This is a genomic window from Mesorhizobium sp. M0698 (assembly GCF_040320455.1).
Taxonomy (GTDB): Bacteria; Pseudomonadota; Alphaproteobacteria; order Rhizobiales; family Rhizobiaceae; genus Mesorhizobium.
Genome location: NZ_JAMYPQ010000001.1, coordinates 1 through 52,692 on the forward strand (window position 1 = coordinate 1; position 52,692 = coordinate 52,692).

The following is a 52,692-nucleotide window of genomic DNA, read 5'->3' on the forward strand; positions in this document are numbered from 1 at the left end:
AGCAACGCTTTCAACTCGCCTCTGCTCAGTCTAACGTCTCGATTGGTCATGGCACTTCCCCTTCCACGGGAATCGGTGATCGCAACGTCACCACCGTGCCATGGCCGCTCGCCCCTCAGAGCAGGCGCCGTTCTCTCTCCAAAACTTTTTGCAGAACCTTCAGCACACTATCTCGCCAACCGAGCGGGGACACCCTAATTGGTGGTGACTTGCGTCACCGCCACGCCGGTTATCCTGCCGTTCCCGGCTGTGTAGGTGAGCGTCTGCGTGACCGTGGCGTCCTTCTGGTCGGGAGACGAAGCAGGATAAGAGGCGGCGAAGCCGAAATGGCCGTAACGATCGGGCTTGGCGGCGCCAAATTTCGCGGCCACGTCGCTCAGCGGCGCTCCGACGCCGGGCGTATCGAGTTCAATAGCTGTCAGGCTGGCAGGCGCGCCGGCGCATCCTTCCGGCACCTTGCCTTCCGGGTTCGGCTGCAGGGCGACGGACAGGACACCGTGGTCGGAGCCGCCCATCTCGCCGGATACGAACCAGAAGATCGACGGCGATCCGCCGGCGTCGGGGCCGGCATAGCAAAGCCAGTGGCGTGAATCTCCGGCGTCACCTTCATCGTGCATCGCTCCGCCGAAGGCTTTTTCGACATCGGCAAGCGTGGTTTCCTCAAGCTTTATCTCCAGCGGCCCAGCTTTGACCTGCTTGAATAGCGGGCTGGCCAGCGGCGAGTTGATATCGCCCAGGGATGGAATCGCCCGGTCCGGGTTGAGCGGCTTGGCCAGCGTCGTTGCATTGGTCACCAGTCCGGCAACGATGAGTGCGAAATATCCGGCGTTCTGTCCCATGCCGATCTCCTGTCGTTCGAAATGAAGGTGCGGAAGGATTTGCGGGCGGGTGCTACCCTGTCTGGCTGATGCCCAAACCGGTGCACGACCAACTGGACCGAAGATAAATTCACAAGTCCGCAGCCTTCAACGTCATTCCGGCGACTTGGCAACCAAAGTGTAATCGAGGCTCACAATTCCTTCTCGGCCAGCTCCCGAAATGCGTCGGGAACCGACCGCTGTAGCCCGAGCGCGACCGAGGCGTAGCCGACCGCCTCCCAGCCGAAGCGGTCGCGGATCTTGTCGACGGCGCGATCCGCGGTCCAGCGCGCCGCGCCCTTGCTGGTGCCGGGGCGGCGGCGGTAGTCGTCGAGCCCGAGCGGCAGTTCCAGTTGCAGGCCGGCATGCTGCTCCAGATGCGATACGGCGATCGCCAGCAGCGAGATTGTCTTTTCGTGCGGATGGTCGATGAGCACCTTGCGCACCAGCGCCTCGGCGATCTCGGCCAGCATGGCGGTTGCCGAAATCGGCTGATCGAGCGTGATCGAGCGGGTCACCGAGCGCAAATCGGCAAAGCGGACGCGAACCGTCACCGTGCGGCCGGGCCGGGATTTCGCCCGCAGCCTTGTGGCGACCCTGTCGGCCAGATGCAGCAAAGCGGGCACGAAGACCTGCTCCTCGGCGGGTTTCCGGCCGAGCGCCGATTGCGCGCCGGCCGAGCGCGCCCGGCGCTGCGTCTCGAGCTTGCGCGGATCGCGGTTCCACGCCAGCGCGTTGAGTTTCTCTCCCGCCGCCGGCCCGAGCAGGCGCTCAAGCGCCCCACCATTGGTCTTCGCCAGCTCGCCGATGGTGTTGACGCCGATGCCGGCCAGCCGCTGCCTGGTGACCGGGCCGACGCCCCACATCAACTCGACCGGCAGGTGGTGCAGGAACTCCAGCTCGTGGCGCGGATCGACCACCACCAGCCCGTCCGGTTTTGCGACCTGTGAGGCGATCTTGGCCAGATGCTTGGTGCGGGCTACGCCGACCGAGATCGGCAGGCCGAGCTCGGCCCGCACGCGGCGGCGGATCTTGCCGGCGATCTCGGCCGGCGAGCCGAACAAATGGGTGCAGCCGGCGACGTCGGCAAAGGCCTCGTCGATCGAAATCCGCTCGACCACCGGCGTGAAATCGCCGAGCACCTTGATTGCCGCATCGCCCAGCCGCTGATAGTCCTTGAAATGGCCGCCGACGAAGATGAGTTGCGGGCAGAGTTCCCGCGCCCGCCGTCCCGGCATACCGCCGCGCACGCCGAACGCCTTGGCTTCATAGGATGCGGCAAGCACTACCCCGCCGCCGACGGCAATCGGCTTGCCGCGCAAGGCCGGGTCGAGCAATTGTTCGACCGAGGCATAGAAGGCATCCAGATCCGCGTGGAGGATGTTGGCTTCCATCCGGCCCGTTCGCCCGCGGCGGTTCGAACGCCGCATTGTCTCGAGTTGTGATGAGAACATAAAGAGAACATTGTGGGTGAATTGTCAAGCAGCGCGGACGACAGGTGAAGGGGCAATCGCTTCAGGTTGGCGCCGCCCCTCATCGCCCTGCCGGGCACTTCTCCCCGTATAGTGACGGGGAGAAGGACGCTTTCGTCGATGGCTTCGCCAATCACTAACGTTGCAGGAAAGTGCCGAGTTTGCGGACAGCCCCTTCTCCCCGTCGCTATACGGGGAGAAGGTGCCGGCAGGCGGATGAGGGGCAGCGCCGACTTCGGCAATCAGCCGAGCGCTACAGCGCCATCTTGTAGCCGAGATGACTGGCGGTGAAGCCGAGGCGCTCGTAAAAAGCGTGCGCCTCCCGTCGACCTTTGTCCGTGGTGAGCTGGACGAAGCTGCAATTGCGCGAACGGCATGTTTCAATCGCCCATTCGATCATCAGCTTGCCGAGGCCGCGCGAGCGCCATTGCCGGGCGACGCGAACGCCTTCGATCTGGCCGCGCCAGGCGCCTTTTCTCGAAATGCCTGGAAGGAAGCTGAGCTGCAGCGTTCCGACCACTTGCCCGGCGTTGACGGCGACGGCCAGCAACTGGTTGGGATCGGTATCGATTGCGCTGAAGGCATCGAGATAGGACGGCGCAAGCGGCGTGGACGGGTCTTCCCGGTCTGCGCCGAGCACATCGTCGGCAAGCATTGCAACGATCGCCGGCAGGTCGGGCGCCTGCGCGCGACGGAATTCGATCTCGCTCATCGCGTGGAGACATACGGCGCGGATTTGGGGACGACAAGCGTGAAGGGATGCAACTTTGCCGGTCTACTGGAAAGCAGCCGTTGAAAGACCTATGACAGGCGAGATCGGGAGGCTACGATATGGATGTTCCAGCCAGCATGAAGGCTGAATTGGCAGCCTGGAACAATGGGTCCGGCATCGATCTACAAAGCTGGGTCGGGTGCGAGGGCCGATTTGCGCTTGCTGTGGGATACAGCACCATTTTCTGGCCGAAATTCGTGACGTTCGAACGCTACGTTTTGATGGAAGGGTTTAGCGAGGAAGGCCTGCGAAGCTTTGAACGAGACCCCAACGCCACACGACAGTCCGTGGAAGCGGTTATGAACCACCTGCACATTGCCGACATTCACGCCTTGGGCGCCGCCGACATCTCTCGCGACAAACTCGTGTTTCTCGGCTCGGTTCTCAAGGAGATTTATGAGGCAAAACTGCAATGGCAGTTTGCGAACCGAAGGTTTGTCGTCGAGTTTTTCGCTTCAGACTCCAGAGACCTGGAGGATTATCAGCTGTCTTTCTGGCAAGCAGACTAGGGCAATGGGCGAGGCGAGCAACTTAGCGAGGGTCAACCCTTCAATGCGGATCGAAATCGAGGGTGTCTCCCTGGAGACGTTGAGGGCGCTGTCGCGCGCGGACCAGGATGCGTTGCTGGCCTTCGGCCGGCCGATCTCCTTCGCCATGGGCAGCGCCACCGTCCTGGCCGAATTCAATCGCAATGGCGGCACGCTTCTGGTCAATTTTGCCCATATCGACGGCGGTGGCGAAGGCGTCCTGCTCGTCTTGTGGAGGCTTGTCCGGGCCTATGCCATCGATCGGCAATTCAAGCTGATCCGTTGGAATGTCCATGCCGCCACCTGCGCCACACCGAATCCCCGGCTGCAGCGTTTCCTGCGCTCCCATCACTTCGCAGAGATCGACGATGCCAGCTACGGCCGCATTTTCGCTCGCAGCCAGCAGCTTTGATCGGCTGGCTGGCCGCTCCGCTCGGGCTTACGCCGCCTCGAGCGCCCAGAGGCGGTGGCCGTAGCGGCGGAAGAAGCGGGCGAAGAGGCGTTGCTGCCTGGCGCGGGTGAGGTCGGCGGCGCGCCTTTCCTGTCGCCAGCGCGGCATGTTGCGGAACATCGACAGGAAGCGGGCGGCATCCTCGAGTGCCTCCTCGGCTGACTGCGCCGGGCGGATCGCCGCCAGGACAGAGCGCGGCTCGGCTTCATCTGGTCGATCGCCGCCTTGCGCTGGCGATGACCCTGGCGTGCCTTGCGGATGCCGTCCTGGCGGATGGCCGCGAAAGCGGCAAGCATGGCCGGGCTGTCGCCGCTATAGCCGCAAGCATGGGCGAACTGGGCTGGGTCCATCGTCATTCCCTTGCTGCCGGCCGGCTGCGGTTCCGTTGCTCGCGCCGATTCCAGTCCGCACCACGTATAAGCATAACTCAAATAATCGAACAAGTGAAACTTTCACATTGATGTAAGCGGAACCGACTCGACTCCGCTCCAAAAACCGATAATGTTGCGAACAAAGCAGGAACAACGATGGGGATGATCATGGCATTGGCAGGCAAGGAAGCGACGATCGCCGATGTTGTCTCGATTGCCGTCGAATGCATCGACTGCGGCCGTAACAGGTGGTGGAAGCCGGCCGAGCTCAAGCTGCATGGGGTGATGCCGGAGACGCCGCTGGCCGCACTTTCGGGGCGCCTGATCTGCAAGGCCTGCCGGGCCGACGGCCTGCCGGGCGCCGCCGTCTCGATCCAGGCCGCCTTCATCGACGACCGGCAACGGACCCGCGCCGAGGCGCGCCTGCTCAACGGTCGAGAGCTGCAGCCGAGGCGGGCTTGAGGGGGCGGGACGGTGTTCTTCCTTCTCCCCTTGTGGGAGAAGGTGGCCGAGCGAAGCTCGGTCGGATGAGGGGTGTTGGACGGATCGCTACCTTGATGGCGTAAGTGCTTAAAAATCGCTTCTACATTTCCTCCGCCGCGTTCCTTCCAGCACCCCTCATCCGGCTCGGCGCTGTGCGCCGATCCACCTTCTCCCACAAGGGGAGAAGGCAACAAGCCCTCAATACCCCAGCAATTCCTTGAGCGGGATGACGCGGAAGACGTTCTTGATGGCGTAGCGGTTGAAGGACAGCGTCTTGGGCGGGTTGTACTGCTCGACGATCAGCTCGGCGGCGGTGCGCTTGACCAGCTTCTTGATGAAGGCCTTGCCGTTTTGCTCGTTCTCCTCGGGCAGGGTCTCGATCACCACATGGTCGCCGGGCAACGCTTCGCGGCCGCCGCAATAGATCATCTCGCCGGGCTCGTAGCGCGGCACCATCGAATCGCTCAGCACGTGCAGCGCAAACACGTTGCGCAGATGCCGGATCCCCGGCGGCCGCTGGACATAGCCGGCCGGCTGGCCGTTGAAGGTGAAGTCGCCATCGTCGCCGCCGACGGCGGTGCCGAGAAGCTGGATGTCCATCGGCCCGGCGGGCAGGGGGCCGGGATCGGTGACGATCTCGGCATCGGCGACCGGTCCGGCATCTTCGAGGAAAACGACCTCGCCCTTGCCGAGTGCCACCGGGTCGACGCGCAGGAACGCGGCGGTCTTCAAAAGGTTCTCGGTCTTGGGCAGGTTGCGCCCGGTTTCCCAATTGCCGACGGCAGCGACGTCGGTGTCGTTGTGCTCGGCAATGTGGCGCATCACCAGGCCGCGCTGCTTGCGCGCCCGGCGGATCGCCGCTCCGACCTTGATCGACAGTGCAGTTTTCGCCATGGCTCCATCTGAGGCATAAGAATCGGTTTCGTCTATGCAAGAATCGCTTGCATAATTGATTGAGTTATGCTCTTATATGGTCATGCACAAGTCGCTTCACCAGCTTTCGGTCCTCGAATCCGCCCTTCAGCGCGCCGGCAGCGCTCGCCTGGAGGCGGTACCACAACCGGTCGCCAAGGCCATGCATGTGCCAACCCTGTCCCCTTCGTCGCGGCTGTCCTCCTCCCCGGCCGGGACGATGCCCGAGGCTCGCGCCTCGGATCCGGCAGCGCAAGCGGCCGGAACGGCCGGAGCCGTTCCCCTCACGGCTCCGGCCACGAATTACCTGCCGGCCGGCAATGCGGATGCCGCGGTTTCCTGCACCCGCACCGAAGACGGCACGGTCATCGCCTTCGACGAGCGGACGGGCAAGGCAGTGTCCGGCGCAACAAGGCAGGCGGCCGAGATGAAGCTCGATCGCAGCAGACCACGCGAAGGCTGACCGGCTTTCGAGCCTGAGGCCGGCGAAGCCGGCGCCGCACACAACCGTTTTTGCAGGGAATGAAACATCATGGCCGCCCGCTATTCCGCCTCGGAACTGGAACAAATCGAGAACTGGCTGATGAGCGGACTGTCGGCCGCGAAGATCGCCACCCGGTTGACCGCGCTGCGCGGCGGCCCGGCCTCGCGTGCAGCTATCATCGGCATCGTCCACCGCACCGCCCGTTTGCGCACCATCGGCCTTGCCAGATCCAAGGGCTGGTGTGGCCGACGCTCTGGCGGCCGGCTCGGAAATTCGGCGCCTGAGCCATCAAGCACTGCTGATCAAGCGGAGTCGGCTCCGAAGGCCGAGCCACGCTGCCGCCCGGCAAGGCTGTCGGCCAGGCTGGCGCCGCCGGCATGGCAGCCGGGTCCGGCTCGGATCACCGGGACCGATGGCGCGCCGCTCGAAATGCCGGCGCCGCGCCCGATCGCCGCCGGCGGTCGCCAGCCGCATTTCGCCGCCATGCGCTTCATCGATTGCCTGTTCGAGCGCTGCCGCGCGCCGCTCGACACGACGCTGCAGGAGGATGCGGAAAACGACGCCCCCGGCAGCCGGCCAGGTTTGGACATGCTGTGCTGCGGAATGCGCACGAACCCATCGAAAAGCTACTGCGCCTATCACGCTGCGCGCTTCCTGCGCACGCTGCCGGCCGAAGCGATTTGAGCCCGCTGCAATGAGGCTGGAAGTTCGCCAGAGCCCGACGACCAAAACCTAGGAGGACCGAGCCGATGAGCACCAAAACCGCCCAAAAGGCCACAGCCAGGCCACCGCGATTGCCGAAAGGCGAGGCCGAGCAGGTGCGCATCCGCAAGGAGATCGGCCATGATTTCGCACTGAAGGACGACCGGTTCGGCCGCAAGCGGCTGGCGAAGGGGACGCAGGAGGGAGCGCGCCTCTATGAGGTCTCCAATGACGGCCACACAGCGACCGGCGGCATCGTGCGGGTGCGCAACGTCGACCCGCTGAGCGGCCTCACCTCGCTGTCGCGCCAGCAGCGCGAGGCGGGCATGCGCTACCGCCAGGATTTCCGCAACTCGTCCGAGGCAACCGCCAAGCCGATGGCTTGGGCCGAGCGCGTCGACGGCGGCCGTACCGGCAGCGGCGTCGCCGAACACATCCTGTCCGCCGGCCGCGACCATGCCGAGGCAACCAGGGCGCTTGTCCATTGGGAGATCGCCGGCATCGTGCAAAAGGTCTGCTGTGCCGACGCAACGGTCAAGAGCCTGGCCGAACAGGCCGGCGAGCCGCGCGACGTGGTGGTGAAACTACTCAAGATCGGGCTCGACATATTGGCCGTGCATTACCGCATGATGCTGATGCGCAAGCCGAGGTGAGAAGCCCCGCCGATCCGGCCGGCAATACCGGCCGGATCGATCCGTCAACGACGGCAGACACGGATTCTTTCGATAATCCGGTGGTGATGACGCCAGTGCTTGATGACTTCGGTGTGGCAGCGCCGGTGGTGGTACCGGTAGCGCGGCCTGTAGTCCTCGTCGTAGACATCATAGCGGTAACGGGGGACGTACTCATCGTCGTAATCGGAATATCGATGGTGGCGATAATAATAGTCGTCGTCATAGCCGTTGCCGATGCCGATCGTGACGCTGCCGCCGGCATTCGCCGGGCCGATCACGGAAGCCGCCGAGGCGATGGCGATCACCGAGGCAAGCAGGAGCTTCTTCATAGCTACCTCCTTCTTTAACGTCCCTCTAATAGAAAAACCCCCGAGGGGCAGCCTCGTTCCATAGATTGGCAAGATGTAAGGAACGGACGGGCCCGAAGTTTAGCGCCTGCTGGCGCGAAAACGCCGCTGGCTGCGCCGGGGTCGGATCGTCGACGCAGCGTGGCCGCTCCTCTCATCAAACAGCGGCAATCGCGCGTCAGTCCCGTCTTTTGCCGACGTCTGCCTACAGAACATGGCCCAATTCCAGCAAAACGAACGCGGTCGCACCCAGCACAGCGAGGGCGTAGGCCGCATAAAGAACAAGCAGCATTACCTCAAAGTCCCGGACGAAGCTTGTGGCAATCCTGGTCTCCTTAGGCTCCGCTTTCTCGATGCGGTCGGTTTCCAGTTGCTCCGTTGCCACAACGAGGCAGACAATCCTGTCGTTGTCGGCCGCCTGTAATATCCGTTCCGTCAAATCGACTGCAATCACTGGATCATCGGCCAACTGATCTCGCGATAGCCGGCTTTCAGTGACGGTCTGGATTTCACGCTTTCTCACGCACGCATAATTGCGTCGACTAAATTAGGTTCCACTAAAATAGATAGATTGCCTCGACCCGATCACGACGTGGTGAGGCGTGAGCCCAGCTGGGCGGTGAACTCCGCCTGAGGCCGCCATTTGCCGACCGTCGAGGCGAATCTCGATCGGCGCATCCTCCGATCAAAGGGCGCGGGCTTCTTTATAGGCTGCTACGGTGCGCCATTGCTGGTAGGTCGCAATGCCAAAGCCGCCAAACTCTCATATCGCGAACGCAGCGCCGACGTCTTCAGTGCCGACCGGTTATGACGAAGATCGCATGCTTACTTATATCCGGCTGCTCGACGCGTCGGCTGAAGGGACCGATTGGCGTGAGGTCGCCCGCATCGTTCTGCACATTGATCCGGAGCAGGAGCCGGAGAGGGCTTTCCGGGCGTGGGCGACACATCTGGCGCGTGCACGATGGATGACCAGGAAGCGGAACGAGTTGCGCCAATTGCATGATGAGTGGTGGGGGTGAGCACTATCTAAGCGGAACTGCCGTCTCGGTCTGGCCGTTGAGGGAGGAGGCCAACATGGAAAAGCGCCCAATGACTTCTTGGCGAGCTTTCGAGCTGTGCTGCCTTCTTGCAGTTCCGCTGTCGCTTATCCTTACGGTTTTCCTGGCGGGTCTTATCCTTAGCTGACCCCCGCATGGTTGCTTGCCGAGGGCTGGGTCGTGATCCGACAAGATCCGGAACCGTTACTTTACGGCCGCCGCCATCACATCCGAAAACAGCGCCCGCTCCACTGCCGGTTCCAGCGTTTCGGCGAAGGGCGTCGCCAAGTGGTGGCGGTCGCGGAAGGCTAGTTTGCCGTCGATGAAGACATGGCAGGTGGTCTGGTCGCAAAAGCGGTCGGTCATGTCGATGTAAGCAGCGTTCGGTGTCGAGCGCACGATATCGCGCTCGATGGTGGCGATGTCGTCGTTTGCCGCCATGATCCTCGGCGTGTCGCATGTCGCGGGCGTCTGGCCCCGCCACAGCGCCCGCGCCACGCATTTGTCGGCGTAGCTTGCATTGTAGGGAACGTCCCTGATGACCGCGACCTTGATGCCGGCCTGGCTGAAGGCTTGAAGCGTCCAGGTGAGGCCCGTCCGCCACTGCGCTTGCCAATCGGCGTGCTTCAACTCCTCGGGCGATTCTTTCATCACATTGCCGATCGAGAACTCCGAGATCACCACCAGTTGCGGGTGGAGCGCGATGATGTCCTTGACCGACTGCTCGCGCCATTGATCGCATTCGGTGTAGTCGCGCTTCAGCCGCCAGTTCCAGGTCGTCACCCGCGAAGCCCGGCAGGAGGATTTGAGAAAGGTGACGACGCGAAAGTCGTTCTTCTCGGCCGCCTTGATCAGCGGCGTCGACCAATGGTCGGCATGCGAGTCGCCGAACAGCACGACCGAGCGCTGGGCATCCTTGCGGCCGAACATGCAGGGCTTCGGCTTGACGGTCTCGAAATCGAGCACGCAGCCGCCATTGCTCGCGCGCACGGTGGAGAGCTGCGCGGCGCTGTCGGCGATGACGTGCTGTTCGGGGCTGAGATTGTGCTCGGCAAAGCGCGCATTGCCATAGGCCGCGACCACGCCGGCGCCGGTCAGCGCGACGGCGGGCACCAGCGCCCGCGCTGCTCCGGCCATCAGCCAGCCGTTGCGGCGGATCGGGTTCTCGATGAAATGATAGGTGAACATCGACAGAAGCAGCGTCAGCGCCGCGCAGGCAAGGCGGTCCAGGATGGACAGGCTGGGAACCACCATCGCCGCATAGACGATGACCGGCCAGTGCCAGAGATAGAGCGAATAGGACAGCCGGCCCAACCATTGCATGGGCGGCAGCGCCAGCACGGCGCTCGGCAGATTGCGGCCGCCGCTGCCGCTGAGCAGCAGCAGCACGGTGCCGGCAACAGGCGCCAGCGCATTCACCCCGGGAAACGGCGAGTCTTCGTCCAGCATCAGATAGGCCCAGGCGATCAGCGCCAGACCGAGGCATGCCTGGAGCGTGGCCAGCAGCGGCCGGTCGCGCCAGATCTTTGCCGGCGCCATGGTCGCGAGGCCGCCGGCGGCGAATTCCCAGGCCCTGAGCGGCGAGAAATAGAAGGCCCAGGGCTGCGACACTTCCGTCAGCCAGGCGCAGGCGGCGAAGGAGGCCGCGCCGGCGACGCCGATGACGATTATAGCGGCGCGCTTGCCGGGACGCAGCCAAGCGGCGGCAAGAAGCAGCGCCGGCCATGCCAAATAGAACTGTTCCTCGACCGAGAGCGACCAGAAGTGGATGAACGGGTTGTTGGTGGCGTCGGCGGCGAAATAGTCGAACGACCAGCGGATCAGCCAAAGGTTGATCATGTAGGCGGAGGCGAACATGGCGCCTTTCGAATAAAGCGCCTGTTCCTCCGGCGACAGGATGAAGTAACCCGTGAACAGCGTGGCGAGGATGACGAACAGTGCCGCCGGCAACAGGCGCCGGGCGCGCCGGGCGTAGAAGCGCCAGAGGTTCAGCCGCCCGGTCTCGGTGATTTCGGTAACCAGGTGACGGGTGATCAGATAGCCGGAGATGACGAAGAAGATGTCGACGCCGGCAAAGCCGCCGGGCAGGCCGGACAGACCAAAATGGAAGGCGATGACACCCGCCACCGCCAGCGCGCGCAGCCCTTCGATGTCAGGCCGAAATGATGCCGACACAATCACCTCATGCAAGGAATGCCCACCTCGCAGAGGCTCGACCCGATGCGACGATATTGCAATGCAACAAATCTAACGCAGTGCAACATAGGGGGAGGGCGCGGCTCCTCCAGTTCCTCGCGTGGGCGATTCACTCACATGAGCGATTCGAGAGCGACTGATATGGAAGCGAAGCGAAGGGTGCCGAGGCGATCACGCCTTTTTCAAAAACTCGGTCTTCAGCACCAGGCCCTTCACCTGCCTGGTGCTGCATTCGATCTCGCCGGGATTGCCGGTGAGGCGAATATTCTTCACCAGCGTGCCGCGCTTGATCGTCTCCGACGTGCCTTTGACCTTGAGATCCTTGATCAGGGTCACGGAGTCGCCCTCGTGCAGCGCCGTGCCATTGCTGTCTCTTATGATCGCGTCGGTCATGGCAGGTCTTTCGTGGGACTCCGGTGCGGAGGTGGTTGGCTCATTACCCGGCCTATCCCACGGTTGGCGGCGAGGTCAAGCGTGCCGGGGCAGCGTGCCGGTAACCAAGCGTGCCGACCGCTAATGCCAGGCGGACGGCCGACCGGAAAACCCGGATTGTGAGCAGACTGGGACCCCCTGGGCGGTAGTGGCATTGCCGCTTCGCGACATGCGCTCAGGCCAAGCCATGCCAATGGCGCCACGGCAATCGAAGTCGTGGCCTTTTACGCGGATATTCCGGCACGAGTTCAAATAGATGAGCGCCCGCCCGTGCGGACAGGAAGGTCGCACAGTGACAGACCTGCCCGCCCTTTCGCTTGGTGCGTTATTTCAATTGGCAACGATCACTTGTTGGCGCCACCGAGCTGGTTGGCCATCTTGCAGAAGTCGGCATGCATCGTGGCAATGCCTGCGTCGCTGCATTCCTTCAACATCATGGCCCGGTCGCTCGTGGACATGGCCATCCATGCCGCCTTGAATTCGGCTTCCGACTTCATGGTCTTCATGCCGGCGTCGGTGAAGAAGGGGTTCATTTTCTGCGGATCGTCGAGCGCCGAAGTGCCAGTGGCACCGGCGGCAAGCGCTGCGCCGGTCATCATCGAAAGCGCCATCGCGCCCATGCAAAGCGTCTTGATGTTCATGATCATTCCTCCTGAGCTGCTGCTTTGAGGTTGTCCATCAGCGATCTACGAAGGAACGGTGTTTTGACCCAAAAGTTCCACGTTCTGGCACAGACATGGAACAGGATTGCCCGTGACGTCATTAATGCAAAAAATTCTACCCATGACTGAATTTGCGGCGCTGCCGACCAGGGCAATCGGCGTCCAGCTGGGTGAGACGCTGCGAAGTTGCACGCCGGCTCAATATGCCCGATCATGGCGACGGCGGGGCGGAGGTATCAAGTGGCGGCAAATCGTCGAAACGACGCGCACCTGTCGGAGCCCCGGCGGGCGGGTATTGTTTCCGCGGCCAGGGCGCTTCCGCGCACATCGTTGCCCAGCGTAGCGTCGGTCGTGACGGCCGTCGCGGCGCTCTATTTCGGGCGCGAGGTCTTTCTGCCGATCGCAATCGCGCTGCTGCTTACCTTTGCGCTCGTGCCCATGGTGTCGGCACTCAAGCGAGCCGGCATTCCGCGTCTTCCTGCCGTGATCGCCAGTGTGCTCGGCGCATTCACGGTGCTGGCTCTGTTCTCCTTCATCGTCGCCACGCAGGTCAGTGAACTGGCGCAGAACATTCCGCTTTACCAGGCGAATATCCTGACCAAGGTCCGGTCGCTCAAGGAAACCGGCGTCGGCGGCGGCATCGTTTCCAGATTGAGCCGGGTGATCGAACGCGTCGGCCAGGAGCTCGACAGACCCGAGCCCGCACAACCCGCCGCCGATCAGCCTCCGCGGGAACCGATCCCGGTCGAAATCGTCGCGCGCGAACGACCGCTCGAGGTTCTCCAGAATCTGATCGGCCCGCTGCTGAGCCCGCTGGCATCGGCCGGACTGATCGTCGTGGTCGTCATATTCATGCTGCTCGAGCGGGAGGACCTGCGCGATCGCTTCATACGCCTCGTCGGCTATGGCGATCTGCATCGAACCACCGAGGCGCTGCAGGATGCCGGCAAGCGCGTCGGCCGCTATCTGCTCATGCAATTGGTCGTGAACATCGTCTATGCCGTCCCAATTGCAATCGGACTTTGGCTGCTGGGCATACCCAATCCATTGCTGTGGGGCTTGCTGGCGCTGGCGCTGCGCTTCGTTCCCTATATCGGCCCGGTCATCGCGACGTTGTTGCCTCTGTTCCTGGCGCTGGCCGTGGCGCCCGGCTGGTCGCTCGTGCTATGGACCGCAGGGCTTTTCGTCGTGGTGGAACTGATCACCGGCAACGTGATCGAACCTTGGCTCTACGGCTCGCGCACCGGGCTGTCGCCATTGGCCATCATCGTTGCGGCGATCTTCTGGACCTGGCTTTGGGGGCCATTGGGCCTGGTTCTGTCGACGCCGCTCACGGTCTGCCTCGTCGTGCTCGGCCGCCATGTGCCGCAGTTCGAATTCCTCGACGTTCTGTTCGGCAACGAACCCGTGCTCGAACCGCACGCCCGGCTTTACCAGCGGCTGTTGGCCGGCGATCCCGAGGAAGCGACGGACCATGCCGAGGAGATGCTGGAGGAAGAATATCTGGTCGAGTTCTACGACAAGGTCGCGATTCCCGCACTTCTGCTGGGCGAGCAGGACCGGGTGCGTGGTGTGTTGAGCGATGAGCAAAGACAGCAGGTCGCGGGCAGCGCGCTGACGATGGTGGCGAACCTCGACGACAGCGCGCAGGAGGAGGCGGAAGCGGACGACACGGCCGCGGCCGAGGACAACGGCTCACGCGAGGACAAGCACGTTCCGGGGCAGGTTCAGGGCGAGGAGTACACCGAACTGCCGGATGGCACGGGCATGTCGGTGCTGTGCGCCGGAGGGCGCGGCGAACTCGACGACGCGGCTGCCGCCATGCTGGCGCAGGTGCTCGAAGTCCAGGGCGCCACGGTGTTGAGAGCGAGCTTCGCCGAGATCGAACCGGGGAGCATTCGCCGCCTTGAGCTCGACGCCGTCTATACTGTCGTCGTCGGGTTTTTGAACCGGGATTCCGTCAAGCACGGGCGGTTCCTGGTCCGTCGGCTGAAACGCGCCAAACCAAGGTTGCGAGTGGGCATCGTGTTGTGGTCGGAAGCCGACAGCGACAACCAGGAGGCAGATGCCAGATTGGCCAACGAGATCAACGCCGATTTCGTCGCACATGGCATGGTAGGCGCGGTGCTCGGTGCGTTGTCCAGCGCTCCGCCGGTGGCGCTGAAGACCACCGCCAAACGCCGCATGCGCCGCCTGACGCCGGCGCGCAAGAAAGAGCCGCTCGCCGCGGCAAAATGAGCGCGGCGAAGACTGCGGCAGGTCGGGTTATTACCGCTTTCGCGAAAGTGGTAATAACGAAACGGATCAGGTTATCTTCGCAAGGTCGCGCTGAACCGTCCGCCGCGGCAAACGGCGCCAACCTTCATACAGTCCAGAAATAGCGCACCGTATGGAAGAAGACCGGGGCGGCGAAGACCAGGCTGTCGGCACGGTCCATCATGCCGCCATGGCCTTCGATCAGATGGCCCCAGTCCTTGACGCCTTGATCGCGCTTGATGGCGGAGGCGACCAGCCCGCCAAGGAAGCCCATCAGGCAGGCGATGAAGGCGACGCCGGCTGCCTGCAGCGGCGAGAACGGCGTCAGGAACGACAGCAGCGCGCCGAGCAGGCTCGATGCCGCCAGCCCGCCGACCAGCCCCTCCCAAGTCTTCGACGGCGAGACCGTCGGCGCCAGGAGATGCCGGCCGAACAGCTTGCCGAAAATATATTGCAGCACGTCGCTGCCTTGCACGGTGATGATCAGGAAAGCAATCAGCAACAGGTTGCGGCCTTCGAAGCCTGGCACCTCGAGCGTCAGCAGCGCCGGCACGTGGCTGACGCAGTAGACCGAAATCATCACCGCCCATTGCTGCGCCGAGACGCGCTCGAGAAAGCGTTCGGTGTCGCCGTGCAGCGCGGTGATCGCCGGCATCAGCAGGAAGCAGTAGACCGGGATGAAGATGGTGAACAGGCCATACCAGGCGGTCCACACCAACCAGTACTGGAACGGGATGACGATGCCGAACATGCCGAGCAGCACCCAGTGGTCGCTGCGGCGGCTGTGCGTCAGCGTCACGAATTCGCGCAACGCGGCGAAGGAAATCAGCGCGAACAGGATGGTCATGCCGGGGCGGCCGAAGAAGAAGGCGACGGTGATCGCCACCACCATCACCCACCAGGCATTGATGCGCTGGGTGAGGTTGACCAGCGTCGGCGACAACGGCTTTGGCGCGCGCCATGACAAGACGCCGGCGACGACGCTGGCACTGATCAGCACCGCCAGCAGGCCGACAATCAGAATGAGGGTTTCGTGCATCATCGGCAGCATTTTGCCTTGGTCCTCAATCGTCTCGCTGCGGCCGGGGGTTCAGCGCCAGCAGCGTTTCGCGGGCGCGGTCGAGAAAGGCGCGGCGTTCCTCACCCGGTTGAATGGCGATCGGTGCGCCGAAGACGACACGGCAAAGCAGCGGCACCGGCACGAATTGCCCCTTGGGCAGCACCCGCGACATGTTCTCGATCCAGCACGGGATGAGTTCGACATCGGGCCGCGCCATCGACAGATTGTAGAGGCCGGAACGGAACGGCAGGAGCGGTTCGTCGGTCATGTTGCGCGTGCCTTCGGGAAACAAGATCAGCGAATGGCCCTGGTCGAGCACCGACAGCATGATCGAGATCGGGTGCTGCGTTTCATCCGTCCACTGCCGGTGGATCAGCACGGAAGACAGCATGTCCTCGGCAATGAAACGGCGCAGCCGCGTCTTGCTCCAATAATCGGCGGCCGCCACCGCATGGGTACGGGCGCGCTCCTTCTCGCTGAGGCAGGCCGACAGCAGGATGAAATCGCCGTGGCTGGCATGGTTGGCGAAGTAGATGCGCTGCCGGTCCGATGGCTGGCTGCCGTTCCAGATCGGCCGCACTCCGGTGACTACCCAGGCCAGTGCTGACAGGCCGACCGAGGTCACCGTCTGCAGCAGGGTATAGGTGCTGACGCGAAGCTTTGTCATGGACGGGCTCAAAAGAATGCCGCGACGACCGAGGCCGCCGCGAACAGGCTGAAGGCGATACGCTGCTTGGCGAGCAGACGGCGCGTGCCGGCCATCCGCTGGTCGAGCGAGCGGCCACCGGCCGCCGTGGGTTTCAGCCGCATGCGCGCCAGCACGTCGTCGATCGCCGCACCGCCGCCTGCTTCGCTGGCGTGGCTGGCCATCAGCCGGAACAGCAGCGCGTCGAACAAAAGCAGGGCCGAGAGAATGATTGTGGCTATGGCACTCGCGGCGGCGATCAGCCAGACTACCGCGGACAGCGATGATGTTTGCGGCACTGCCGCCAGGCCGATGACCGGTGCCGCCAGCAAGGCAGCAGCAACCAGCAGCAGCGGCCATGCCACCTGCACCATCAGCCCGGCAGCGAATGCTTCGGCCCTGTCACGATAGGCGGTCATGCCGGGTGGTCCACGCCAAGATGCACAGGCCGGCCGGCGGCAGCGAGCTTGCCTCGCGCCTGATCCGGCGTGTCGGCCCGGCCGCTGGCGACCAGCCATTCGGCTACGACGGCGGCGCTGCGCTGGAAGCCGAGCGCGCAGCAGACCAGCACCGTGCCCTGGCCCCGCGCCGTCTCGATCGCCGCCACCGCTTGCGCACGCGCCTCGCGAGACGGCGGCAAAAGGTCGATCATGGGCAGGCTCAACCAGTGGATCGAGGCGCCACGCGGCCTTTCCAATTCGCCGGCAAGGTCGATCACCGTGCCGAAGGCGTCGGCCTCGGCGGCGGTCGGAAAACGGCCAAGGGAAACACCGTCGGCAATGACGATCTGCGCCGGAAGCTTTCGCGTCCATGCCCACACATTGACCTTGGCGGCAACCCGGTAGGGCCACAGCAGAAGACGGCTGGCCAGCGACACGCGGCCATCGGCTGTTTTCTGGAACACCTTGGCGCCGGCGCCGGCATAGGCGAAAGCGACTATGGCCAGCGCCAGTGCCGGCCACAACAGGATGAGCCACAGCGCCGAGACCAATGCGCCGGCAGCAGCGCCGGCCAGCGCAAAGGCTGCGCCAAGCGCATAGAACAGCGCCAGAAGCCGCGCTTTCGGGTCCGCGGTCAGGCGGAAGCCGGCGAAAGGCAAGGCGCCGTCGCGCGGAAACAGCCACAGCGCGAAAAGGCCGAGCAGCGCGCCGGTCGGAATGTCGATGAAATGGTGCTGCCACGTCGTCAGCACCGAGGCGCCGATCAGGAAACACCAGACATGCCAGGCGACGCCGGCGATGCCGGTCAATCTGTGACGCCAATGGTCCCAGATGATGACCAGCAGCGCGATATGCAGCGACGGCGCCTGGTTGAAGGGTTTGTCGAAGCCGCCGAGCACGGCGAACATGAAGCCGGGCAGGCCGCTCGTCTGCGGGCGCACGAACGTCGCAGTCAGCGGGAACAGGATGAAGCAGGCGACGGCGACGATCTGCGCCGTCAGATAGCGGCCGGCAAGGCGGTCGACGCCGCTCTTTGAATTGTTCAACAGCAACGACAAGCCATAGAACAGGTTGATCGACCAGTAGGGCACGATCGTCCAGGCAAGGAACGGGATGCCATGCTCCCAGCCGAAGACGATGCTGCCGACGTCGTCGCGCCGCGACGCCAGCCAGTTGGCGAAGCCGTAGGTGGCGTAGAAGAACGGCGCCAGAAATGACAGCCACAATGCGGCGCGCAGGACTATCCCGGGATACGGCTCGCGCGGCAAGGCCGGAAGGGCAGGGGCATCGCGAGGTAAGGCAGAGGCAGGCAAGTCCATGCTCAGACGCGCCGCGCGACCGAAACGGTGAAGATGCCCCACTGGTCGATTCGCTGGTCGAGCTTCTCGAAGCCGGCGGCCGCCACCAACTGGTCCATCTCGGTCTGCGTGCGGCGGCGCATCACCCAGGCCTGGCCGCCGCGATGCGAGGTCAGGCTGCGCGCGATCATCTCGAGCTGCGGATGCCAAGGCTGGTTGGTGTAGACGAGCAGGCTTCCGGGCTGCATGGCGCTGGCCAGTCCACCGAGCGAGCGGGCGATCATGGCATTGTCGGAAAACAATTCGTAGAGCCCCGAGACGATGGCGAGATCCGGCGCCGGGTCGAGCCCGGCCAGCATCGTGGCGTCGAAGGCGTCACCTCGATGGAACGAGACGGTCGCCGGCAGCTTGCGCTCGGCGATCAGCTTGCGGCCGAGCGAGACGTTGAGCTCGGAGAAATCCTGCAGCCGCACGCTTGCCGGCGGCGCGGCGCCTTTCTGCACGGCATCGAGCACATAGCGGCCATGGCCGGCGGCGATATCGACGATATGGACCGGCCGGCCGGCGGCCTTGAGCGAGGCGGCGGCGCTGCCGATCAGCTCTTGCAGATGCAGCTTGCGCTGGCGGATGCCGCGCCAGCCGATGGCATCGAGAAAGGTGCGGTCGATCATGCGGCCGATGGGGCTGATGCCGCGCGCCTCGTTCTCGTAGACATAGTCGAGCGTCGAGCCGGAATCGAAGCCGGTGGCGATCCCCGTCTTCATGCCGGACGACAGCCAGGCGCCCATGCGGATCGAGGCGCGGCTCATTGCCCAGTAGAGACCTTTGGGCGACAGCAGCGGCAGCGGCGAGGCCAGTCGGTCGGCCTCGTCGCGTGTGTAGCCGGCACGGTCGGCCCCGGTCAGGTCGACCGGCTTTTCCGGCGCTGTGAACTGCCTTTCGAGGAAAGGCCTGATCAGGTCGAGTGCCTTGTGGCGGTCGCGCTCGCCCAGCGTGTCGTGGAAGAAGCCGGGCAGCACGTGCCGCTCCTTGGCCGGGCTCGCCAGATTGACGAAAAACTCGTGCTGCGGTCCATGGCGCACCACCCAGTCGCTGCCGGAGATCAGAAGCTGTGTCGGCACGGTGATGGCGCGGGCGTCGGCGACGATGCGCGCGGCATGGTCGTAGAGCTCGACCAGGATGTTGGAGGCGATCGGCCGGGTGATCAGCGGGTCGGCGTCGAAGGAGGCGATGCGCTCGGGGTCATGCGTCAGGAATTTCGCCTTGACGTAGGAATTGACGAAGAAGCGGCCCTTCAGCTTCTGCCACAACGCAATGCCTTGCTTGGCGAAGGGCACGTAGAGCTTGACCGAGAAGGCCGGCGAGGCCAGCACCAGGGCGCGAATGTCGGGCGCGTAATCGTGCACCCAGGCGGCGGCAAGCACGGCGCCGAAGGATTGCGCGATCAGCGCGATGTCGCGCCGGGCAAAGCCGTCGCTGCCGATCTCGCGCACAAAATAATCGATGTCGCGCACCAGCGCGGCAAACGACGGCGCATAGCCGCGTTCGCCGGCGGAGCGGCCATTGCCGCGCGCATCCCAGGCATAGAAGGCGTGGTCGGGCATCTGGAGCTCGTCGACCAGATGCGCCATGCGGCCGCCATGCTCGTGGCCGCGGTGGAACAGCAGGATGGCACCCTTGCGGTTTTCCGACAGCGCCGGCCAATAGCGATAGAAGACCTCGGTGCCGTCATGGCTCTTGAGGCTGCGCTCCTGCGCCACCCGCTCGATATTGGCTGAAGCCACTGCGGCAACCGTCTGTTGGTGAAGCATGTTGTTCTCCCTGGCGAGACCGGAATTCAGCTGCCGCTCCCGTTAAGGCCGCTGTGTATCCGGTTGATGGCGGTCGCCAGCGAGAGTGTAGCCATGGCCGGAAACACGAGCGTCGTGAGCGCCGGGAGCCACAGGCCGGACGCGATAAGCACGGCGAGGATGCCAAGCGCCAGCGCCCGGTCGCTTTTGCCGAACGGGCCGGCATAGCTGCGCCCCGCTCCGGCCGCGATGCCGAGCACGCCGGCGAATTCCGCAATCACCGCCGCGATCGCAAATGCGACGACGCCCCAGACAGGAAAAATGACGGCAAAGGCCAGGATCAAAGCGAGATCGGAGACAACATCGCAGAGCTCGTTGAGATACATGCCGAGCTTCGAGGCCTGGCCATGTTCCCTCGCGAGCATACCGTCGATGGCGTTTAGTGCCATTCGCGTAAACAGCACGAGCGCCATCAGCAGAAAGACCACGCGGTGGCCGTCAAGGGCTGCCACCACAAGGCCGGTGGCGAGCGAGAGGGCAGCGGCCAGCAACGTGATCTGGTTGGCGGTGACGCCGGCTCTGGCCAGTCCGTCGGCAAGCGGCCGCAACCTGGCCTGGAAGGCCGGTTTCAGCGCATAAAGCGTCGGCATGTGCGAACCCCCCGGCCGCGGTGCAAAGTGATGTTGGCGAGGATGGTCACTTGGCGCGCAAGACGCAAGGGCGGCGCCCATCACTTTCCGCAAACTTGCCGGACGGCTATGTCCTCGCTTTGACCGTGTCGCCCGGGAACAGGGCGGGCAAACTTTGTTCGGCCGCCGCCCAGGCCCGACTATGGTAACGCCGCAGGATGAGAATGCATGCGGCGAAGACCAGCAGCCCGCAAATCACGCCGGGCGTCATGCCCCCGCCAAACGCAGACTTTACAACGATGCCGGTGAAGACGCCGGCAATGGCGCCATTGATCGTGCCCACCATCCCCGCGGTGGTCATGAAATATTGCAGCGGCGAGGGCCTGAGGCCCTTGTCGACCAGCACCGCCGAGGGGTCGTCATGCGTGGAATTGACGAGGTATCTTTGCAGCACGGGCGCCAGTTCGACGAAATAGTGGCGGATCCTGGCCATGCCGCGGGCATGCACCATGTCCTCGATGGCAACCTGCACAGCGCGCACGAAGGTGACCAATCCGATGAAGAAAAGGCAAGGCAGCACGATCAGGCTGAACAACACGAACGGCCTGCCCATCTCCGTGACCTGCGCGACGAAGGACAAGGCAATCGTTGCGCTCGAGACCGAGGTCAGGAACAGATCGGCTCGCTGGTTCACTTCCTGAATGGTCGCCGCGCGGGCATTTTGCAGCACGAAATGCTCGGTCGTCAGGCACTGCAGGGCCTGCTGCGCTTGATCTGGCGGAACCGGAGCGTCGGGAGAACGGGTCATCGACATTTGCCCCTTCTGTCAGCCGCAACCGGCGGACAGAAGGGGGCGTCGTCCTGCGAGCTGTCAGGTTTTGCCGATGGCGATGCGCTTGGCCTTGGCCTGGGCGCGCTCCGTCTTGGGCAGCGTCACGCTGAGCACGCCGTTCCGGAACGCGGCGTTCACTCTGTCTTCGTCGACTTCGTAGCCGAGCGGGATACGCCGCTCGAAACGGCCATAGAAGCGTTCGGAGAACTTCCTGTCCTTGTCCTCGGTCTCTTCACGCTTCTCGCCGCGCAGCGTCAGCACGCCGTCATCGAGCAGCAGCTCGACGTCCTTCGCGTCCATGCCGGGGATTTCGGCGGTGACGCGGATCTCCTTTTCGCCATCGGCGATGTCGATACTGGGCCAGCTGGCGCGGGCCGCGGAGAGGCCACCGAGCGACGGCAGCCGCGTGTCGAAGCCGCGGAACGCCTCGTCGAACAGGCGGTTCATTTCGCGATGCAGCGTCAGGAAGGGATCGCGATCGGCGTCACGGAACAGGCTGGGGGTCTGATTGTTCTCCCGGCCCCAGGGAATGAGATCACGAATAGCCATTGCATAGTCTCCTTTCTCGACTGGTGCATTCAGGCAGCCTGCTTGTTTGCTTCGACCTGCGCGACCTTCGGCCCGGTCTTCGGCGAGGCGGCATCGGTCGCGATGGCGATGCGCCGAGGCTTCATCTCCTCGGGCACCTCACGTACCAGATCGATGCTGAGCAGGCCGTTGTCGAGCGAGGCGCCTGCAACCTTGACGTGATCGGCAAGCTCGAAACGGCGGGTAAAGGGCCGTGTGGCGAGGCCACGATGCAGATACTCCGCGTTATCCGGCTCCTTGTGCTGGCCGGAGACAATCAGGAGGTTGGGTTCATGGGTGATTTCGAGGTCGTCCTCGGAAAAGCCAGCGACGGCGATGGTGACGCGGTAGCTGTTCTCGCCGCTGCGCGCGATGTCATAGGGCGGCCAGGCGTCGAAAGCCTGCGGAGCATTTTCCAGCAGGTTGAAGACGCGGTCGAAGCCGATGCTCGACCGATAGAGCGGGGAAAAGTCGAATGCGGTTCTCATAGCTACATCCTCCATCGAGCAACATAGATACGAGGAGCGCCAAAGAGCTGGCGCTCCCTGGTTTCGCCGGCCCCATTTCGGCGACCGGTGCCTTCGATCTGGTTATTGTCCGCCGCAAGTCAAGACCCGGCGGCTTTCGCTTTGCCGGTTTTTCGGGCCGGTTTTCGGTCGGCTCGGCGAGGCTGCCAATCCCCCTTTTTGCGGCGAGATGTCCGGCAGGAGATTGCCTGTTTGATTTCAATTGCCAACGCTGACTTCCCCGGCCGGTTATTGTCTGCAGCAGGTCAAGACCCAGATTTCTTGTGTTGCCGGGCCCGTTCCCGGCACCCGCAGATGGAGCTGACCATGACACGCGACGAGATCATTTCTGTGCTGGGCCCGGTCGACGAAGCCGTGATCGCCGACATTGCGGCGACGGACGGGACGGTCCAGGAATTGCGCGAGGCCCTGGCCTGGATCGCCGCCGACGAGGCGTTGGTGAACGAGGGCCGACCGCTGCCGACGGCAAGAGTAGCGACGCTGATCGAACTGCTGCAAGGGCCGGACGAGGAGGAATAACCGGCTGTCGCCGCGATGCTCTTGAACCGCGCAGAGAGACGAACCATGTCCTTCAGCGGCGCCGGCCGGCCGCCGGTGCCGCCAGCATAACGTTGCTTGCTCAAACAAGAAGACGATCAGAAAACAAGGAGGAGGTGATGGACGACGTCCGCTTTGCCGAGCCGATCACGTTGAAATTCCAATCCAGCGAGCGCAAGGTCGCCAGCAGTTGGGAAGCCATCGAATGCATGCGCCAGCAGTGGCCGGACCGTGCACGCAGCCGGAGTTGGCGCGCCGCCTATCGGACCTGCCGCGACGCGCTCGACGGTTGGCGTACCGGCGTGATGCGCGCAAGGCCTTCGTCCGGGCGGCGCGCAAGGCCCGATTGCTCGCATCGGCCCGCAAGCCTGTCGACCGCGCCGGCTAGTCCGGACCCCCCTCCGATATTGTGAGATCCAAAACAAGTGGGGAGAGGCAGCTGCCTTTCCCCCGCTTCGGAGACTTTGTCCGCTGTCTAGCGGCAGATCGGCTTGCTCCTCAGTGGACGGTAATAATGCCGTTTACGGCCCGCCATTCGGAGGGCTGGATCAGGTGATGATGGGCGACGCGCACCGAATGCAGCGGGCCTTCGATCTCGCGCTCCCAGAAATCGAGGAAATGCTTCAGCGTCGGGAAATCGGGGGCAATATCGTATTCCTGCCAGATGTAGAGCTGCAGAAGGCTTCGATGATCGGGCAGGCGGTAGTGGATCTCCGCCGTGGTGAGGCCAAACCCTTGCATCTGGAGCTGAAAGTCCCTGCTGATCATGCAATCCTTCCTTTCCCAATGAACCTCCGTCTGCAAAACGCCTCGCCTTCCACATAGGTTCCAGCCGCCGCAAGCGGCTCAGGAGACGGACAGATTTGGAAATCCGGCCGGGTCATCGCGCCGGAAACGGCGAATGTGCTAACAATTACAGCGTATTGGCACTCTCAGGCGTCGAGTGCTAAAATTTTTGCATGATCCTCTTGAAAGCTGAAAAAAGCGCGACTAGTTCGTATGCGCGCGATGCCTGATGAAGGGGTCGCGCACCCCGTGCCGGGCCGATATTGCCGGTCCGGTCAGGAGGATGTTCGAAAATCTGTTTGTCCAGAGAGGAGAACGACATGGCGTTCCGTCCATTGCATGACCGTATCCTGGTCCGCCGCATCGAGGTCGACGAAAAGACCGCGGGCGGCATCATCATCCCCGACACCGCCAAGGAGAAGCCGCAGGAGGGCGAGGTCATCGCCGCCGGCCCCGGCGCGCGCGACGACAGCGGCCAGTTGCAGCCGCTCGACGTCAAGGTCGGCGACCGCATTCTGTTCGGCAAATGGTCCGGCACCGAGATCAAACTCAATGGCGAGGATCTGCTCATCATGAAAGAGAGCGACGTGCTGGGTGTGATCGAAGCCACGGGCGAGATGAAGAAGGCTGCCTGAGGGGGGCCTGAACAAGCATTCCAGTCAACGAAAAGCTGCCTATCGAGGAGTGTTCCAATGGCTGCCAAAGATGTGAAATTTCATACCGAAGCGCGCGAGAAGATGTTGCGCGGCGTCGACATCCTCGCCAATGCGGTGAAGGTGACGCTCGGTCCCAAGGGCCGCAACGTTGTCTTGGACAAATCGTTCGGCGCGCCGCGCATCACCAAGGACGGCGTGACGGTGGCGAAAGAGATCGAGCTTGAGGACAAGTTCGAGAACATGGGCGCGCAGATGGTGCGCGAGGTCGCCTCGAAGACCAGCGATACCGCCGGCGACGGCACCACGACCGCGACGATTCTGGCGCAGTCGATCGTCCAGGAAGGCGCCAAGGCGGTTGCTGCCGGCATGAACCCGATGGACCTGAAGCGCGGCATCGACAAGGCGGTCGAAGCAATCATCGCCGAACTGAAGGCCAATGCCCGCAAGGTGACCAGGAACGACGAAATCGCTCAGGTCGGCGCCATCTCTGCCAATGGCGATGCCGAGATCGGCCGCTTCCTCGCAGAGGCGATGGAAAAGGTCGGCAATGAGGGCGTCATCACTGTCGAGGAAGCCAAGACCGCCGAGACCGAGTTGGAAGTGGTCGAAGGCATGCAGTTCGACCGCGGCTATCTCTCGCCATATTTCATCACCAACCAGGATAAGATGCGCGTCGAGCTCGAAGAACCCTATGTGCTGATCCACGAGAAGAAGCTCTCCAACCTCCAGGCCATGCTTCCCGTGCTCGAAGCCGCCGTGCAATCCGGCAAGCCGCTGCTGATCATTGCCGAGGACGTCGAAGGCGAGGCGCTGGCGACGCTGGTCGTCAACAAATTGCGGGGCGGCCTGAAGGTTGCAGCCGTCAAGGCGCCGGGCTTTGGTGACCGCCGCAAGGCCATGCTCGAAGACATCGCCATCCTGACCGGCGGCACGGCGATCTCGGAAGACCTCGGCATCAAGCTCGAGAACGTCACGCTGGAGATGCTCGGCCGCGCCAAGAAGGTGCTGATCGAGAAGGAGAACACCACCATCGTCGACGGTGCCGGCCGCAAGGATGAAATCCAGGCGCGCATCAGCCAGATCAAGGCCCAGATCGAGGAAACCACCTCCGACTACGACCGCGAGAAGCTGCAGGAGCGGCTGGCCAAGCTCGCTGGCGGTGTCGCCGTCATCCGCGTCGGCGGCTTGACCGAGGTCGAGGTCAAGGAGCGCAAGGATCGCGTCGACGATGCCATGCACGCCACACGCGCGGCGGTCGAGGAGGGTATCCTGCCCGGCGGCGGCGTGGCGCTGCTGAGGGCGGCGAAGGCGCTCGACAATATCGAGGTCGACAATCCCGACCAGAAGACCGGCGTCGAGATCGTGCGTCGCGCGATCGAGGCCCCGGTGCGCCAGATCGCCGAGAATGCCGGTGCGGAAGGTTCGATCATCGTCGGCAAGCTGCGCGAGACGACCGACTTCGGCTATGGCTGGAACGCCCAGACCAACGAGTTCGGCGACCTCTACAGTCAAGGCGTCATCGACCCGGCCAAGGTCGTGCGCACTGCTCTCCAGGGCGCCGCTTCCGTCGCCGGCCTGCTGGTGACGACCGAGGCGATGGTGGCAGAGAAGCCGAAGAAGGAAACGCCCATGCCTCCGATGCCCGGCGGTGGCGGCATGGACTTCTAAGGCCAGGCTTCCAAAGCGCGACTTCGAAACGGCAGATGGACCGTGTCCACCTTCGTCGCCTTCGCCCGCCGCAACGACCTGCTTGCGCCGCAGACGAACGGGATGGTTGCCGGCGAGAGCGTTGCTGGCGCGACGGTTGCCGACTGGGCAACGCGCGCACAGCGCGTCAACGCCCCGGTCTGAGCGGTCGGAGAAGTCGCCAATCTCCCCCCTTGAGGGGGAGATGTCGCCGAAGGCGACAGAGAGGGTCGGTACGTCCTGGCGCGACGCCCTGTGGGACGAAAGAGAAGGTTGGCGCTTCACGCGAGGCGCCCCCCTCTGTCCTGCCGGACATCTCCCCCTCAAGGGGGGAGATTACGCGCTCAGCCGCTTTCGCTTGCTAAGCCCGTGGTAGCAGCCGGCGCATGATCAGCGAGGCATGGCCGCCCACGCCGTGTGCAGCCGGCCGGCGCTCGACGACCTCGAAGCCGTGCTTGCGATAGAAGGCGATTGCGCGGTCGTTGCCCTCGATCACTTCCAGGGCGATGCTGGGAATACCCGCATGCGCGGCAAGAACGGCATGCAGCAGGTCGGCGGCAAGGCCGGTGCCGTACTCGCTTTTGTCTATATGGAGCCGCTCGAGCATGACCTCGCCTTTGTCGTCCATCGCGGCCATCGCATAACCGGCGAGCGAGCCGTCAGCCCGCTCGGCGACGAAGGACATCTTGTTGTCGTCCCCGAGCTCGGACGCCAGCCGCTCCGGCGCGTGCCTCTCATCCGACAGCCGTGCCGTGGTCTCGGCACCCAGGATCGGCGAATAGGTGTAGCGCCAGGACCCTCCAAGCAGCCGCGACACCGCCGGAACGTCCTGTTCGGTCATGGTCCTTATTTGGGTCATTGGCACCTCGCCTCAGAAACCTGCCCCTTTTGAGCGGAGATGTCCGGCAAGACAGAGAGGTGCTGTCCCGCCGACCCTGCACGGCTGAGTTCAGCGCACATCCGCGCCGACCACCATGACTATGTGCTGGCAGACATTATCGATATCGCGAATGACGTCGTCGTTCCAGAACCGCAGGATAGTCCAGCCCAGCGCTTCAAGCCGTGCGCTTCTGGTAGCGTCCGATATTGAGGCATCGGCCCGGGCATGCTGGGAGCCATCCAGTTCGACAATCAGCTTTTTGTCCGGGCAGGCAAAATCGACAATATGGCCTGCAATTGGCATCTGCCGCCGAAATGCCAGCCCCATGAGTCGATGCGCCCTGACCTCATTCCAGAGCTTCAGCTCGGCATCCGTCATGGCCTTGCGCATCTTGCGCGCATTGCCGCGGTTGCGGGGAGGTACGGGATAGTGATTCACTACTTCTATTCCTCAGCGCGAAACTTGCCCATCTTCTCTATGCTGCGCTTGAACACCCCCCCTCTGTCCTGCCGGACATCTCCCCCTCAAGGGGGGAGATTGGCAGCTTCGCCGAAAGTTCTCCCTTCTTTAGAGATTGGCGAAAGCTGGAGCGACGTCCAATCTCCCCCCTTGAGGGGGAGATGTCCGGCAGGACAGAGGGGGGTGCTGGCCCGCCGACCTGGATAGGTATGGCACCTGTATCACCGCCTCACCCGCGATTTCAGCCAGCGATCGAAGGCCACCGCGAGGATGAGGATCAGGCCGATGACGATGCTTTGCGTGTAGGACGAGACGTTGTTGAACTGCAGCCCGTTCTGCAAGACGCCGATCAGTCCTGCACCGACCACCGTGCCGCCGACGCTGCCGATGCCGCCGAATAGCGAGGTGCCGCCGATGACTACCGCCGAGATCACCGTCAGCTCGTAGCCGATGCCGGCGACGGCTTCGGAGGAGTTGAGCCGCGCCGACAAAACGAAGGCGGCAAGGCCGGCGAAGAAGCCGACGATGATGTAGACCGAGATCAGGATGCGGTCGACACGCAGGCCGGAGAGCCGTGCCGCCTCGGCATTGCCGCCGACGGCATAGACCGCGCGGCCGTAACGGGTGTAGCGCAGCACGATATGGCAAAGGAACGCGGCAATCGCGAAGATGATCGCCGGCACCGGCACCGGGCCGATCAGGCCGGTACCGAACCAGCGCATCGAGGCGTCGAAGCCGGAGATCGGGCCGCCATTGGAAATCGTCAAGGTCAGGCCGCGAAACACGGTGAGGCCGCCAAGCGTGACGACGAAGGGCGGCACTTTCAGCCTGGTGATGGCAAAGCCCTGGACGCCGCCGGCCACGGCGCCGACGACGACGGCGGCGAGAAGGGCGGCGAACCAGCCGTAGCCTTGCGTGCCCGTTGTCGACAGCGACAGCGTGTTGGCGGTGCCGCCCTTGGCCACCACCGCCGCGACCATACCGCAGAAGGCGAGCAGCGAGCCAACCGACAGGTCGATGCCGGCGGTGAGGATGACGAAGGTCATGCCGAGCGCGATCAGGCCGGTGATCGAGATCTGGCGCATGATGTTGAACAGGTTGATCGGGTCGATGAAGCTCGGCTTCAGCACGGTGAAGACGACGATCAGCAACGCCAGGAACATCAGCGGGCCGAAGCTCATCAGCAGGCGCGCAATATTGACGCCGCGGCGCTGGCTCCGTTCGGTCGTGCTGGTCATTGCGTTGCTTCCTGCTTCTGGTCGAGCGCCATCAGTTCCATCAGTTTCTCCTCGGTCGCCTCGATGCCAGGCATCTCGCCGGTGATGCGCCCGCGCCGCATGGTGACGATCCTGTCCGACACCGCAAGCACTTCGGGCAGCTCGGACGAGATCATCATGATGGCGATGCCGCGCGCCGCGAGCTCTACCAGGATCTGGTGCACCTCCGCCTTGGCGCCGACATCGACACCACGCGTCGGTTCATCGACGATCAGCACCTTGGGATCGCGTGCCAGCCAGCGGGCAAGGATGACCTTCTGCTGGTTGCCACCGGACAGTCCCTCGATCGCCTGCTCGGGCGAGGCCATGCGGATCGACAGCGTCTTCCTATAGTTCGCCAACGCCTCGCGCTCTCGCCGCTCGGCCATGAAGCCGACATTGGAGTAGCGGTCGAGCGCGGCGATCGAGAAATTGGTGAGGATGGCGAGTGCTGCGAAGATTGCCTGGTGCTTGCGGTCTTCCGGAACCAGCCCGATGCCGAGCTCGATGGCGTCGGCGGGTGAGGCGGGCGCGATCGGCTTGCCGTCGAGCATGATGGTGCCGGCTGCAATGCGGTCGGCGCCGAAGATGGCGCGGGCGAGCTCGGTGCGGCCGGAGCCGACGAGCCCGGCGACGCCGAGGATTTCGCCCGCCTTGAGGTCGAGATCGACGCCTTCGAGCACGATGGCGTGCGGCGCCTGCGGATCGCGCACCGTGCGCAGGCCGCGCACCGAGAGCCGGACGTCGCCGGCGACGTCGCGCTGCGTCGGCCTGGCATAGAGCTCGGAAGCGGCGCGGCCGACCATCTTCTCGATGATCTTCGGCAGTTTGATCGGCCCGCCTTCGCGGTCGAGATGGCCGGCCAGCCTGCCGTCGCGCAGCACCGTCATGCGGTCGCAGATCGCCGAGGCCTCCTCCAGCCGGTGGGTGACGAACATGATGGCGACGCCATGCTTGCGCAGCCGGCCCATGATCGACATCAGCCTGTGCACTTCGGTTTCGGTCAGCGCCGAGGTCGGCTCGTCCATGATGATCAAGCGGCTCTTCAGCGATAGCGCACGGGCGATCTCGACCAGCTGCTGCTCGGCCACCGACAGCGCCGACACCGGCGTCGCCGGGTCGAGGTCGAGGCCGACGCGAGCGATGATCGCGCGTGAGTCTTCCACCATCTTCCGCCAACTGACCAGCCCGAACCGGCCGAGCGGTGCGCGGCCGATGAAGATATTCTCCGCCACGGTCAGCGTCGGGATCAGGCTCAGTTCCTGGTAGATTGTTACGATGCCGTGGCGCTTGGCATCCTGCGGATTGTGCGGGCTGAATTCGACCCCATCGAAGACGATGCGGCCGCTGGACGGCGGCATCACGCCGGACAGGATCTTGAGCAGCGTCGATTTGCCGGCTCCGTTCTCGCCGAGCAGGCCGAGGATCTCGCCGGGGCGGACTTCGAGCGAAACGTCGTTCAGCGCGGTGACGCCGGCAAAGCGCTTGGTCACGCCCTCGACGGTGAGCAGGGCGGGAGAGGGCGCGATGGCGGCTGCCTTGGGCAAAGTTTGCTCCTGGATTGCGATTGCCGGCGGGACAGCGCCCCCCCTCTGTCCTACCGGACATCTCCCCCACGAGGGGGGAGATTGGATGTCACCTCGGCTTTCGCCAATCTTCCTGCGTTGCAGAAAAGGCGCCATCGGCGAAGCTCCCGATCTTCCCCCAAGTGGGGGAGATGCCCGGCAGGGCAGAGGGGGGCGCGACAGAATGCTACTTTTGCCGCTGCGCGCCCTTTGTGCAACCTTACTTCGTCTCGCCCAGCCTCTCCGCCTTGTCGAGATTGTCCTTGCCGATGACGATCGGCGTCAAAAGCACCAGCTTTTCCTTCGGCTCGGTCTTGTCCCTGGCGTAGGCGACCGCGATCTGCACGGCGGTGCGCGATTGTTCGCCGGGGAATTGCTCGACCGTTCCGGCCAGCTTGCCGTCGCGCACGGCGACCAGCGCTTCGGGAAGCGCGTCGAAGCCGTAGATCTTGACGTCGGTGAAGTTGCGCGCCGCGCAGGCTTCGACCGCGCCAAGCGCCATGTCGTCATTGGCGCAGATGATCGCGTCGGGCTTGCCGTTGGCGGCAAGGCCGGCCTCGGTGACGGACAGCGCCTCGGCGCGGGCGAAGTTGGCGGTCTGCTCGAAGATGATCTGGTACTTGTCCTTCATCGGATCGAGGACGTTGTGCACACCCTTGTTGCGGTCGATCGCCGGGCCGGCACCGGGCTGGCCCTGCAGATGGAAGATCTTGGCGCCGTTCGGGAACGCCGCCACCATGGCCTGTGCTTCGGCCTCGCCGCCCTTGACATTGTCGGCGCCGACATGGGCGAGGATGCCTTCGACGCCTTCGACGCGGCGGTCGATGGTGACGACGGGAACGCCGGCCTTGACCGCTTCCTCGATGGCTGGGGCCAGCGCGTTGACGTCGAGCGGCGAGATGACGATGGCGTTGACCTTCTGCACCAGCGCCGCTTCGATATCGGCGGTCTGCTTGGGCGCCGAATTCTGGCCGTCGCTCTCGACCAGGTTGACGCCTTGCGCCTGGGCCTCAGCTTTGATCTGGTTCAGCATGTGCACGAAGAATGGAAAGCCGAGGCTCGGCACCGAACCAAGGATGGTCAGCTTGTCCTGCGCAAAAGCCAGTCGCGGAGCGGCCAGCGCCAAGGCGCCCATCGCCGCCGACGACAGCAGGAATTCACGTCTGTTGATCAATTTAGTCTCCTCCCAGATGAGCGCATGACCCCGAAACCGGAATGGGTTTTCCGGAAGGTTCCTTGCGTCGATTCAAACATGGAGTGTCCTTTGAGCGCCCAACTCGCTTTGAAGGGACGCACGGCGCTCCAGCCGGTCCACCGCGACGTTCTCCTCCGCTCGGTGCCTGCCGGCGGATGCTAGCCAAGGCCGGAGCTTTGCGCAAGAACGGGAGCAGGCAAGACCTACCGATCGATCATCACCATGGTGCGCTCGCCGTAGCGCGGCCCGGCGACCTTTCCCGGCGCCAGCGCGTCGTCGAGCACTTGCATCTCGGCTGGGTCCAGCCTGATCGAAGCCGCGGCGACGTTCTCCTCGAGGTATTTTCTGCGCTTGGTGCCGGGGATCGGCACGATGTCGATGCCGAAGTCGCTCCCCTTGTGGAGCAGCCAGGCCAGCGCGATCTGACCTGGCTTGACGCGCTTGGCGGCGGCGATGTCGAGTACCATGGCCGCCGCCCGCATGTTGGCATCATAGTTGGCGCCCTGGTAGCGCGGGTCGCCGCGGCGGTAATCGCCCTCCGGATAATCTTCGGCGCGCCTGACATCGCCGGTGAGAAAGCCGCGGCCGAGCGGCGAGAACGGCACCAGGCCGATGCCGAGCTCCTTCAGCAGCGTAATGATTTCCGGCTCCAGATTGCGCTCCCACAGCGAATATTCGCTCTGCACGGCCGACACCGGATGCACGGCATGCGCCCGGCGGATATTGGCGGCGCCGGCTTCAGAGAGGCCGAAGAAGCGGACCTTGCCCTGAGCGATCAGCTCGCCGACAGCGCCCGCCACATCCTCGATCGGCACCGCCGGATCGACGCGGTGCTGATAGAGGAGGTCGACGTGGTCGGTGGCGAGCCTCCTCAGCGAACCTTCCAAAGCCTCGCGGATATGTTCGGGCCGGCTGTCGCGCTCGGTGCCGACTTGCTTGCCGTTTTCAATGCGGAAGCCGAATTTCGTCGCGATCGTCACCTCATCGCGCCGGCCCTTCAGCGCGCGGCCGAGCAGTTCCTCGTTGGTGAACGGCCCGTACACTTCCGCGGTGTCGAGGAAGGTGCAGCCGAGTTCGATGGCGCGGTGCAGCGTGGCGGTCGATTCCGCCTCGTCGGCCGGGCCGTAGGACTGGCTCATGCCCATGCAGCCGAGACCGATTGCCGAGACTTGCAGCCCCTGGCTGCCGAGTTTGCGCATCGTCACTGTCATGTGAAGCTCTCCGGATCAGCATCGCGTTCCAAGCCGCCAGGGCAATATAGCGCACCGGCTCGATTTCCACAGAGCGGGAGGCGCCACCGCGCGAGGGCTCAGTGCGGCCGCCAAATTGACAGCCGAGCCGCTCTCGGCCATCCTTAAGGCACGCCGCCTTGCGGCTTGTGCGTGAGTAACCAGCATGGCCAGTTCCGTCGCCAGTCAGAAATCCAAGCGCGCCGCGGTGCGGAACGCGCTCGACCGCCACAAGGTGTACATCACTGCGCAGCGTTTTTCGGCCGGCAGCTACAGCGCGCGCGTGCTGGTGGACGGCGAGGCCTATTGGGTCGACGAATTCCGGCTCAGCCAGCTGCAGCAGGGCCTGTCGCCGGCCGAACTCGAATTGACGCCGGCCACCGACGATTGAGCGGCGTGACCTGCCATCCTTCGTCATCCCAGGGCGGAGCAGGAGCTAAGCGACGTCGCGGAGACCCTGGGATCCATGCCGTGACATTGGAGCGCCGCTGCGATGGGATTTTGATGCCGCGCTCGTTGCTTTTGCCCACCACCCGCGCCTAGTCCATGCCAGCTCCTTCGAAGCTCAAGGCTTATCGCGCCAAGCGCGAGTTCACGAGGACGCCGGAACCAGCCGGCGGTCTGGTTGCCGGTGAGGGCAATCGTTTCGTTGTCCACAAGCATCACGCCACCGCCGACCACTACGATCTGCGCCTGCAGGTCGGCGACGTGCTGAAGAGCTGGGCGGTGCCGCGCGGCCCGTCGCTCAACCCCGCCGACAAACGGCTGGCGGTCGAGACCGAGGACCATCCGCTCGAGTATATCGACTTCGAAGGTGTCATTCCCGAAGGCGAATATGGCGGCGGGCCGATGATCGTCTGGGACACCGGCGTCTGGGCGCCGATGGACGATGTCGAGAAGAGCCTGCGCACCGGTTCCTTCAAGTTCCGCCTCGCCGGCGAAAAGCTGAATGGCGGCTGGATGCTGACGCGGCTGAAACCGAAGCCCGGCGACGATGAGGGCAAGAAGAACTGGCTGCTGTTCAAGGAGCGCGATCTCGCCGCCGACGCCAAGCTCGACATACTGGAAGCCCGGCCGGAAAGCGTCAAATCCGGACGCCGCATCGAGGAGCTGGTGGCAACGCCGAAGCCTGCCGCCAAACCTGCCAGGCCGGTGGTGCTGAAACCCGGCGCTTTGCCGGGCGCCGTCAAGGCGCCGCCGCCTTCCCGGATCGAGCCGCAGCTGACCACGCAGGTTCCGAAGCCGCCGGGCGGCGATGACCCAGCGGCCCGAACGCGCGAAGCCTGGCTGCACGAGATCAAGTTCGACGGCTACCGCACCATGGCGCATGTTTCCGATGGGAAGGTCAGGCTGATCACCCGCGCCGGCCTCGACTGGACGAAGCGCTATGGCGACCTTCCGCTTGCCTTCGCCAGGCTGCCGTGCCGCGAGGCGATCATCGACGGCGAGGTCGTCGCGCTCGACGCCAAGGGCATCAGCCGCTTTGCCCTTTTGCAGGATGCGCTGGCCGAAGGCGCCGGCAACAAGCTCCACTTCTATGCCTTCGACCTTCTCTATCTCGACGGCTGGGACCTGAGGCAAGTGCCGCTCCGCCGGCGCAAGACGCTGCTTTCGCAGCTGCTGTCCGGTCTCGGCGCCAACTCCGCCATCCAGTACAGCGATCACGCCGAGGGCGACGGCCAGGCGCTTTATGACCAGGCATCGGAAATGGGGCTGGAGGGCGTCGTCTCGAAACGTGCTACGGCGGTCTACCAGAGCGGCCGCACCAAGACCTGGACCAAGACCAAGGCGCTTCAGACCGGCGATTTCGTTATCGCCGGCTACACTGTCTCCGACGCGGCCGAGGGGCTGGCCGCACTCGGCCTCGGCGAATTCGAGGATGGCGAATTGCACTATCGCGGCAAGGTCGGCACCGGCTTCGATGCGAGGACCGCCGGCGAATTGCTGGCCAGGCTGGAGCCGCTAAGGGCGGGTGCATCCGCGCCCGAAGGGGTTCCCCGCGAAATCATGCGCGAGATGAACTGGGTGCGGCCGCTGCTTTCGGCGCATATCCACTACGCCAACCGGACCACCGACAATGCGCTGCGCCATGCCGTGTTCCGCGGCCTGCGCGACGTCGGCCTGTCGACGCCGGTTTCGGCCAAGCGCAAGCGGCTGATCGCCGAGGCCGACCTCGCCACCATCTGGGTGACCAACCCGACGCGACGGCTGTTCGGCAAGACCGGCCCGACCAAGCTCGACATTGCCGTCTATTACGCGCTGGTCGGCGATTTCATGCTGCCGCACATTCTCGGCCGGCCGGTGTCGCTGGTGCGCTGCCCGACCGGCAGGCCGCAGGACTGTTTCTTCCAGCGCCACGCCTTCACCGGCATGCCGTCCTCTGTGGCGACTTTCGAAGCGACCAATTCGGAGGGCGAGACCAAATCCTATCTCTCGGTGGAAGACGCCAAGGGCTATCTGGCGCTGGCGCAGTTCGGTGTCGTCGAGTTCCACACCTGGGGCACCCATCGCACGCGGCTCGACAAGCCGGACCTGATCGTTTTCGACCTCGACCCGGGCGAGGGGATCGCCTGGCGCGAGGTGGTTGAGGCGGCGGTGCACATTAAGGGCGAGCTGGAAGCGCTAGGGCTGGTGCCGTTCGCCAAGACGTCCGGCGGCCACGGCATCCACATATCAGTGCCGGTGACGCAAAAGCAGAACTGGAAGAAACTCCACCAGGCAACCAGCGTCATCTCGACCCATCTCGCCGCCACCGCGCCCGACACCTTCACCACCACCATGGGCAAGGAAAACCGCAAGCGGCGCATCTTCATCGATTATCACCGCAATGCGCGCGGCCACACTTCTGCGGCTCCCTATTCGCTGCGCGCCCGCACCAATTTGCCGGCCTCGACGCCGGTGAGCTGGAGCGATCTGGAATCCATCGACGCTCCGCAGGATCTGAATTATTCGTCGCTGCCGGGCCTGCTGGCGACGTCAGGCGATCCCTGGGCCGACATGGAAGATTTCGCCCGGGATTTGCCGGTGATAGGCACCGGGAGATAGTCCCGCGGGCGCGGCCCCAGACTCCATCGACGCTCCGGAAAATTTGAATTATTCTTCGCCACGGATCCCTTGCCTGCAGGCGGCTCTCAGCGGAGGAAGATTTCGCTAGGGATTTGCCGGTATTGTAAGGGGCAATGTAGGATTTCGGCAGCCCCGTTCGTCCTCCGGACGAATGAACGCTGCGAACAGTTCGACAGCACAAGGCCGCGTAGGAGTATTTCATGGCGCCCAGGGCAAGTTGGAAAGGTTACCTCAAGCTCAGTCTGGTCAGCTGTCCGGTCCGGCTCTATCCGGCGACCAGCGCCAGCGAGCGCATCAGCTTCAACCAGCTGCACAACAAGACGCACAACCGCATCAACATGAAGCCGGTCGACCCCGAACTCGGGCTGGTCGAGCGTTCGGACCTGGTCAAGGGCTACGAATACGAGGACAAGCAGTACATCATCATCGAGGACTCCGATCTCGATGCGGTACGCATCGAATCCAATCATACGATGAACATAGAGGCCTTTGTCGACGAGCATTCGGTCGACGTCATCTATCAGGACGCGCCCTATTACCTGGCGCCGGACGGCGCAATGGCCGAGGAGACCTTCGCCGTGCTGCGCGAAGCGATGCGCAAATCCGGCAAGCTGGCGATCGCCCGCCTGGTGCTGTCCAGCCGCGAGCGCGTGGTGACGATCGGCGCGCGCGAGAACGGCATGTTCGTCTGCACCTTGAGGAATCCGAACGAAGTGCGTGGCACGGCTGAGTATTTCGGCAATATCCCGGCCGGAACCCCCGATCCCGAAATGCTGCAATTGGCCGAGGCGCTGATCAAGCAGAAGGAAACCACCTTCGATCCGAAGAATTACGAGGACCGCTACGAGATCGCGCTGATGGCGATGATCCGCGAGAAGCTGAAGGGCCATAAGCCGATCATCGCGGCGGCGCCTGAGCGCGGCAATGTCATCAATCTCATGGATGCGCTGAAGGCGAGCCTGTCGCAATCGGCCAAGCCGCCGGCCAAGTCCAAGAGCAAGGCCGATGAAACGGCCAAGCCCGCGGCGAAATCCGCCAAGGCCGGCGCCGCCGCGGCCAAGGAAAACCCGCTCAAGGCGAACCTTCTCAAAGCCGTCGGCAAGAGCAAGGCGTGACGGCTCTCGCCGGCACGGTCTTCGGCATCGTCGGCGCGCTGGCCGCCTTTCCGCTCAGGTTGGCGGCGCGCGAGGTCGAGCGCCAGCACGGCGAGTTGCGGCGCGGCGTCACTCGGCGCACCACACATGTCGTGTTGGGCCGCATGTTGCTCGCCAGGGCCGATGATGCCGAGATTGAGCGCCGCGTCGTCACCGAGCGCGCGGCCGGGCGCAAGCTGGTCAGCGAGAACGGCTTCCTGCGCCTGCTCGGCCTGATGAAAGCGCCGGAGGCTTCGGCGCTGTCGCGGCAGTCGCTGATCGACCAGTCGCGGCTGACCGGCGAGGATCTCGACCTTTTGTCGCTGTTCGATGCCTTCGAGCATGATTGCGAACCGTATTCCTTTCGCGACCTGATCCTCGCCCGCAAATATGCCGGGCTGGTTGCCGGCGGCGCCTCATGGGGGGCGATTGCGCGCTCGGTGCACCGCTCGGGCCCGGTCGCCTCGCTCACCGCCAAGTCGCTCGCCGTCGGCTCGCAGCATGGGCGGGCCGATGCGATCTATCTCGAGGGCGGCCAGAGCGAACTCGACGGCCAGCTGCTGTTCGATCTGGGAACGCAGGATGACGACACGCTGGAAGAGCTGTTCGCCGATGCCGAGGCGGCGGAAGGGGCTGAAGACCACGAGCAGGCGGCGGCGCTCTACCGGCGCTGCCTGGCCATCGACCCAAGCGATGCCATCGCCGCTTTCAACCGCGCCAACTGCCTGCGCGCCGCCGGCCACGCGGCCGAGGCGGCGCACGACTATGCCCGCGCGATAAAGCTCGATCCCGGCTTCGTCGAGGCCTGGTTCAATCTCGCCGGGCTGATGAGCGAAGAGGGGCGGGTGGCGTCGGGGCGACGGCATTTGCTCAAGGCGATCGCACTCGATCCCAATTATGCCGACGCGGTATTCAACCTTGCGAGGCTGGAGTTCGACGCCGGCAATCTCGCCGAGGCGCGGCGTCGCTGGGTGCGCTACCTCGAACTCGATCCCAACTCCGAATGGGCGCGCACGGCCGCCAAGGGGATACAGTTCGTGGATTTGCAGCTGGCGCGGATGTCGGCGGGGTGAGGTAGTAGCGCCTCCTTCTCCCCTTGTTGTGGGAGAAGGTGGATCGGCGCGCAGCGCCGAGACGGTTGAGGGGTGTTGGAAGAAATGAGGCGTCGGCGTTCCCTGGAACACCCCTCATCCGACCGAGCTTCGCTCGGCCACCTTCTCCCACAAGGGGAGAAGGGGTCACCAGCGTTGGAGTCCCCATGACAACCTTCCTCTTCGACGGCCCCGACACCGCCGCCATCACCATCCTGCTCGCCCATGGCGCAGGCGCTCCTATGGACTCGCCCTCGATGACCGCCACCGCCAAGGCGCTGGCCGCAGCCGGCTTCCGCGTCGCGCGCTTTGAATTCCACTACATGGCGGCTCGCCGCTACGGCCACCGCAAGCCGCCGCCGCGCGCCGAGACGGTGAACCCGGAATACGTCAAGGCGATCGCCGACCTCCGGGCGAAGGGCGTGGAGGGTCCGCTGATCATCGGCGGCAAGTCGATGGGCGGACGCGTCGCTTCGATGATCGCCGACGAGATGTTTTCGAAGGGCGAGATCTCGGGCCTGCTTTGCCTTGGCTATCCCTTCCATCCGCCGGGCAAACCGACGCAGCTTCGGACAAAACACCTCGCCGGCCTCAAGACGCCGACTTTGATCGTCCAGGGCACGCGCGACGAGTTCGGCACGAGGGACGAGGTCGCGACCTACGATCTTTCCGACGCAATCGAAATCCTCTGGCTGGAGGACGGCGACCACGATCTGAAGCCGCGCAAGAGCATTTCCGGTTTCTCCGCCGCCGACCATTTGAAGACACTCGCCGATGCGGTGAAGGCGTGGACCGAACGCATCGTGCGCTGAAGCAGGCCGATGAAGATCGCCACCTTCAACGTCAACAACATCAACAGCCGGCTGCCGAACCTGCTCGCATGGCTGGCCACCGCCAAACCCGACATCGCCTGCCTGCAGGAGCTCAAGGCCAGACAGACGCAGTTTCCGCGCACTGCGCTGGCGGCCGCCGGCTACGGCGCAGTTTGGGTCGGGCAGCCGACCTGGAACGGCGTCGCCATCCTTTCGCGTGGCGCAGAACCCGTTCTGACCCGCGAGGCGCTGCCCGGCGACGACAGTGACCAGCAGGCGCGCTACATCGAGGCAGCGGTCACCGGCATCGTCGTCGCCTGCCTCTACGCGCCGAACGGCAATCCGCAGCCCGGCCCGAAATTCCAGTACAAGCTGGCCTGGCACGAAAGGCTGGAGGCGCATGCGGCACAGTTGCTCGACACCGGCCTGCCGGTGGTGCTGGCCGGCGACTACAACATCGTGCCCGAGCCGCGCGACATCTACCCGACCCGCTCCTATGACGACAACGCGCTGGTCCAGCCGGAAAGCCGCGCATCGTTCCAGCGGCTGCTCGACCAGGGCTGGCTTGACGCGCTGCGCAAGAAGCACCCGACGGAGACGCTCTACACATTCTGGGATTACCGCCGCAATCGCTGGCCGCGCGATGCCGGCCTGCGCCTCGATCATATCTTGCTCAGCAAGAAGCTGTCGCGCCGGCTGGTAGCGGCGGGCATCGACCGCGACGTGCGCGGCGAGACCGGCGCCAGCGATCACGCGCCGGTCTGGGTGGAGTTGAAGTGAGGCACGGAGGCTGGCGCCGCCTTTCCGGGCGGCAACGAGTCAGGTTGGCCGCGCCGCTTCGCGGGCGAACGCCTCGGCATGCCGGCAACCCTCGACGATCTCGAAGGCCATCTGATGGTCGGCTTCCGCTCGTCGCGGACCGGCGAGGTCATGCCGCTCGAATTCACCGTCGGCGGCGGGTTGCGCTATGTCAGCCTGCCCAACCGGGTGACGGTCAACGGCTCCGACACGATGGCGGAGCTGGCGCGTCTCGGCTTCGGCTTGGTGCAGGCGCCGCATTACCGCTCCGCCGGGGATTTCGCACGCGGCACGCTTGTCGAAGTGCTGCCGGGTTACCCGCCGTCGCCGACACCGCTGTCGGCGCTCTACCCACAGAACCGCCAGCTCGCGCCACGGGTACGCGTGTTCATCGACTGGGTGACCGGGATTTTTGGCGAGGATGGGACATCGGGCCGGGTGTGATCGTCCGGGCCGCCGGCTACTTTGCGAAGGGCGATCGGACGAGATAAACATCGCGCTTGGGTTTTAGTGACAAGCGCACCGCCGGCGCCTATGCCGTGACGGGCGGATTGGGTGAGGACAAAAGCTGCGCTCTCGCTGCGTTCGCGTCGTAGGGCCGGCAAACTGTAAGAGATCTCCGACATCGTTGCGCTGATCGAAGCGAGGGAAGCCGAAAAGCGATGGTCGCGGAACGTACAAAAACGGACCGCCTCACCTTCACGATGGAAAATTCGGACAGTTAGCCGACAACTCGGCCCATGCTCGATCCAATTCGAGTTTCGATTGGGTCTTTTCAATGCTTTTCGCGGTAGAGTTGTCGATGAAGTTGCTTTCGACCCGCATGACTCGAAAATTTCCACCTGATGGCCGCTGATAGAGGACAATATAGCCGCAGTAACGATCGATGTTTTCAAACTTCGCCGCTATGTCGACTGCGGCATAGACGCCAGGAAAGGCAGCGTTCTCTGGGTCCTTCAACCACGTGAATTTGAGTAGCCGGCGCTCGCGCACAGCGCCGGCCTGAGAATGAAAATGTTTACTTTGCTCCACGAAGGCATTCGATGGGATCGAAGCTTTGGCGGTATCAGTTTTCATTTCGTATGCCCGCCCATACTCTTGATTATCGAGCGAAAGGAAATAGTGACCAACCGTTTCCGTTGCATCTCGAACCGCGTCCTCCGAGGGCGTCCACTCTTGCGATTGTGCGGGTAGGATCGCGACCAACACCGAAGTCACGATCGCAAGGAAAGCTACGGCTGCATGTGTCATGGTAATTTCTTCGCAGGAGCTTGCCACGAATGCAATCCGGTCACGGCCGATAGCCAGAATTTCGAACTGACCCACATCCCAATGGCGCGCTATGTTAGCGCTGCCGCAAGCGGATTGTCACATATCTCGAACTCCAGCCACTTGCGGTTGCCCGTGCGCGCCATCGCGGCCCTGATCCTTGATCAGCTCCGCCCTCGTGCTATAAAAAACCATGTCAGGGACCAGCCCCGCGGCCGCTGCGCCGCTCATCGTGATCGACCTTCAGACCGGCATGTTCGACGGTGTCGCCGAGCCGCCGATCCATGATGCCGACGGCATGGTTGCCCGCACCCGCGCGCTGATCGAGTGGGCACGGCGCAGCGGGCGCAAGGTCGCCTTCATCAGGCATGACGGGCTGCAGGGCGATCCACTGGCGCCGGGTGAGCCGGGCTGGCCGGTGTGGCCGGCGCTCGGCCAGGCCGGGGACGAGCCGACGTTCGCCAAGCGTGTCGGCGACGCGTTCAGCAATGCCGCGCTTGCAGAATGGGTAGTCGGGCAGGGCGCCGGCGAGGTCGTTCTGATCGGCGCGCAGACCGATTTCTGCGTGGCGGCCACGGTGAAGGGCGCCTTTGCAGCGGGCCTGGGCGTCACCGTGGTTTCCGACGCCCACAGCACGCTCGACGCCGCCAGCGAGACCGCCGCGGAGATCATCGCCCGGCACAATGCGGCATTTGCCGCCGCCGGGGTCAAACTTGCGACGACAAAAGCCCTGACCGATAGCTGATCCGCCGGCTCATCCCTACGCCGTCAAAGCCTGATCCAGCCGGGAAGCAACTGGCGGGTTCAGACAATTTGGCGCGGGGCGCCTCACCACTGCGGGCTTCCGCCGGCGCGGCCTATCGCGTATTGGCGCGGGAACGCTCCTTTGGCCTTTCCGGAAAACCATGATTCGTCTCGAAAGCATCAGCAAGCAGAACGGCCGTCAGATCGTCTTCATCGAAGCCTCCGCCGCCTTGCAGAAGGGCGAGAAGGTCGGGCTGGTCGGGCCCAACGGCGCCGGCAAGACGACGCTGTTTCGCATGATCAACGGCGAGGAGCAGCCCGACGAAGGCCAGGTCTCGGTCGATCGCGGCGTCACCATCGGCTATTTCAGCCAGGATGTCGGCGACATGTCCGGCCGCAGCGCCGTTGCCGAAGTGATGGACGGCGCCGGCCCGGTGAGCGAGGTGGCGGCCGAGATGCGCGAGCTCGAGCACGCCATGGGCGACCCCGATCGCGCCGGTGAAATGGACGAGATCATCGCCCGTTACGGCGAGGCGCAGCACCGTTTCGAGGAGCTCGACGGTTACGCGCTGGATGGGCGTGCTCGCGAGGTGCTGGACGGCCTTGGCTTCAGCCAGGAGATGATGGACGGCGACGTCGGCAAACTGTCCGGCGGCTGGAAAATGCGCGTAGCACTTGCCAGGATCCTTTTGATGCGGCCCGACGCCATGCTGCTCGACGAGCCGAGCAACCATCTCGACCTCGAAAGCCTGATCTGGCTGGAGCAGTTCCTGAAGAACTATGACGGCGCGCTGCTGATGACCTCGCACGACCGCGAGTTCATGAACCGCATCGTCAACAAGGTGGTCGAGATCGACGGCGGTTCGCTGACCGCCTACTCCGGCAACTACGAATTCTACCAGCAGCAGCGGGCGATTGCCGACCGGCAGCAGCAGGCGCAGTTCGAGCGCCAGCAGGCGATGCTGGCCAAGGAGATCGCCTTCATCGAGCGCTTCAAGGCGCGGGCTTCACATGCCGCCCAGGTACAGAGCCGGGTGAAGAAGCTGGACAAGATCGACCGGGTCGAGCCGCCCAAGCGCCGCCAGAAGGTATCGTTCGACTTCCAGCCGGCGCCGCGCTGCGGCGAGGACGTGGTGACGCTGAAGAACGTGCACAAGGGCTATGGCAGCCGCTCGATCTACGAGGGATTGGATTTTCAGGTGCGCCGCCGCGAGCGCTGGTGCATCATGGGCGTCAACGGCGCCGGCAAGTCGACGCTGCTGAAGCTGGTCGCTGGCGCTTCCGAGCCGGACAATGGCACGGTGGCGCGCGGGCCCAGCGTCAAGATGGGCTATTTCGCCCAGCACGCCATGGAAGTGCTGGAGGGCGAGCGCACCGTGTTCCAGACGCTGGAAGATGCATTTCCGCAGGCCGGCCAGGCGCCGCTCAGGGCGCTGGCCGGCTGCTTCGGCTTTTCCGGCGACGAGATCGAGAAGAAATGCCGCGTGCTGTCGGGCGGCGAGAAGGCGCGGCTGGTGATGGCGCTGATGCTGTTCGATCCGCCCAATTTGCTGGTGCTGGACGAGCCGACCAACCACCTCGACATCGCCACCAAGGAGATGCTGATCACGGCACTGTCGCAGTACGAGGGAACCATGCTGTTCGTCTCGCACGACCGCCATTTCCTGGCGGCGCTGTCGAACCGGGTGCTGGAACTGACGCCCGAGGGCATCCACACCTATGGCGGCGGCTATACCGAATATGTCGAGCGCACCGGGCAGGAGGCGCCGGGGTTGCGGAGCTGAGGCCGGCTCTGCCGCTCACGGTCACGTAGACGCTCGGTTCCGGAGGCCAAGCACGAGGTGCTCAGCCATGTATCGCAATTTCGCGCAGCGGATCGCCGCCGTCGATGAACAGCCGGCCTTGCGCGGTCAACGCCGCCTTGAGCCGTCGCAGGGCAATTTTTCCTGCTTCGGGATGACGCCCGTCCAGCGCGCCGACGCGCACCGCAACGGCAATGTCGAAGTGCTTCTCATCGGCCTCCAACTCGAAATCCTCGATGGCGATCTGGCGAAGGCTCAGCCGGCCTGCCGCAATCTCGGCGCGCGAGGCGGCCCCGGCCTGCGCGATGGCCTTGGCCGAGCGGTCGATCGCCAGCACGTGCCCACCGCCGATCCGGCGCGCGATCTCGCGCGCTGCAGCACCCGGTCCGCAGCCGATCTCCAGCACTCGCATGCCCTGCCGCAAGGGCAGCGCATTGACGATCTCCAAAAGCCTTGGCGACAAGTCGTTCGCCATACGCTCTTCTCCAGCTTTTTCGCAATCCGAGATTAGCGACCGCGGCCGGCGACGGGAAGGCCGAGAGACGCGGGCATCGCCGATGTGTTCAGCTGGTATGTTCAGTTGGGTGCTGCTTGAGGGGGATGATCGACATCGAAGAGGTCGACGATCCGGTCTCGACCGCGGGCGACCGGGCGGACCCCGAGCGGCCCGGCGTCGTTGACCTGAGGGGTAGGGAGGGAACTGGCGCCGAGCCTAACCGGTTGGGGGGTAGATCACCGGCCGTTTATGTGTATACGCTCAAGCTAATATAAGAGCAAGCTAATGTTTTGCGTCAGCTATGTTGGACGATTGTTCTGATCAGTGGCCGGTTGTGGCTTCCTGCCGCGCCCTCCAACCCGGCCAAACACCGCTTATTGCCTTCAAGTCCTGGCTCCAATGCTGTACCCCGGCCCGAAATTCAAGGAGCCTGCGATGACCTCACATCCCGACATCCCCGACGCCAGCATGGCGGTCGATGCGGCCGGCGTGGCAGCCGATGACCGGCGCGCTCGCGAGGCGGATGCCGCATGGCGGGACGATGTTCGCGAGGGCGTGCGGTATGTAGGCGATCTGGATTCGCTGCCGCTGTCGCCGGCCGAGCGGGCGGCGGCCGAAGCCGCGGCCACGCGCCACAAGGTTCGCATTCCCAAGGCCTATCTCGACCTGATCGACTGGAACGACCCCGCCGATCCGATACGGCTTCAGGTCATCCCGTCGCCCGACGAACTGGCAGAGCAGGAGGGCGAACTCGACGATCCGATCGCCGACCACGCCTTCAGTCCCGTGCCTAGATTGACGCATCGACATGCCGACCGGGTTCTGTTGTTCCCGACCTATCAATGCGCGGTCTATTGCCGGTTCTGCTTTCGCAAGGAGCAGCTGACGTCGATCGGCCGCGGCTATACGCGCGAAGCTCTCGACGAAGCCTTCGCCTATATCGCGGCCCATCCGGAAATCCGCGAGGTGATCCTGACCGGCGGCGACCCGCTATCGCTGCCGGACAGGGCGCTGACGGAAATCCGCGCCCGTGTCGAGGCGATCCAGCATGTGCGGCTGTTGCGCATCCACACTCGCGTACCCGTCGCGCTGCCGTCGCGCGTCACCGGCGGGTTGATTCAAGCCTTGCAGGGCCGGCTGATGGTCACTGTCGTCACCCATTTCAACCATCCACGCGAAATCACGGAGGCGACCGAGCGGGCCTGCCGCACGTTGCGGCAGGGCGGCTTCGTGCTGCTGAACCAGAGCGTTCTGCTGAAAGGCGTGAACGATACGGTCGAGGTGCTGGAAGAGCTGTGCCGCGAGCTGATGTATCGCCTTGGCGTCAAACCCTATTACCTGCACCACGGCGATCTCGTGCGCGGCATGGCGCACCGGCGCACCACGATCGCCGAGGGCCAGGCGCTGGTCAGCGCCTTGCGTGCGCGCCTGTCGGGCATCTGCAATCCCGTCTACGTGCTGGACCTGCCGGACGGCGGAGGGAAAGTGCCGCTCGGCCCGTCCCATCTTGAGGCACGGGAAGGGGAGACGTGGCGAATACGTGGGCTTGATGGGGCGGTGAGGGGGTATGGAGAGCTGGTTGGGGAGGAGGGGACGCGCAGCCGCCGTCCAAGCCAGCCCACCTTGGTGACCTGACATGCAGCCCTTGATCACGGAAGCATGCGTTAACTGCTGTTCTATTTGGTGCTTGCGCAATTGCTAAAATGGTGGAAATGTTGGTGCGGGGTAATGGGTTAGGGGAGTTCGTCCCGGCTGTAGCGAGTTCCGGGGCGGCGCAGAAAAATCATGAACTTTCCACAGTTCCTGGTGGGGCTGACCACCACATCGTCCATCGTGGCGATCTCGACTTACCTTGCGACGGGTTCAATCTGGAAGACGCTGGCCTGGACGATCTTGACCTTGATCGTCATGCAGGTTGGATATTTCCTGTTCGTCGTCCGGTTGATCTACGGATCCGGGGCGAAAAGCGCGGAGGCAAAGCCGCGGCGTCTGAGGGCTGTGCCGCCGAACCGTCGAGGTCGCGTTCAGCTTATGTAGTAATGTCCCATATAGATATCATGGTCTAGACAGGACATGTTCGGTTCTGGGAATGTGCATTGGACGTTCCGCTAGTTTAGTCAACTAATATATATCGCCCAACTCATATCGTCGTTTTTGGGCTAGCGGGAAAACCTGCCTGCTGCTTGTACGACGGTGCCTAAGGCCACATTTTACAACCGGCTGGCAAGCTGCCTTTTGTTGATGCCAGCTTAAATCCGGCTGGTGTTTTCGATGGGCCATTGAGGCTATAAAGCCGTTCAACCGGGCGGCATCGAGATGCATTTCGGCCGGTCGAGAGGGTTGTGGTGATCGACGGAACGCCAAACGTGATCTTGCTGATCGGTAGCGCCCCCGATGTGGTGCGCTCCGCCGCCTGGCCCAAGCAGGCCTTCGGCAAGATCGTCGCCATCAACAACGCCTGGCGCGTGCGCCCCGACTGGGATTTCCTCGTCCATGCCGGCGATTTCCCGGCGGAGCGGATGCCGCAAGGCGGTCCCCTGCAGCAGGCGCAGATCTTCAGCGCCTCGCATTACGTGCCGGCGCAAAACAGCTTTGGCGGCTTCGTCTATGCCGGCGGCACCATGTCGATGACGGCGGCCTACTGGACGATCCACAGTCAGAAGCCGGACGTGCTGGCATTCCTTGGCTGCGACATGATCTACGACCAGCCCGGCAACACGCATTTTTACGGCGTCGGCCGCGCCGATCCGCTGCGCAACGACGTCACCCTGCGCAACCTCGAGGCGAAGTCGGCCCGCCTGCTCATCCATGCGCTTCGGCGCGGCTGCCTGTGCGTCAACCTATCCGACCTGCCGCGCAGCCGACTGATCTTCCCGCGGCTGACGCTCGATGAACTCGGCGCGCTTTCTTCCTCGCAGCTTTCGGAAATGAAGGCGGAGATGCTTGCCGGCCTGCGGCTCGATCAGGCGGAGGAGGCCGACAGGATCGAGAAGGAACTCGGCTATCTCTTCGAGGACGGCATGTACTGGAAGCACCTTGACAAACTCGACGAGAAATTCCTGGCCAACATCGACCGGCTGTGGATGGCGGCGGTGGAGGCGAGCTTGAGCAGTCGGCCGAAGCTGCCGATCTCCCCTACAAGGCGGGAGATCGGCGCGTCGTCCGCTTAGCTTTTGGCCGCCTCGAGCTTGTCTTGCATCTTGGTCTCGAAGTCGCTGGCGTCATGGCGCTCGTGCAGCTGCATCGAAGGCTCGCCGAAGGTGCGGTTGACCATGCGGCCGCGCTTGACCGCCGGCCGCGCGTCGATGGCGTCGGCCCAGCGCTGCACGTTCTTGTACTGCTCCACCTGCAGGAACTCGCCGGAATCGTCATACATACGGCCCTTGGCCAGCCCGCCATACCAGGGCCACACCGCAATGTCGGCAATCGTATAGTCGCTGCCGCCTAAATACTCGCTTTCGGCGAGGCGTCGGTCGAGCACGTCCATCTGCCGCTTGGTTTCCATGGCGAAGCGGTCGATGGCATATTCGATCTTCGTCGGCGCATAGGTGTAGAAATGGCCGAAGCCGCCACCGAGATAGGGCGCCGAGCCCATCTGCCAGAACAGCCATGACAGGGTCTCGGCGCGAGCCGGCTGCTCCGTCGGCAGGAATTCGCCGAATTTTTCGGCGAGGTAGAGCAGGATCGAGCCGGATTCGAAGATGCGGACCGGCTTTTTCCCACTGCGATCCATCATGGCCGGGATCTTCGAGTTGGGGTTGACCTCGACGAAGCCGCTGCCGAACTGGTCGCCGTCGTTGATCCTAATAAGCCAGGCGTCGTATTCGGCGCCGCTGTGGCCGAGCGCCAGAAGTTCCTCCAGCATGATCGTCACCTTGACGCCGTTCGGTGTCGCCAACGAATAAAGCTGCAGCGGATGCTTGCCGACCGGCAGTTTCTTGTCATGCGTCGGGCCGGCGATCGGCCGGTTGATGCTGGCGAAAGCGCCGCCATTTGCCTTGTTCCAGGTCCAGACTTTTGGCGGCGTGTATTGGTCCGTTGCGTAGTCGTTCATTTGGGAGGCCTTTGGAAGGGTTGGTTGGGAGGATATCCGATATCAACGTGGGTAATGGCGGAGGAACTTTGCATAGGGCAGCTTGGGATAGCCGTAGGTACAGATAGGGCTGCCGGCGCTGTTGCAAAACCCCGGCGCGAACGGCGCGGCGCCGGTCCACGCCAAAGCCGGCGCCGCCTCTTGCGCCTGATCACCTGCGCCATACCTATAGCCCATATCGGCCTGCGAACCCCATATCGGCCTGCGAACATTGCCAGGAACCAAAGCATGAATATCGAACCCCTTTTGCGATCCATCGTGGCCGTCCGCGCCACCGTGCCAGAGGACGCCTTCACGGCAAATACACTTGGCACCCGCCGCGAGGGCAGTGGCGTGGTCATCCGCGGCGACGGGCTGGTACTCACCATCGGCTATCTCATCACCGAGGCCGAGGAGGTCTGGCTGGCCGACCAGGACGGGCGCGTGGTTCCCGCCCATGCGCTAGCCTACGACCAGGAGTCGGGCTTCGGCCTGGTGCAGGCGCTGGCGCCGCTCGGGCTGCCCGCCATTGCGCTCGGCGATGCCTCCAGGGCCAAGATCGGCGATCCCGTCGTGCTCGCCGACGGCGTCGGCCGCTCCGTGCGGGCGCGGATCGTCACCAAGCAGGAATTCGCCGGCTATTGGGAATATCTGCTCGACGAGGCGATCTTCACGGCGCCGGCTCACCCCTCATGGGGCGGCGCCGGCCTCATCGGCGCGGATGGCAGGCTGCTCGGCATCGGTTCGCTGCGCCTGCAGATGAGCCGCAACGGCGAGGTCGCCGACATCAACATGGTGGTGCCGATCGATCTTCTGCCGCCCATCCTCGACGATCTGCTGACGCGCGGGCAGGTCGCCAGGCCGCCGCGGCCGTGGCTCGGCGCCTTCTCGGCCGAGAGCGACGGCAAGGTCGTGGTGATGAGCGTCGCCGAGGGCGGTCCGGCCGCCCAGGCGGGCCTTCGCCAAGGCGATGTCATCTCGGATGTCCGCGACACGGCGGTCGATGGGCTTGCCGATTTTTATCGCAAGCTTTGGAAGAGCGGCCCGGCCGGTGCCGAGATCCCGCTCCGGGTGCTGCGCGATGGCCGCGAAACCTGGCTGCGCGTCAAGTCCGCCGATCGCAACAGCCTGCTGTGGAAGCCGCCGCTGCAGTGAGGCAACCGAAACCTCTCACTCTCCGCAAGCGCTGAAGCCAGTGCCCGGGGTCCATTCCGCAAATGGGATGACCTTGCCTTCGACCGATACGGTCGCTTGCCTGGTGCTGCCGTCCGCCAGCTTCTTGCTGCTTTTGCCCTTGCCGGTCAGCACATTGTAGTCGCAGTCGCCGGCAACATTGTCGTCCATGTAATCCCAATACTCGTAGGCAAAACCGGCGACGACGAACGTGCCGTTGCGCCAGGCGAGCGTCAGCGTCTTATTGGTCCGCTCGCTGCCGATCTCCATCGCCGGAATATAGAGCTTGATCGAACCGTTGGGGAGCGTAGTGAGTTCGGGCTCGGTGTCGGATGTGGCGGGGCCCGGCCGGTCGTAATCCTTCCATTCCCCGTCAATCTGATCATGCACGATCCCGGCAGGTTTTAGAAAATCCCCATTGCGATCTTTGAGGAAAAAATACAGGTCCATGGGAGAGCCGGGCTCGGTCTCGACGATCATCGCCAGATCGGCGGCGCCGTCGCCGTTCCAGTCGCCGGTCGCCGCCGTGATGATCTTCTGCGTCTCGATCGGCTCCGCCAGTGCGGCGGCCGGCAGCAGGACCAGACCGAATATTGTCGATCGCATGTAAAATCCTCTTAGCCTGGGCAGGTCTGAGACGCACGCGCTTCTCAGGAGGCCCGGCTCTGCCGCGTCTCGGAACGGCTCGTCTCGTTGAGCAGCCGGCAGAGCGAAACGGCTTCACGACGGCTCAGGCCGATCAGCGCGATTTCCGAAAATTGCGCCGGCAGATCGTGAACGATGTCCCACACCATCCAACGGCCGTTCGGCTCCATGACACATTCGTAGCGCAATAATTGTTCCTGCATCCGACCCCCGGCTTTGCTCACCGGACTGGTACAGCGTCGAGGTAAATGAGTTGTTGCGCCGCGCGAGTATTCCGCGGCTGTCAAAACCAGGCGTTGAATCCCACAGGGGCGAACCACGGCTGACGGTGCCGATACTCTCGACAAGGCGGCAGGGCAGGGACGCTTCCGGCATGAAGGCGGCCGCCGCCAGAATTGGATCAGGCGTTGCGGCTCGCCATATGCGCGTCGAGCTTCCTCCTCGAGGGGCCGTAACGCTTGATGATGGTCGCGGCCTCGCTTTGCGGTATGCCGTATTTGCGGGCAAAGGCAGCGACCTCGTAAGGCTCTTCGCCTGAGACCAGTTTGCGATCCTGCTTGGTCTTGGATTTGTCGTCGGCCATGGCGTCCTCCATCACATCTGGTCGTTATAGGGCTCCTTGGTCCGGCCGACCATCCTGGCCAGTTCGGCAAAGGACGGTACGCCGGTTTCACCCTGGGCATTGTTGGCCGCCTGCAGCAGCCTGAGCGGAAAGCAGACGGCGTCGCGGTTGGATGGCGACATGTCTTCATAGAGACGCTCGTCGCTGGTCATCGCCGCCTCGGCGCGGCGCAACGCCATGTCGACCTCGTCGACCGACAGCAGGCCCTTGTGGACCAGCGCGTTGTTGACGGCCGCGATCGCCATCATCAATCCTTCGAGCTGGAGATTGGCGACGTTCATCGTCTTGCGTCCTTGCCGGGCTTCTTGGCGGTAGCCTTGCCGTCTGGCCGGATCGCTGTGCGCGGCGGGTTCTGGCCCTCCGAATGCCGGGTCTTGTCGTCGAAATCGTCAGCCGGCCTGGTCAATCCCATGCCGCCGGGAGGCGGCTTGTTGCCGGCCGCATCCTGCGAGAATTCGTCGGCCGCGTCGGGGCTCGTCTTTGCCGGATATTTCCTCGCGCCGGTCTCGTAGCGGTTCTGGTCGTCGGCCATGTCCTGTGCTCCGGTTGCAATGAGCAGATAACCTTCAGGCGCCGCCAGCGGTTCCGTGGTGAAATCGACCTTGCCGGCGCCGAAGGCTTCGCAATCTGTCGGGTTTTAGTGCATTCTTGTGCATGCCAACAATGCTTCGCCCCGACGCGCCGGCACAATGCTGCTCCTACTGCGGCGGGCGCGACCACAATTACGAGGATTGCCCGAAGCGCAAAAGCGATGCCGAACGGCAGAAGGAGACGCCAGGCAACGCGTCCCAGCCCGCTGCGGCGGCTGCAGGGGAAATCCGCCAGCCGGCCTGAACCACCCCGCCGGTCCGGCCGGCTGGCGCGAAGGTCCTTCCATATCCAGAGGATTGCAATGCCGCCACTATTGTGGGCAAAAGCAGCACGGGCAATCAGGTTGGGGTGGGGTGATGACCGAAACGCAAGGCAATTCAAGCCGTCCGCAGGGCAAGCCGGGGATGGCATCGGGATCGATCGGTTCCGGCCTGATCGCACTCGTCATCGTGGCGCTCGGCGTCTTTGCGCTCCTGGGGTCCTGGTACACGATCGACCAGGGCGACCGCGGCGTGCTCTTGACCAACGGGGCGCTGAGTTCGGTCGTCGATCCCGGACTGCATTTCAAGCTGCCGTGGCTGCAGCGCGTCGAGAAGATCAGCTTGCGCCAGCAGGTGCTCAAATGGGGCTGCGAAAACCAGAACGATTGCAGCGGCCTGCCGGCCATGCAGGCCTATTCGCGCGACCAGCAGCCGGCCGACATGCGCGTTACCGTCAACTTCCACGTGCCGGCCGCCGAAGTCAGCAACGTCTACACCAATTATGGATCGATCGAGGCACTGGCCGACCGTGTCATTGCCAGGAAAGCACCGCAGGAGATCAAGACGGTGTTCGGCCAGTACGACGCGGTGTCGGTTATCCAGAACCGGGCGAAGTTCAACAAGGACGTCGCCGACGCCATCGCGGCGGTAACCGACGGCCCGGTGATGATAGACAGCGTGCAGGTCGAGAACATCGACTTCTCCGACGCCTACGAGCAGGCGGTCGAAGCCAGGATGACGGCGCAGGTCGAGGTGCAGAAGCAGGAACAGAACCTGCAGCAGGAAAAGATCAAGGCCGATATCGCCGTCACCCAGGCCAAGGGCCGCGCCGACAGCGTCAAGGCCGAAGCCGAGGCCAGCGCCTACAAGACCAGGGTCGAAGGCGATGCGACCGCGGGCGCCATCAAGGCTCGCGCCGCCGCAATCGCCAACAATCCGCTGCTGGTCGAACTGACCAAGGCGGAGAGATGGAACGGCGAATTGCCGAAGTCGATGATCCCGGGCTCGACCGTACCGTTCCTCGAACTCAGCACGCCTGCCGCAGCATCGAACTGAGGCGCGGCGCAAACCAGATCAGGGCGGCGGCGCGATAGCCGTCCTGGTGCGGTTACGGCTGAAGCACGGCGCCTCGGGCGATTGCCTGCGTTTGACTTAGAAAAGCTGTCAGCAGCTCCATTCCCGCCGGCCAGTCGCCGAGCCCGCTGTCGCCATTGATGTGGCCAAGCGGTCCGGCGATATGGAGATCGCTGCCCCATCGCTCGGATTTCGCCCTGGCATAGTCCAGCGAGCCGTAGGGATCGTTGGTGCTGGCGACAATCAGCGACGGAAAGCGAAGCCGTTGTTGCGGTGCGTCGGCGAAGGCCCGGGCGGAGGAGGGGAAGGCCGGCGACGCAGGGTCCGGA

The 52,692-nt window shown here is 64.0% G+C and carries 62 protein-coding genes and 1 pseudogene (1 of these 63 only partly in view); 28 read left to right on the plus strand and 35 right to left on the minus strand.

Features of this window, described 5'->3' with window-relative positions; translation table 11 throughout:
• Positions 1-194: 194 nt before the first annotated feature.
• The 3 genes from NKI16_RS00005 to NKI16_RS00015 all read right to left on the minus strand — a co-directional run bounded on the left by NKI16_RS00005 (position 195) and on the right by NKI16_RS00015 (position 3,041).
• Positions 195-839 (minus strand): hypothetical protein, encoded by a 645-nt coding sequence (locus tag NKI16_RS00005; RefSeq protein ID WP_352453494.1) that lies wholly within the window; start codon positions 837-839, stop codon positions 195-197.
• Between the two features lie 170 nt (positions 840-1,009).
• A complete protein-coding gene (dinB, locus tag NKI16_RS00010; protein ID WP_023675647.1) occupies positions 1,010-2,251 on the minus strand; it encodes a DNA polymerase IV in 1,242 nt (413 codons plus the stop codon).
• A 331-nt stretch (positions 2,252-2,582) separates the two neighbouring features.
• Positions 2,583-3,041 carry a GNAT family N-acetyltransferase gene (locus NKI16_RS00015; RefSeq protein WP_352569172.1) on the minus strand — a complete coding sequence of 153 codons (459 nt, stop codon included), beginning with the start codon at positions 3,039-3,041 and terminating at the stop codon, positions 2,583-2,585.
• A gap of 119 nt (positions 3,042-3,160) precedes the next feature.
• Between NKI16_RS00015 and NKI16_RS00020 the strand changes: the two genes are divergently transcribed.
• Positions 3,161-3,610, plus strand: coding sequence for a hypothetical protein (locus tag NKI16_RS00020; protein ID WP_023675649.1), 450 nt, complete (start codon positions 3,161-3,163; stop codon positions 3,608-3,610).
• Between the two features lie 43 nt (positions 3,611-3,653).
• Positions 3,654-4,040: a hypothetical protein gene (locus NKI16_RS00025; RefSeq protein WP_051406100.1), complete on the plus strand. Its 387-nt coding sequence runs from the start codon at positions 3,654-3,656 to the stop codon at positions 4,038-4,040.
• 27 nt (positions 4,041-4,067) lie between these two features.
• Here NKI16_RS00025 and NKI16_RS00030 read toward each other — a convergent pair whose 3' ends face one another.
• Entirely contained in the window at positions 4,068-4,199 is a 132-nt protein-coding gene (locus NKI16_RS00030; protein WP_280952088.1) for a hypothetical protein, read from the minus strand.
• Positions 4,200-4,606: 407 nt separating this feature from the next.
• Here NKI16_RS00030 and NKI16_RS00035 point away from each other — a divergent pair, with 407 nt between their 5' ends.
• Positions 4,607-4,912: a hypothetical protein gene (locus NKI16_RS00035; RefSeq protein WP_352783728.1), complete on the plus strand. Its 306-nt coding sequence runs from the start codon at positions 4,607-4,609 to the stop codon at positions 4,910-4,912.
• Between the two features lie 219 nt (positions 4,913-5,131).
• On the opposite strand, the gene NKI16_RS00040 is transcribed toward NKI16_RS00035, so the two are convergent.
• Positions 5,132-5,827, minus strand: a complete 696-nt coding sequence (locus tag NKI16_RS00040; RefSeq protein ID WP_352457320.1) for an XRE family transcriptional regulator — start codon at positions 5,825-5,827, stop codon at positions 5,132-5,134.
• A gap of 76 nt (positions 5,828-5,903) precedes the next feature.
• On the opposite strand from NKI16_RS00040, the gene NKI16_RS00045 reads away from it, so the two are divergent.
• The 3 genes from NKI16_RS00045 to NKI16_RS00055 all read left to right on the plus strand — a co-directional run bounded on the left by NKI16_RS00045 (position 5,904) and on the right by NKI16_RS00055 (position 7,684).
• Entirely contained in the window at positions 5,904-6,308 is a 405-nt protein-coding gene (locus NKI16_RS00045; protein ID WP_352783729.1) for a hypothetical protein, read from the plus strand.
• A 69-nt stretch (positions 6,309-6,377) separates the two neighbouring features.
• On the plus strand, positions 6,378-7,013 hold the full coding sequence (locus NKI16_RS00050) for a high mobility group family protein (protein ID WP_352922174.1): 636 nt from the start codon (positions 6,378-6,380) through the stop codon (positions 7,011-7,013).
• A 65-nt stretch (positions 7,014-7,078) separates the two neighbouring features.
• Positions 7,079-7,684 (plus strand): DUF6456 domain-containing protein, encoded by a 606-nt coding sequence (locus NKI16_RS00055; RefSeq protein ID WP_352621325.1) that lies wholly within the window; start codon positions 7,079-7,081, stop codon positions 7,682-7,684.
• A 44-nt stretch (positions 7,685-7,728) separates the two neighbouring features.
• On the opposite strand, the gene NKI16_RS00060 is transcribed toward NKI16_RS00055, so the two are convergent.
• Positions 7,729-8,034 carry a hypothetical protein gene (locus NKI16_RS00060; RefSeq protein ID WP_023675656.1) on the minus strand — a complete coding sequence of 102 codons (306 nt, stop codon included), beginning with the start codon at positions 8,032-8,034 and terminating at the stop codon, positions 7,729-7,731.
• A gap of 223 nt (positions 8,035-8,257) precedes the next feature.
• Positions 8,258-8,521, minus strand: a complete 264-nt coding sequence (locus NKI16_RS00065; protein WP_245274650.1) for a hypothetical protein — start codon at positions 8,519-8,521, stop codon at positions 8,258-8,260.
• 274 nt (positions 8,522-8,795) lie between these two features.
• Here NKI16_RS00065 and NKI16_RS00070 point away from each other — a divergent pair, with 274 nt between their 5' ends.
• Positions 8,796-9,074, plus strand: coding sequence for a hypothetical protein (locus NKI16_RS00070; protein ID WP_352453505.1), 279 nt, complete (start codon positions 8,796-8,798; stop codon positions 9,072-9,074).
• Positions 9,075-9,296: 222 nt separating this feature from the next.
• Here NKI16_RS00070 and NKI16_RS00075 read toward each other — a convergent pair whose 3' ends face one another.
• The 3 genes from NKI16_RS00075 to NKI16_RS00085 all read right to left on the minus strand — a co-directional run bounded on the left by NKI16_RS00075 (position 9,297) and on the right by NKI16_RS00085 (position 12,361).
• The gene (locus NKI16_RS00075; RefSeq protein WP_352621323.1) at positions 9,297-11,267 is read right to left on the minus strand and encodes an acyltransferase family protein; all 1,971 of its coding nucleotides are present in this window, start codon (positions 11,265-11,267) and stop codon (positions 9,297-9,299) included.
• Between the two features lie 192 nt (positions 11,268-11,459).
• Positions 11,460-11,681: an alkylphosphonate utilization protein gene (locus NKI16_RS00080; protein WP_023675660.1), complete on the minus strand. Its 222-nt coding sequence runs from the start codon at positions 11,679-11,681 to the stop codon at positions 11,460-11,462.
• A 383-nt stretch (positions 11,682-12,064) separates the two neighbouring features.
• On the minus strand, positions 12,065-12,361 hold the full coding sequence (locus NKI16_RS00085) for a hypothetical protein (RefSeq protein WP_023675661.1): 297 nt from the start codon (positions 12,359-12,361) through the stop codon (positions 12,065-12,067).
• Between the two features lie 234 nt (positions 12,362-12,595).
• Here NKI16_RS00085 and NKI16_RS00090 point away from each other — a divergent pair, with 234 nt between their 5' ends.
• A complete protein-coding gene (locus NKI16_RS00090) occupies positions 12,596-14,620 on the plus strand; it encodes an AI-2E family transporter (protein ID WP_352621321.1) in 2,025 nt (674 codons plus the stop codon).
• 124 nt (positions 14,621-14,744) lie between these two features.
• On the opposite strand, the gene NKI16_RS00095 is transcribed toward NKI16_RS00090, so the two are convergent.
• The 9 genes from NKI16_RS00095 to NKI16_RS00135 form a co-directional block, all read right to left on the minus strand.
• The gene (locus NKI16_RS00095; protein ID WP_023675663.1) at positions 14,745-15,680 is read right to left on the minus strand and encodes a phosphatidate cytidylyltransferase; all 936 of its coding nucleotides are present in this window, start codon (positions 15,678-15,680) and stop codon (positions 14,745-14,747) included.
• Between the two features lie 22 nt (positions 15,681-15,702).
• Positions 15,703-16,365 (minus strand): lysophospholipid acyltransferase family protein, encoded by a 663-nt coding sequence (locus tag NKI16_RS00100; RefSeq protein ID WP_031211476.1) that lies wholly within the window; start codon positions 16,363-16,365, stop codon positions 15,703-15,705.
• An 8-nt stretch (positions 16,366-16,373) separates the two neighbouring features.
• A complete protein-coding gene (locus NKI16_RS00105; RefSeq protein ID WP_352642804.1) occupies positions 16,374-16,802 on the minus strand; it encodes a hypothetical protein in 429 nt (142 codons plus the stop codon).
• Positions 16,799-18,142 carry a phosphatase PAP2/dual specificity phosphatase family protein gene (locus NKI16_RS00110; protein WP_352621317.1) on the minus strand — a complete coding sequence of 448 codons (1,344 nt, stop codon included), beginning with the start codon at positions 18,140-18,142 and terminating at the stop codon, positions 16,799-16,801. Before NKI16_RS00110 ends, NKI16_RS00105 begins: the two co-directional genes overlap by 4 nt.
• 2 nt (positions 18,143-18,144) lie before the next feature.
• A complete protein-coding gene (locus NKI16_RS00115; protein WP_352842602.1) occupies positions 18,145-19,932 on the minus strand; it encodes a bifunctional alpha/beta hydrolase/class I SAM-dependent methyltransferase in 1,788 nt (595 codons plus the stop codon).
• 26 nt (positions 19,933-19,958) lie between these two features.
• Positions 19,959-20,561: a CDP-alcohol phosphatidyltransferase family protein gene (locus NKI16_RS00120; protein ID WP_352621313.1), complete on the minus strand. Its 603-nt coding sequence runs from the start codon at positions 20,559-20,561 to the stop codon at positions 19,959-19,961.
• A 106-nt stretch (positions 20,562-20,667) separates the two neighbouring features.
• On the minus strand, positions 20,668-21,348 hold the full coding sequence (locus NKI16_RS00125) for a hypothetical protein (protein WP_352642806.1): 681 nt from the start codon (positions 21,346-21,348) through the stop codon (positions 20,668-20,670).
• A 63-nt stretch (positions 21,349-21,411) separates the two neighbouring features.
• Positions 21,412-21,921, minus strand: a complete 510-nt coding sequence (locus NKI16_RS00130; RefSeq protein WP_352621309.1) for an Hsp20/alpha crystallin family protein — start codon at positions 21,919-21,921, stop codon at positions 21,412-21,414.
• Between the two features lie 29 nt (positions 21,922-21,950).
• Entirely contained in the window at positions 21,951-22,427 is a 477-nt protein-coding gene (locus tag NKI16_RS00135) for an Hsp20 family protein (protein WP_352642808.1), read from the minus strand.
• A gap of 345 nt (positions 22,428-22,772) precedes the next feature.
• Between NKI16_RS00135 and NKI16_RS00140 the strand changes: the two genes are divergently transcribed.
• Positions 22,773-22,985: a hypothetical protein gene (locus NKI16_RS00140; RefSeq protein WP_245274651.1), complete on the plus strand. Its 213-nt coding sequence runs from the start codon at positions 22,773-22,775 to the stop codon at positions 22,983-22,985.
• Positions 22,986-23,122: 137 nt separating this feature from the next.
• Entirely contained in the window at positions 23,123-23,416 is a 294-nt protein-coding gene (locus NKI16_RS00145; protein ID WP_245274652.1) for a DUF982 domain-containing protein, read from the plus strand.
• 85 nt (positions 23,417-23,501) lie between these two features.
• Here the strand turns inward: NKI16_RS00145 and NKI16_RS00150 are convergent, their stop codons facing one another.
• The gene (locus tag NKI16_RS00150) at positions 23,502-23,771 is read right to left on the minus strand and encodes an usg protein (RefSeq protein ID WP_023675672.1); all 270 of its coding nucleotides are present in this window, start codon (positions 23,769-23,771) and stop codon (positions 23,502-23,504) included.
• A gap of 338 nt (positions 23,772-24,109) precedes the next feature.
• Here NKI16_RS00150 and NKI16_RS00155 point away from each other — a divergent pair, with 338 nt between their 5' ends.
• From NKI16_RS00155 to NKI16_RS00165, 3 genes are read left to right on the plus strand one after another with little or no spacing between them, the layout of a single operon-like run.
• Positions 24,110-24,424, plus strand: a complete 315-nt coding sequence (locus NKI16_RS00155) for a co-chaperone GroES (protein ID WP_352457303.1) — start codon at positions 24,110-24,112, stop codon at positions 24,422-24,424.
• A 57-nt stretch (positions 24,425-24,481) separates the two neighbouring features.
• Positions 24,482-26,113: a chaperonin GroEL gene (gene groL, locus NKI16_RS00160; protein ID WP_352678890.1), complete on the plus strand. Its 1,632-nt coding sequence runs from the start codon at positions 24,482-24,484 to the stop codon at positions 26,111-26,113.
• A 42-nt stretch (positions 26,114-26,155) separates the two neighbouring features.
• Complete coding sequence (locus tag NKI16_RS00165; protein ID WP_023675675.1) at positions 26,156-26,296, plus strand: hypothetical protein; 141 nt, start codon at positions 26,156-26,158, stop codon at positions 26,294-26,296.
• 196 nt (positions 26,297-26,492) lie between these two features.
• On the opposite strand, the gene NKI16_RS00170 is transcribed toward NKI16_RS00165, so the two are convergent.
• The 6 genes from NKI16_RS00170 to NKI16_RS00195 form a co-directional block, all read right to left on the minus strand.
• A complete protein-coding gene (locus NKI16_RS00170; protein WP_031211481.1) occupies positions 26,493-26,990 on the minus strand; it encodes a GNAT family N-acetyltransferase in 498 nt (165 codons plus the stop codon).
• A 90-nt stretch (positions 26,991-27,080) separates the two neighbouring features.
• Positions 27,081-27,449 carry an endonuclease domain-containing protein gene (locus NKI16_RS00175; RefSeq protein WP_023675677.1) on the minus strand — a complete coding sequence of 123 codons (369 nt, stop codon included), beginning with the start codon at positions 27,447-27,449 and terminating at the stop codon, positions 27,081-27,083.
• A 242-nt stretch (positions 27,450-27,691) separates the two neighbouring features.
• Positions 27,692-28,708 (minus strand): ABC transporter permease, encoded by a 1,017-nt coding sequence (locus NKI16_RS00180; RefSeq protein ID WP_023675678.1) that lies wholly within the window; start codon positions 28,706-28,708, stop codon positions 27,692-27,694.
• The gene (locus NKI16_RS00185) at positions 28,705-30,273 is read right to left on the minus strand and encodes a sugar ABC transporter ATP-binding protein (protein WP_352721519.1); all 1,569 of its coding nucleotides are present in this window, start codon (positions 30,271-30,273) and stop codon (positions 28,705-28,707) included. Before NKI16_RS00185 ends, NKI16_RS00180 begins: the two co-directional genes overlap by 4 nt.
• Before the next feature lie 238 nt (positions 30,274-30,511).
• Entirely contained in the window at positions 30,512-31,462 is a 951-nt protein-coding gene (locus NKI16_RS00190) for a substrate-binding domain-containing protein (protein ID WP_023675680.1), read from the minus strand.
• 227 nt (positions 31,463-31,689) lie between these two features.
• Positions 31,690-32,697 carry an aldo/keto reductase gene (locus NKI16_RS00195; protein ID WP_023675681.1) on the minus strand — a complete coding sequence of 336 codons (1,008 nt, stop codon included), beginning with the start codon at positions 32,695-32,697 and terminating at the stop codon, positions 31,690-31,692.
• A gap of 184 nt (positions 32,698-32,881) precedes the next feature.
• On the opposite strand from NKI16_RS00195, the gene NKI16_RS00200 reads away from it, so the two are divergent.
• From NKI16_RS00200 to NKI16_RS00230, 7 genes and pseudogenes are all read left to right on the plus strand, one after another.
• Positions 32,882-33,106 carry a hypothetical protein gene (locus NKI16_RS00200; protein WP_023675682.1) on the plus strand — a complete coding sequence of 75 codons (225 nt, stop codon included), beginning with the start codon at positions 32,882-32,884 and terminating at the stop codon, positions 33,104-33,106.
• A gap of 155 nt (positions 33,107-33,261) precedes the next feature.
• Complete coding sequence (gene ligD / locus NKI16_RS00205; protein WP_023675683.1) at positions 33,262-35,760, plus strand: DNA ligase D; 2,499 nt, start codon at positions 33,262-33,264, stop codon at positions 35,758-35,760.
• A gap of 221 nt (positions 35,761-35,981) precedes the next feature.
• Positions 35,982-36,896, plus strand: a complete 915-nt coding sequence (gene ku / locus NKI16_RS00210; protein WP_023675684.1) for a non-homologous end joining protein Ku — start codon at positions 35,982-35,984, stop codon at positions 36,894-36,896.
• The gene (locus tag NKI16_RS00215) at positions 36,893-37,987 is read left to right on the plus strand and encodes a tetratricopeptide repeat protein (protein WP_023675685.1); all 1,095 of its coding nucleotides are present in this window, start codon (positions 36,893-36,895) and stop codon (positions 37,985-37,987) included. Before ku ends, NKI16_RS00215 begins: the two co-directional genes overlap by 4 nt.
• 185 nt (positions 37,988-38,172) lie before the next feature.
• Positions 38,173-38,817 (plus strand): alpha/beta hydrolase family protein, encoded by a 645-nt coding sequence (locus NKI16_RS00220; RefSeq protein ID WP_023675686.1) that lies wholly within the window; start codon positions 38,173-38,175, stop codon positions 38,815-38,817.
• A gap of 9 nt (positions 38,818-38,826) precedes the next feature.
• Positions 38,827-39,597: an exodeoxyribonuclease III gene (locus NKI16_RS00225; protein ID WP_023675687.1), complete on the plus strand. Its 771-nt coding sequence runs from the start codon at positions 38,827-38,829 to the stop codon at positions 39,595-39,597.
• Positions 39,598-39,663: 66 nt separating this feature from the next.
• Positions 39,664-40,059: pseudogene (locus tag NKI16_RS00230) on the plus strand (LysR substrate-binding domain-containing protein); the annotation flags it as partial.
• 255 nt (positions 40,060-40,314) lie between these two features.
• Here NKI16_RS00230 and NKI16_RS00235 read toward each other — a convergent pair.
• Positions 40,315-40,866 (minus strand): DUF4019 domain-containing protein, encoded by a 552-nt coding sequence (locus NKI16_RS00235; protein WP_156937308.1) that lies wholly within the window; start codon positions 40,864-40,866, stop codon positions 40,315-40,317.
• A 211-nt stretch (positions 40,867-41,077) separates the two neighbouring features.
• On the opposite strand from NKI16_RS00235, the gene NKI16_RS00240 reads away from it, so the two are divergent.
• Both NKI16_RS00240 and NKI16_RS00245 read left to right on the plus strand, forming a co-directional pair.
• Positions 41,078-41,629 (plus strand): isochorismatase family protein, encoded by a 552-nt coding sequence (locus NKI16_RS00240; RefSeq protein WP_023675690.1) that lies wholly within the window; start codon positions 41,078-41,080, stop codon positions 41,627-41,629.
• Between the two features lie 160 nt (positions 41,630-41,789).
• On the plus strand, positions 41,790-43,412 hold the full coding sequence (locus NKI16_RS00245; protein ID WP_023675691.1) for an ABC-F family ATP-binding cassette domain-containing protein: 1,623 nt from the start codon (positions 41,790-41,792) through the stop codon (positions 43,410-43,412).
• A 61-nt stretch (positions 43,413-43,473) separates the two neighbouring features.
• Here NKI16_RS00245 and NKI16_RS00250 read toward each other — a convergent pair whose 3' ends face one another.
• On the minus strand, positions 43,474-43,905 hold the full coding sequence (locus NKI16_RS00250) for an SAM-dependent methyltransferase (protein WP_023675692.1): 432 nt from the start codon (positions 43,903-43,905) through the stop codon (positions 43,474-43,476).
• A 489-nt stretch (positions 43,906-44,394) separates the two neighbouring features.
• Between NKI16_RS00250 and NKI16_RS00255 the strand changes: the two genes are divergently transcribed.
• The 3 genes from NKI16_RS00255 (at position 44,395) to NKI16_RS00265 (ending at position 47,096) form a co-directional block, all read left to right on the plus strand.
• A complete protein-coding gene (locus tag NKI16_RS00255) occupies positions 44,395-45,561 on the plus strand; it encodes a KamA family radical SAM protein (protein WP_084641033.1) in 1,167 nt (388 codons plus the stop codon).
• A gap of 150 nt (positions 45,562-45,711) precedes the next feature.
• Positions 45,712-45,963 (plus strand): exopolysaccharide production repressor protein, encoded by a 252-nt coding sequence (locus NKI16_RS00260; RefSeq protein ID WP_023675695.1) that lies wholly within the window; start codon positions 45,712-45,714, stop codon positions 45,961-45,963.
• Between the two features lie 329 nt (positions 45,964-46,292).
• Positions 46,293-47,096: a hypothetical protein gene (locus tag NKI16_RS00265; protein WP_245274653.1), complete on the plus strand. Its 804-nt coding sequence runs from the start codon at positions 46,293-46,295 to the stop codon at positions 47,094-47,096.
• Here NKI16_RS00265 and yghU read toward each other — a convergent pair.
• The gene (yghU, locus tag NKI16_RS00270) at positions 47,093-47,980 is read right to left on the minus strand and encodes a glutathione-dependent disulfide-bond oxidoreductase (RefSeq protein ID WP_023675697.1); all 888 of its coding nucleotides are present in this window, start codon (positions 47,978-47,980) and stop codon (positions 47,093-47,095) included. The genes NKI16_RS00265 and yghU overlap by 4 nt on opposite strands.
• 267 nt (positions 47,981-48,247) lie before the next feature.
• Here yghU and NKI16_RS00275 point away from each other — a divergent pair, with 267 nt between their 5' ends.
• A complete protein-coding gene (locus NKI16_RS00275; protein WP_023675699.1) occupies positions 48,248-49,153 on the plus strand; it encodes a S1C family serine protease in 906 nt (301 codons plus the stop codon).
• Between the two features lie 15 nt (positions 49,154-49,168).
• Here NKI16_RS00275 and NKI16_RS00280 read toward each other — a convergent pair whose 3' ends face one another.
• From NKI16_RS00280 to NKI16_RS00300, 5 genes are all read right to left on the minus strand, one after another.
• The gene (locus NKI16_RS00280) at positions 49,169-49,777 is read right to left on the minus strand and encodes a hypothetical protein (protein ID WP_023675700.1); all 609 of its coding nucleotides are present in this window, start codon (positions 49,775-49,777) and stop codon (positions 49,169-49,171) included.
• A 44-nt stretch (positions 49,778-49,821) separates the two neighbouring features.
• Positions 49,822-50,004: a hypothetical protein gene (locus tag NKI16_RS00285; protein WP_245274654.1), complete on the minus strand. Its 183-nt coding sequence runs from the start codon at positions 50,002-50,004 to the stop codon at positions 49,822-49,824.
• 212 nt (positions 50,005-50,216) lie between these two features.
• Positions 50,217-50,399, minus strand: a complete 183-nt coding sequence (locus tag NKI16_RS00290) for a DUF3606 domain-containing protein (RefSeq protein WP_023675702.1) — start codon at positions 50,397-50,399, stop codon at positions 50,217-50,219.
• A gap of 11 nt (positions 50,400-50,410) precedes the next feature.
• Positions 50,411-50,719, minus strand: coding sequence for a hypothetical protein (locus tag NKI16_RS00295; RefSeq protein ID WP_023675703.1), 309 nt, complete (start codon positions 50,717-50,719; stop codon positions 50,411-50,413).
• Complete coding sequence (locus NKI16_RS00300; protein WP_023675704.1) at positions 50,716-50,970, minus strand: hypothetical protein; 255 nt, start codon at positions 50,968-50,970, stop codon at positions 50,716-50,718. Before NKI16_RS00300 ends, NKI16_RS00295 begins: the two co-directional genes overlap by 4 nt.
• A gap of 131 nt (positions 50,971-51,101) precedes the next feature.
• Here NKI16_RS00300 and NKI16_RS00305 point away from each other — a divergent pair, with 131 nt between their 5' ends.
• Positions 51,102-51,272: a hypothetical protein gene (locus NKI16_RS00305; protein WP_023675705.1), complete on the plus strand. Its 171-nt coding sequence runs from the start codon at positions 51,102-51,104 to the stop codon at positions 51,270-51,272.
• Positions 51,273-51,385: 113 nt separating this feature from the next.
• Positions 51,386-52,345: a prohibitin family protein gene (locus tag NKI16_RS00310; protein ID WP_352571346.1), complete on the plus strand. Its 960-nt coding sequence runs from the start codon at positions 51,386-51,388 to the stop codon at positions 52,343-52,345.
• Positions 52,346-52,397: 52 nt separating this feature from the next.
• On the opposite strand, the gene NKI16_RS00315 is transcribed toward NKI16_RS00310, so the two are convergent.
• A protein-coding gene (locus tag NKI16_RS00315; protein ID WP_023675707.1) for an RBBP9/YdeN family alpha/beta hydrolase crosses the window boundary here: on the minus strand, positions 52,398-52,692 show its 3' portion. The gene runs 272 nt beyond the window's last position; the window shows 295 of its 567 coding nt (coding positions 273-567); its start codon lies beyond the right edge, outside the window; it ends in the stop codon at positions 52,398-52,400.

Coding starts and splice junctions, on each gene's coding strand:
- NKI16_RS00005 (WP_352453494.1), bottom strand. CDS start 839: ATGGGACAGAACGCCGGATATTTCGCACTCATCGTTGCCGGACTGGTG.
- dinB (WP_023675647.1), bottom strand. CDS start 2,251: ATGGAAGCCAACATCCTCCACGCGGATCTGGATGCCTTCTATGCCTCG.
- NKI16_RS00015 (WP_352569172.1), bottom strand. CDS start 3,041: ATGAGCGAGATCGAATTCCGTCGCGCGCAGGCGCCCGACCTGCCGGCG.
- NKI16_RS00020 (WP_023675649.1), top strand. CDS start 3,161: ATGGATGTTCCAGCCAGCATGAAGGCTGAATTGGCAGCCTGGAACAAT.
- NKI16_RS00025 (WP_051406100.1), top strand. CDS start 3,654: ATGCGGATCGAAATCGAGGGTGTCTCCCTGGAGACGTTGAGGGCGCTG.
- NKI16_RS00030 (WP_280952088.1), bottom strand. CDS start 4,199: ATGTTCCGCAACATGCCGCGCTGGCGACAGGAAAGGCGCGCCGCCGAC.
- NKI16_RS00035 (WP_352783728.1), top strand. CDS start 4,607: ATGGGGATGATCATGGCATTGGCAGGCAAGGAAGCGACGATCGCCGAT.
- NKI16_RS00040 (WP_352457320.1), bottom strand. CDS start 5,827: ATGGCGAAAACTGCACTGTCGATCAAGGTCGGAGCGGCGATCCGCCGG.
- NKI16_RS00045 (WP_352783729.1), top strand. CDS start 5,904: ATGGTCATGCACAAGTCGCTTCACCAGCTTTCGGTCCTCGAATCCGCC.
- NKI16_RS00050 (WP_352922174.1), top strand. CDS start 6,378: ATGGCCGCCCGCTATTCCGCCTCGGAACTGGAACAAATCGAGAACTGG.
- NKI16_RS00055 (WP_352621325.1), top strand. CDS start 7,079: ATGAGCACCAAAACCGCCCAAAAGGCCACAGCCAGGCCACCGCGATTG.
- NKI16_RS00060 (WP_023675656.1), bottom strand. CDS start 8,034: ATGAAGAAGCTCCTGCTTGCCTCGGTGATCGCCATCGCCTCGGCGGCT.
- NKI16_RS00070 (WP_352453505.1), top strand. CDS start 8,796: ATGCCAAAGCCGCCAAACTCTCATATCGCGAACGCAGCGCCGACGTCT.
- NKI16_RS00080 (WP_023675660.1), bottom strand. CDS start 11,681: ATGACCGACGCGATCATAAGAGACAGCAATGGCACGGCGCTGCACGAG.
- NKI16_RS00085 (WP_023675661.1), bottom strand. CDS start 12,361: ATGAACATCAAGACGCTTTGCATGGGCGCGATGGCGCTTTCGATGATG.
- NKI16_RS00090 (WP_352621321.1), top strand. CDS start 12,596: ATGGCGACGGCGGGGCGGAGGTATCAAGTGGCGGCAAATCGTCGAAAC.
- NKI16_RS00095 (WP_023675663.1), bottom strand. CDS start 15,680: ATGATGCACGAAACCCTCATTCTGATTGTCGGCCTGCTGGCGGTGCTG.
- NKI16_RS00100 (WP_031211476.1), bottom strand. CDS start 16,365: ATGACAAAGCTTCGCGTCAGCACCTATACCCTGCTGCAGACGGTGACC.
- NKI16_RS00105 (WP_352642804.1), bottom strand. CDS start 16,802: ATGACCGCCTATCGTGACAGGGCCGAAGCATTCGCTGCCGGGCTGATG.
- NKI16_RS00110 (WP_352621317.1), bottom strand. CDS start 18,142: ATGGACTTGCCTGCCTCTGCCTTACCTCGCGATGCCCCTGCCCTTCCG.
- NKI16_RS00115 (WP_352842602.1), bottom strand. CDS start 19,932: ATGCTTCACCAACAGACGGTTGCCGCAGTGGCTTCAGCCAATATCGAG.
- NKI16_RS00120 (WP_352621313.1), bottom strand. CDS start 20,561: ATGCCGACGCTTTATGCGCTGAAACCGGCCTTCCAGGCCAGGTTGCGG.
- NKI16_RS00125 (WP_352642806.1), bottom strand. CDS start 21,348: ATGACCCGTTCTCCCGACGCTCCGGTTCCGCCAGATCAAGCGCAGCAG.
- NKI16_RS00130 (WP_352621309.1), bottom strand. CDS start 21,921: ATGGCTATTCGTGATCTCATTCCCTGGGGCCGGGAGAACAATCAGACC.
- NKI16_RS00135 (WP_352642808.1), bottom strand. CDS start 22,427: ATGAGAACCGCATTCGACTTTTCCCCGCTCTATCGGTCGAGCATCGGC.
- NKI16_RS00140 (WP_245274651.1), top strand. CDS start 22,773: ATGACACGCGACGAGATCATTTCTGTGCTGGGCCCGGTCGACGAAGCC.
- NKI16_RS00145 (WP_245274652.1), top strand. CDS start 23,123: ATGGACGACGTCCGCTTTGCCGAGCCGATCACGTTGAAATTCCAATCC.
- NKI16_RS00150 (WP_023675672.1), bottom strand. CDS start 23,771: ATGATCAGCAGGGACTTTCAGCTCCAGATGCAAGGGTTTGGCCTCACC.
- NKI16_RS00155 (WP_352457303.1), top strand. CDS start 24,110: ATGGCGTTCCGTCCATTGCATGACCGTATCCTGGTCCGCCGCATCGAG.
- groL (WP_352678890.1), top strand. CDS start 24,482: ATGGCTGCCAAAGATGTGAAATTTCATACCGAAGCGCGCGAGAAGATG.
- NKI16_RS00170 (WP_031211481.1), bottom strand. CDS start 26,990: ATGACCCAAATAAGGACCATGACCGAACAGGACGTTCCGGCGGTGTCG.
- NKI16_RS00180 (WP_023675678.1), bottom strand. CDS start 28,708: ATGACCAGCACGACCGAACGGAGCCAGCGCCGCGGCGTCAATATTGCG.
- NKI16_RS00195 (WP_023675681.1), bottom strand. CDS start 32,697: ATGACAGTGACGATGCGCAAACTCGGCAGCCAGGGGCTGCAAGTCTCG.
- NKI16_RS00200 (WP_023675682.1), top strand. CDS start 32,882: ATGGCCAGTTCCGTCGCCAGTCAGAAATCCAAGCGCGCCGCGGTGCGG.
- ligD (WP_023675683.1), top strand. CDS start 33,262: ATGCCAGCTCCTTCGAAGCTCAAGGCTTATCGCGCCAAGCGCGAGTTC.
- ku (WP_023675684.1), top strand. CDS start 35,982: ATGGCGCCCAGGGCAAGTTGGAAAGGTTACCTCAAGCTCAGTCTGGTC.
- NKI16_RS00220 (WP_023675686.1), top strand. CDS start 38,173: ATGACAACCTTCCTCTTCGACGGCCCCGACACCGCCGCCATCACCATC.
- NKI16_RS00225 (WP_023675687.1), top strand. CDS start 38,827: ATGAAGATCGCCACCTTCAACGTCAACAACATCAACAGCCGGCTGCCG.
- NKI16_RS00235 (WP_156937308.1), bottom strand. CDS start 40,866: ATGACACATGCAGCCGTAGCTTTCCTTGCGATCGTGACTTCGGTGTTG.
- NKI16_RS00240 (WP_023675690.1), top strand. CDS start 41,078: ATGTCAGGGACCAGCCCCGCGGCCGCTGCGCCGCTCATCGTGATCGAC.
- NKI16_RS00245 (WP_023675691.1), top strand. CDS start 41,790: ATGATTCGTCTCGAAAGCATCAGCAAGCAGAACGGCCGTCAGATCGTC.
- NKI16_RS00250 (WP_023675692.1), bottom strand. CDS start 43,905: ATGGCGAACGACTTGTCGCCAAGGCTTTTGGAGATCGTCAATGCGCTG.
- NKI16_RS00255 (WP_084641033.1), top strand. CDS start 44,395: ATGGCGGTCGATGCGGCCGGCGTGGCAGCCGATGACCGGCGCGCTCGC.
- NKI16_RS00260 (WP_023675695.1), top strand. CDS start 45,712: ATGAACTTTCCACAGTTCCTGGTGGGGCTGACCACCACATCGTCCATC.
- yghU (WP_023675697.1), bottom strand. CDS start 47,980: ATGAACGACTACGCAACGGACCAATACACGCCGCCAAAAGTCTGGACC.
- NKI16_RS00275 (WP_023675699.1), top strand. CDS start 48,248: ATGAATATCGAACCCCTTTTGCGATCCATCGTGGCCGTCCGCGCCACC.
- NKI16_RS00280 (WP_023675700.1), bottom strand. CDS start 49,777: ATGCGATCGACAATATTCGGTCTGGTCCTGCTGCCGGCCGCCGCACTG.
- NKI16_RS00290 (WP_023675702.1), bottom strand. CDS start 50,399: ATGGCCGACGACAAATCCAAGACCAAGCAGGATCGCAAACTGGTCTCA.
- NKI16_RS00295 (WP_023675703.1), bottom strand. CDS start 50,719: ATGAACGTCGCCAATCTCCAGCTCGAAGGATTGATGATGGCGATCGCG.
- NKI16_RS00300 (WP_023675704.1), bottom strand. CDS start 50,970: ATGGCCGACGACCAGAACCGCTACGAGACCGGCGCGAGGAAATATCCG.
- NKI16_RS00305 (WP_023675705.1), top strand. CDS start 51,102: ATGCTTCGCCCCGACGCGCCGGCACAATGCTGCTCCTACTGCGGCGGG.
- NKI16_RS00310 (WP_352571346.1), top strand. CDS start 51,386: ATGACCGAAACGCAAGGCAATTCAAGCCGTCCGCAGGGCAAGCCGGGG.